The following is a 57,671-nucleotide window of genomic DNA, read 5'->3' as shown; positions in this document are numbered from 1 at the left end:
GTTTTTTTAGAAAAAGCACCAATACAGTTCAAAATAGAGCAATCATACTGGTATGTTCAATAAATATATGTAGAGTGAATGCACCAATTCATCTCGTGCTATATATCCGTAAAATCATCTGCGTAACAAATTGAATGAAAGGTGTATGGAACGATGTGCACCAAACGCACCGTTTTTTTGATTTTGAGCGGAACCTGCCTATATAAACCAATCTTAAATGCACCATTTGTAACACATGAATGGAAAGTTGAGCGGAACCTGTATACTAGATCAACCCATTGGTATATCTAGCTTTCAATCATTTTTGTACAGACATTATTCATAGGAACCCTCCTGTGAAATTGCAATTTGAGCGGAACCTGTCTATCTGATATGCACCACCTTCTTATATAGATGAGCGGAACCTGTGTAGTATTTATCAGAAGAGAAATAACTCAAACCCCTGCCATTACAAGGTTTTCATTGTTTTTCTCTATTCCGTACTTTAATCAAAAATGGAACATTTCGACTCATTTCGGTGCAATACTTGAGCGGAACTTGCATAGAAAAAAAAAAGTGATTTTTTTTTACCCCTTGGGGCTCTAAGCTTCAAGGGGCTTTTTTTTTTGGTGCATTTCCCTTAGAGAGCACCATTTTACAAAATTCGATTTCGCTATACTGATAGGAGCAAAAAGATGTACGACAACTGTGATCATTTCAGCGATTGAATTGGGGTCACGGTCGTAAATTGCCAGCGACATGGATCGTTTTTTGCACCACTAATTAAACTACATAACTTCAAAAGGGAGAAGGTGACATAGATGGGGATAAGGGAAATTGGGAATAAAACAGGCCATGTTGTTTCAATCGTTGAAATCATGCAGTTCATGACACATAACAGTCTTTTTTTATATAAGAAAAAGGGCTCTACGGCCCTCTCTGATAGACTGGCAGCCTATGAGGCAAGGGAAGGTAGTAATCTACACAAGAAGGGCGCTGTCTTTGTCTCTCCATCGAAAGCCGACCTCACAGAAGGAAAAGGCTATGTTGTCACCTCATATGAAACGCTTCAGGAGAAACATCAAAAATTGACTCACTGGACACCCAATACCTATCGCGGTGGTGCATACTATGACTTCAAGAGACGACTGATCAAAGGTCATACCCGTGAAAATCTGAAGCAGATCAATGTCATGGGCTTTGATATCGATACGAAGGAAGTAGATTTGTACGCGCTTTATTTGGGCTGTGAGGAGCTGGGGCTGCCTCGTCCAAACCTATTACTGGAAACACCGAGAGGTTTCCAGGTCTTTTACATTTTAGAAACGCCATTTTATATACATAAAAATCAAGATTACAAGTCTCTGAGAGTTGCAGAACGATTGTCCGACAATATTCGTAAAGCCGTTTCCAAGTATGTACCGGTGGACAAGAACTGTGTGCCTTTCGGCTTTTATCGAATCCCAAGGGAAGATAATGTCCTGGATTTTTTTGACGAGCCAGCAAACACTAGAGAACTTCTTGCCTGGTCCAAGCAATTCGAAGAACAGGAAAAAAGGAGCTTCCTTCGGGTGGTTTACGATAAAAACGATTCAGCATTTGACCAAACATCTTCAGATTGGTATCGTGCACTAATCCTTTCGACAGGCATCCAAAAAGGATATCAAAGCGCCAGCCGTAATAATGCCCTGATGACGCTTGCCCTTGCCAATTATTCGAGTGGCCGCCCTTTGGAAGAAGCCTATGATGAACTGGACCAGTTTAATAGCCAATTGGACCATCCTTTGAAGAAAAGTGAGTTCGAGCGCACGTTGAGGAGCGCATATTCCGGTAAATATAAGGGCGTAAAACGCGCCTATGTAGATGGATTGTTGGAACTATGGACAGACGGTCGCGTTCAATTCCAAGGTAAAGAAGGCTGGTATAAATTCAAAAAACCACGCGAAGAGCGTGTCCGTTCCCATTATGATGAAAGGGAAGAGGACATCCTTGCCTATTTGACGGTTCATACGAGCCCTGTAACGCCGTTTTTAGAGGGGTCTTTACCTATGCTTGCCAAAACCTTCGGGATGGCGGTATCAACGCTAAAAGAAGTTTTGAAGCGCTCCACTAAGGTAATCAAGCATTCAGTCGGTCAGGGGAGGGGCGCATACACCCAATTAGCGAGCCGATCGATGATGTTCAGGAGTTTGTTGCAGAAGCGACAGGAACGGATTAAATATGCGCAATTGACATTTTCTGAGCTATTGCCTAAACCTAATGCATTTCCACAAAGGCTGATTTCCCCTTCCTTACAAACAGAATTCCTTACTTATGAGGTGGATATTCTATATAGTTCAGGGGCTTCTCCTCCTGGGAAAAGACAGCTAAAATTAATAAGCCAGTCTGCCATTACATATCTATAGTATCCTCTTCTTTGGTTATATAAGAATGCATGCTTAATTCGTCTCTTTTACTATTGTCAAACATATGTACGTTTATTAGATTTACAATGAGTTAAAGTTTTTATTAATAATATAGATTCATATACGTACATGGTGGGCTACTGATTGTCTTTATTATTTGCGGTTTAAAATGATGCCAAACCGCATCTTATAAAGGACAATACCTTCAACAGGAATGGACGGCAGTTAGACGTCATGCAATCATCCGAATCAATCGGGCGTCTGTCCGGAACTATTAGAGACCTTGAATATTCCATTCAAATTGGTGTGAAACATTTTGCGGAAGTGATGAAGCAAAATGTTATTAACCTTGCTTTTCAAAGCTACAATTAGAGTGTGGGAGATATTCTAACGAGGTAGCCACTTAAATATGTGGTTGTTAGGGAAGGGTGGATAGGTTACGAATTATGTGAACTATGTTATGCACTATTACAATGGTGGAATTGGCAGAGTGGTTGTCGTGGGAGACGGTTAGCAATTTTTTGATGTAGAAGAAGCACATAACATGATGAAACAATATCTTGTCGATCCTACATATCTGGCTTTGTTTTATTGCGAATGATCGGTGTACATTCGCAGCTTTCCCGGTTGTAGGCTTTGTATATCCACTATTGAGATTTTAACAATTCCTAAAGATTGGGTAAATCTATCAATTTCTTAACTTTAATAGATTATGATGAAAAAAGTTAGTTGAAAAATGGAAAGTGAATCTTCACATTAGGATTATCTCTATTTGCATCAACATTTGTATTTGCAGAAAGGAACAAATATAAAGACAAAAAGCCTTCCTTTGAATTTGGGCTTATTACCGATATCCAATATTGTGATTGTGATGCAGCGGGTGTACGCTATTACCGGAATTCGATAAGCAAACTGCAGGAAGCAACAGATGAACTCAATCAGCATGATCTTAAGTTCACGGTACAAATGGGCGATATGATCGACAGGAATGTGGACAGTTTTAATACCATTCTTCCTTATTTTAACAAAAATGAAGGTCCCAAATATAATGTGCTTGGCAACCATGATTTCGCAGTACCAACAGACCAAGTGGTTGACATTTTAGGCATAAAAATCAATATTATGACTTTTTTGAACAAGGCTGGCGTTTTGTCGTGTTAGACACCAATGACCTGAGCCTGTATGCAAATGAACCGGGTTCTGCGAAATATCAACAAGCCGAAAAGATGTATAATCAACTACATGCGTCCGGAGCGAAAAATGCTCAGACCTGGAATGGCGGAGTAGGCTCCGAACAAATGACATGGCTATATAACGTTCTTAAAAAATCGGCTAAAGAGAATGAAAAAGTTGTGGTGATTGGGCATCATCCGGTATATCCTGCCAACGAGCACATTGCATGGAATGACGCTGAAATCATGCGGGAACTGTAGTCTGCGGGCAATGTAGTGGCTTATTTCAACGGGCATAATCATGCAGGCAATTATGGCGAGAAAAACGGAATCAAATATGTGAATTTCCAAGGAATGCTGGATACATCCGATACCAATGCGTACTCTGTAATCCAAGCTTTCAAGGATCGCTTAGAGATTGATGGTTTTGGCCGGGAGCCGGACCGCACAATCAAGGTGAATAGTATCCATGAACACGATCAAGAGCAACAAAATGAAAATGACGAACATTAATAGATAGCATCGTTTACCAGAATAAAACAACCAAAGGGGCGAGCGGAAATCCGTTTGCCTCTTTGGTTTGTTTGTCCTAACAATTTCAAAGTATTTTATTTTCTAGCACTGTTACGCAGAATGTTGATTTTTTTCTAGTCATTGTAGTGTTTTTCATATATTTTACAAGAGGTTTAATAATGTGGAATATAAGTTTTAATATGTATGTTGATATTAAAACAATATATTTGCTAGAAACAGTTTATTCTTCGAAACTATGATACTGGAATAAAAGAAGAACAGTTTTTATGCCCTAAATTTTAAATGTAATAATAGTTTTTTTAACAAGCTTTACAAACAAAGACCGTCGATTTTTGGTCTCTTTTTTTTGATTACAATCAACAACTAAGTTTAATAGATCTAAAAAGAAAGGCTGGTTATGCAAGATTCCAAAATCTATTACTACCGAAAGGGGGCTGTATTCAGCTATAAGATACCTGATGATTTGGATGAAGATGTTATATCTCAAACAAAATTCATGCAGTTGACTAGAGAACCTTTTACTATATTAATGCATATAAAAAGATAGGGACACTGGCACTTTTTATATCATTGACATCTGTTAAATAATCATTATAGAGGCGTTCGTTTTTTTTAAAAGAGTAGGTTTAAAGTTTGCCTCTAAGGAAAACACTTCAGTGGTATTCTGTTGATTATAGTAACTGCTTTTTGTTTAGCTGTGGTAGTGTTTTCAAAAACGTATAGTCATAATTGTTATTTTATTAATATAGCAGGTTATTAATTAATAACTCTTATCGAGAGGTGGAAAATATGAGGGCTGATGCTGTTTTTGAAGGTGGTGGAGCCAGGGGAATTGCTTTTGTTGGAGCGATTCAAGCTATGGAAGAGGAAAACGTAGAATGGGAAAGACTGGCTGGAACATCTGCGGGAGCTGTAATAGCTGCTCTTTTAGCGAGCGGTTATAAAAGCTATGAAATTAGAGACCGATTAAGTGAAATTGATTTTTCAAAGCTTCGAGGGAAAACGATTTTAAATCGGATACCTATTTTCGGTACCTTTTTAGAGCTTATGGTTCATCTTGGAATTTACAAAAACGATTATTTGGAAACGTGGATGGATTCACTTCTTTCGAAAAAAGGTATTAAGACATTTGCGGATCTTCCAGATGGAAAGTTGAAGATTATTGCTTCTGATGTTTCGAATGGCCAAATGCTAATTTTGCCAGATGATTTAGATCGCTATAGTATGACTCCTGCTGATTTAAAAGTTTCGACAGCCGTTATGATGAGTGCATCCTTGCCATTTTTCTTCCGTCCGGTTATTTGGAGATCAAAAGACCGTAACAAATCCTACATTTTAGATGGTGGCTTACTTAGTAACTTCCCAATATGGATATTTGATACAACAGAGCAACCTCGTTTTCCAACGTTCGGATTCCATTTTGTTAAAGATGAAGTTAACATAGATGCGGTTATACCAACGCCGATCCATCTTTTCAAAAATATATTTAAAACGATGCTTCAAGCCCATGATTTAAGATATATGAACGAAGAAACGATTGAACGCACGATTCAAATTCCAACTGGCCACATCAATGCGACTGATTTTGAACTGAATGAAGATGAAATTGACTTTCTCTATAAATCAGGCTATAACTCTGCAAAAGAATTTTTGGCAAATTGGGATTTTGAACAATATAAGATCAAACGAATAACAAATAGGAAAGAATAGATAGAGAAAAGAAAACGCTATGGCTTAAAAACTGAGCAAGAGTGGTACAAGCTGAGCTGTTACAACGGCTCATTTTTTTATTGTGCCGAGGCAGGTTAGCATTCTTGTAGAGCGATAATTATAGGCTTTGAAAAATATAGAGCCCCCTTCTGCATCGAAAACGTTGTAAATTGGCCAGTATGTTTACATCTCGTTTTTTCATCAGTCCCAACACCTCGAATATAGCATCCACAATCTCAGTATCATCATCACTTTCATATTCTTTGGTGATCTTGTAAAATGAGATCTTTTTCAGTCCAAGTAACCTCAGTTCCCTTCTTTGATATATCTATAGACTCCATAGTCTTTTTGATCATTAAATAAAAACCTGTCATATAAATGACAGGTTAATTCCTAAATTGGAAATATTTTTAGATGTGGCGATTCATTTCCTGAATCGTTCGCCTACCCATGAAACAAATAGCCAAATACAATGCTCGAGTCTTTTTATGAAGGAGTGTAAGATAGACTGGCGCTAAACGAGAGCTGTGTAATATCAGCTGCTGAGGGATCAGTCGATGCAAGCGTCCTTACACGAATACCAATACGATCACCCGCTGCGACTGTTAATGATCCGAGATTTATATTGGTTGCTGTACGGAAAGTACCGGCAGTAATAATATTATTAGGAAATCCAAATCTAAGCGAGCTAGTCAGCGGAGTTGTCACGTAAGGTGAAGAAAGATGATCAATCCCATTATTAGGAACTGAAGGTGCGACGAAAACTGTAAAATCATATTGAAGACCTAGAGTATTTATAGAAACCACTGAAGCAACCAATAAATCTGCGCTTATTTGTAAATTTTGAACGGTTCCCGCAAAGGGAATTGGGAAAGCAAAACCACCTGCTTCTGGTGGCATAGTTGATTGTCCAGAACCGTCAATAACTTCAACCGTGTGATTACCGAAGCCCATTAAAATTGGAGCAGCTGATACTACTGTAGCACCACTGAGGATAATACCCGTTGAAAATGGAATTAATCCTCCAGATCCTCCAGATCCTTGAGGTCCCTGATTGCCTTGAGCACCAGTAGCACCTTGTGGCCCCTGGAATCCTTGAGGTCCCTGATTGCCTTGAGCACCAGTAGCACCTTGTGGCCCCTGGAATCCTTGAGGTCCTTGATTGCCTTGAGCACCAGTAGCACCTTGTGGTCCTTGGAACCCTTGAGCACCAGTAGCACCTTGTGGCCCCTGGAATCCTTGAGGTCCTTGTTCGCCTTGAGCACCAGTAGCACCTTGTGGTCCTTGGAACCCTTGAGGTCCTTGTTCACCTTGAGCACCAGTAGCACCTTGTGGTCCTTGGAATCCTTGTGGTCCTTGGAATCCTTGAGGTCCTTGTTCACCTTGAGCACCAGTAGCACCTTGTGGCCCCTGGAATCCTTGAGGTCCTTGTTCGCCTTGAGCACCAGTAGCACCTTGCGGCCCTTGTTCGCCTTGAGCACCAGTAGCACCTTGTGGCCCCTGGAATCCTTGAGGTCCTTGTTCGCCTTGAGCACCAGTAGCGCCTTGAGGTCCTTGGTCACCTTGAGGTCCTTGAACGCCTTGCGGTCCTTGAACACCTTGTGGTCCTCCAGAGGGTCCTTGAGTTCCTTGAGTCCCTTGAGGTCCTTGAGTTCCTTGAGTCCCTTGAGTCCCTTGAGTCCCTTGAGTTCCTTGGGTTCCTTGAGGTCCTTGGGTTCCTTGGGTTCCTTGGGTTCCTTGGGTTCCTTGGGTTCCTTGAGTTCCTTGAGTTCCTTGAGTTCCTTGGGTTCCTTGGGTTCCTTGAGGCCCTTGAGTTCCTTGAGTTCCTTGAGTTCCTTGGGTTCCTTGAGGCCCTTGAGTTCCTTGAGTTCCTTGAGGTCCTTGAGTTCCTTGAGTTCCTTGAGATCCTTGAGTTCCTTGAGGTCCTTGAGGTCCTTGAGTTCCTTGAGCACCTTGAGATCCTTGAGTCCCTTGAGGTCCTTGATTACCATTAGCAGGTACGTTTACATTCACTTTAACGTTTTGCTCTACCTTTTGTTCTTGTTTAGATGAGCATTTACATTGACTATGTCCGCAATCCTTACATTTTTTATGGTCGCATTTACATTGACTATGTCCGCAATCCTTACATTTTTTATGGTCGCATTTACATTGACTATGTCCGCAATCCTTACATTTTTTATGGTCGCATTTACATTGACTATGTCCGCAATCCTTACATTTTTTATGGTCGCATTTACATTGACTATGTCCGCAATTCTTACATTTTTTATGGCCGCATTTACATTGACTATGTCCACAATCCTTACATTTTTTTTGATCGCATTTGCATTTACTATGTCCACATTTTGAACATTTTTTATCCTTACTCAATTCCTCACCCCCTTTCCATTAATTACATAATATGGAGCTACAATTAAATTTGATTGGATTAGATTGGTTAAGTTGATTAAATTGGACGAATAACTATTATGTAGGTGACTAGCGCCATTGTTCTAGGAAGTCTATGATTATGCTAAAAACTTCCAGAGTCCTTATTTATTCCCGTCCGTCCAGGAAGGGAGAATACCCCATTCCCTCTTCTCAGGCCTATGGGCAGTTAAATAAGGCCGCAGAGTTCACTGGCGTGGAACATGCCGGCAACCATACTTTACGAAAAACGTTTGGCTATTGGTTTTACAAGGCCCACGAAGGATGGGAATGCTGCAACAGATCCTGCAGCATTCCCATTCTTCTGTCACACTTCGTTATATTGGCATTATGGAAATCTATTAATAGATCGATATATCCAACGTTCCAAAATCAGCGATAGTTTATCCCTGGTAAATAAACAGGGCGCAATTATATACATTGTTTAAAAACTACGTTTTGCGAACCAAATGATGTTGGTTGATCTGCTAAAGCAAAGTTGTAATAAAACGGACCAATCCCTCGGCAAATTACACCTTTAGTTTATCCTGGCTAAATCGATAAAAACTGAGGTATGTAGTTAGAAAGAGCATAAGGAAAAACTGCCCCCAACTATGTTGTGGAACTAGGCAAAGCCTAGTGTTTAATGGGTGAATTAAATTCTTATAGTTGCTGACCTGGGGCATCTAATTTTATCAAGTGGGTTTACATAGGGCAGATGTGCAGGGGAAAATAATCTTAAAGTAGAAGAACATCTCTCAAAATAAAAAAGACTTGATTTTCAAGTCTTTTTTATTTTCCCGGATTTTATTTCCTCTAAATTATTTAACACATAAATGGAATGATAGTAACAAACGGTAAACCACCTACTTAAAATATAGAAGGTTTTACTGGGGACCGTCAGCAAAACGCGAATTTACAACGTTAACGGGATCTGGATACAAAAATAGCCGATTTTCACCACGTTAAGGATGTAATCGGCTTTAGAACTATTCTTGATTTAAAGACCGCAATGATTCTAAGTTGGTAACTCCTTTTGGATCGAAGCGATACTCTCCAAGGAAGTTGATATGTTCCCATCCTAATGGAGATATATGCTTTAATAAATCCTCCCGTAACATTCCTTTACTTTGAAGTAATTCGGTAGGTTTGCCTAGATAAATTGTATTCCATACACTAATTGCATTAATCAAGATGTTTAAAGCACTTGATTTGAGAAAACCGATTTCTCCCGTATTGAGAAATTGGTTTTTTATTATTCATAAAAACTGCCTTAAATGCTTAGACTTAGCAAGTGTAAAGCTGCCCAAATAAATGATATGAATAAAATTACTTGACACATTCCTCCTACTTCGTAATACTATATAGTAGTACTAAGTAATGATAAGTAGTTTGTAAGGAGGATATATGAAACATCTAACGGAAATGCTTAAGGGAGTTCTTGAAGGTGTGGTGCTCCAAAAGATTCAAGCAGGAGAAACCCGGAACCTACATGTACAGCTGCTGGATGGGAATGATCCGCGGTGTAATCATTTTGAAAGAAGCATAGGAGGAAGTAAAAGCTCCATAAAGAAAATCGGCTGTATCCAATGGGGATAGCTGGTTTTAAAAATATTTAGAAAATCCAGTGTGACCTACTACGTGTTATGATATACCTGTAGTAGGTCACACTGGATACCGACACCACTGAATAGTGAGGTTGCAAAAATATTTTTAAGAAAAATAGTTGACACCTCCGCTACTCGGTGTTACAGTGTACATGTAATAAGCAATACTGAATAGCATGATTTCCCAAAAGCTATTCAGTAAAAATTTCCCTTAGTACTATGTTATACTGAATATAAGTCAGACAAAATAGAGGAGGCTCTGAACATGGAAAATTTAACTGAAATGCTGAAGGGTTCTCTGGAAGGCTGCGTGCTGGAAATCATCAGCCGCCATGAAACCTATGGCTACGAGATTACCCGACGCCTGAACGAGCTTGGGTTTACTGAAGTCGTGGAAGGGACGGTCTACACCATCCTCGTGCGATTAGAAAAGAAAAAACTGGTAACCATGAAAAAGAAACCGTCAGATATGGGGCCGCCCCGCAAGTTTTACTCACTTAATGAGGCTGGCCGCCAGGAACTTGAATTATTTTGGGGAAAATGGGATTTTCTATCATCAAAAATCAACGTCTTGAAGTCAATCTAGCTTCATAAGATATTCCGTACGATATTTTTGGCGTGTTTTGTTCAGCTTTATAAAAAAGGAGGAAAAATAACATGATGGAAATGTTCAAAAAAATGATTGGTGATAAAAAAGAATACAAGATGATGATGGCACGGGTTGAAGCCCTGCCAGAGGACTACCAGTTTGTATTTAAGAAAATTCAAACCTACATGTGGAATTTCTCAGCGGGCAGCGGGATGGATATGCTGCACATTCAGTATGAATTAATCGAGTTGTTCGAAGCCGGTGCGGCGGAAGGCAGACAAGTGCTGGAAATCACTGGGGACGACGTGGCGTCCTTTGCCGACGAACTAGTGGCAAACGCTAAAACCTATGCCGCCAAGTATCGTGAAGATTTGAATCAGAGTATCATGAAGCGATTGGGAAAAAATAAATTCAATAGATAATACCGACTGAATAGCTGGTTACAAATGTGAATTGCCACCTTCGCTATTCAGTCATATTTTCAACCCGGTAATAAGTTATACAGATTATCAGTCAGACTATATAGAAGAGTATAGGCAATCTAGCTCCGCAAGGCGCTTTTTATAAGGAGGAAAAATAACATGATGGAAATGTTCAAAAAAATGATTGGTGATAAAAAAGAATACAAGATGATGATGGCACGGGTTGAAGCCCTGCCAGAAGACTACCAGTTTGTATTTAAGAAAATTCAAACCTACATGTGGAATTTCTCAGCGGGCAGCGGGATGGATATGCTGCACATTCAGTATGAATTAATCGAGTTATTCGAAGCCGGTGCGGCGGAAGGCAGACAAGTGCTGGAAATCACTGGGGACGACGTGGCGTCCTTTGCCGACGAACTAGTGGCAAACGCTAAAACCTATGTCGCCAAGTATCGTGAAGATTTGAATCAGAGTATCATGAAGCGATTGGGAAAAAATAAATTCAATAGATAATACCGACTGAATAGCTGGTTACAAATGTGAATTGCCACCTTCGCTATTCAGTTATATTTTCAACCCGGTAATAAGTTATACAGATTATCAGTCAGACTATATAGAAGAGTATAGGCAATCTAGCTCCGCAAGGCGCTTTTTATAAGGAGGAAAAAAGTATGAGCAATGCAGCGATTTCTGTAAAAGGGTTAAAAAAATCCTTTAAAGACAATGAAGTCTTAAAGGGGGTGGATTTTGAGGTGCGGCGTGGCGAAATTTTCGCACTGCTGGGCTCAAATGGAGCGGGCAAGACGACGACGGTCAACATCCTCTCGACTCTGATGAAGGCCGATGGCGGCGAAGTAGGTATTTGCGGCTTTGACGTCCAGCGTCAACCGGATCATGTTCGCCAGAGCATCAGCCTGACAGGGCAGTTCGCAGCTTTAGACGGCATGCTCACAGGGCGGGAAAACCTGATGATGATCGCCAAGTTGCGGGGAGTTTCCAATCCCGCTCAAGTCGCCGACAATCTGCTTGCAAGATTCAGCCTGACCGATGCGGCCAACCGCCGGGCGGACAAATATTCCGGCGGGATGAAGCGCCGGCTTGACATCGCCATGAGCCTGATCGGGACGCCAGCAGTCATTTTTCTCGACGAACCGACGACAGGGCTTGACCCCGAAGCACGGATTGAAGTCTGGGATACCGTCAAGGAGCTTGCCGGCGGCGGCACGACCATCTTGCTGACGACCCAGTACCTGGAGGAAGCCGAACAACTGGCGGACCGTATCGCCATCCTGCACGGCGGAAAAATCATCACGACCGGTACCCTTACCGAACTCAAGGAGATGTTCCCGCCAGCGAAAGTGGAGTACATCGAGAAGCAGCCGACATTGGAGGAAATTTTCCTCGCGATCATCGGCAAAAAGGAGGAGATGTAAATGAAAAGCAAAACAGGGGTATTACTAGGGCGTTTAATGCGCAACATCATGCGCAGCCCGGATACGATTATCACGGTGGCGATTACGCCGATTATGATGCTGCTGCTGTTTGTCTACGTATTTGGCGGCGCCATAGAGACAGGCACGGACAACTACGTCAATTATTTATTGCCGGGAATCTTGCTGATGGCTATCGCATCCGGCGTCGCTTACACTTCCGTGCGGCTGTTTACGGATGTAAAGAGCGGGCTGATGGCGCGTTTCATTACCATGCCCATCAAGCGCTCGTCGGTATTGTGGGCTCACGTGTTGACCTCGCTTGTTTCCAATGCGCTTACTGTCGTGGTGGTTATCCTCGTCGCGCTCTTGATGGGCTTCCGTTCCAGCGCTGATATCCTGGATTGGCTCGCGGTAGCTGGGATACTCGGGCTGTTTACGCTGGCGCTGACATGGCTGGCGGTCATTCCCGGATTGACAGCGGGGTCTATGGAAGGGGCGACAGCCTACTCGTACCCGCTGATTTTCCTGCCGTTTATAAGCTCAGCGTTTGTACCAACCGAGTCGATGCCTTCGGTAGTTCGCGCCTTTGCCGAAAATCAACCGGTAACCTCGATAGTGGAATCCATTCGTGCGTTGTTGTCAAATCAGCCAGTGGGTAATGATATATGGATTGCTCTTGCCTGGTGCTTTGGGATTATGATAGTGGCTTATATCTTTGCAATGAGGGCGTATAAAAAGCGGGTATGAAGAATATGACGGAAAATATAAAATTAGCAAATAATTGATATTCTCGGGCTTGATTTAACAGAGTTTGAAAATGGGAAATATGGTTATCACTCTCACATTAGATTTGGACATAAAAAACGAGCTCTTGCACACCAAGGGCTCGTTTGCTTTCTATATTTCGATTATGCAGATTTTTATACAATACTAATAATCAACGTTTCTCATACAGCACATTTGAAAATATTTGCATAAAAAACAGTAGTTTTATACATTTTTAAAATTAGTTTGATTTAAGAAACAAATCTAAGTAATAAAGAAAATAGCATTACAATCGCACAAATACTTACAATAACAAATGAAAATTTAGATTTATTTTTAAAAGCGATATATGTGAATGTAGAAGTGGAAAATAAAAATACTACTTGCATCCAGATAGGCTGTTCAAAAGGACCTATACGCAATAATACAGTTATAGCCAATGCAGAAACAATTAGTATTATAAAAAGTGGAAATATTATCCTTCTCATTTTTATCACCTCCCTATTCTATGCACAAGGTCTTGTTCCATAATACCAGCTTCCAGTCTTGTTAAAAGATTTATTGAATTTCTTTCCAGCTAAAGTGAAATTAATTCTTGGATTTTGATATCTATATTGATACAAATTTTCACAACCAGTAAATTTCTTTGAACCACTTCTATAATTATCCACTTTAAAAGTACCACTCATTAATTTTGAGGAAAAATATGTTCCTAATCCAACAACACTCATCCAATTACCAATTGCACTAGAAAATTCTGTTTTAGCAAATTTAAAATTAGTAAGAGCAGCAGCAGAAATTACACCACTAATTACTGTTACTACAGCACTTAAAGAACTTACATGTTTATTTAAACTAAGAGTTGTAGTAGACATATACTTAGGTGACTTTGCAGCAGCAGCCATTGTAGAAACATTAGATTCTGAATTTACTAATTCCGGATCTATTGATTCGTCAATCTTTAATTCTCCTTTTTCACCAAACATGACTTCTCTTTCTTCTATAGCCTTTTTAACTGTTTTATAAATTATTTCTTCTAATTCACGCTTCGATAAACGGATTTCATCTGGGAAAACGCTAGGCGACTTAATGGAGTTTTCCCCTCTAAACCCATTGATACAACTGCTTTTATTGCATCTACAAAGGATATATTATTAGCAAGTAATTTTTTTAGTTCTCTAAGCGCTTTAAAATCGCGTTCTTGATAAATTCGCTGTTCCTTTTCGTTACGATCAAAAGTATATCCTAGTTTTTCTAACTCAATTGACCACCTTCTTAGTATAGAGGTGGTTATTTCTAATTCTAGAGCAGCATCTTTAGAAAAATAACCAAAGGGTTGGGAATTACCAATGCGTTTTTCACCCCGTTTAGAAGAGGGGTCTATATTGTAAATAAAACCCTTTATAGTGTTTTATTAAAAGTTCAATAGCCTCATCTAACAATTTAGACTTAGCTATTTTTGTATTCTTTGCTAGTTCATCAAATTGTTTAGATAACTCTATATCAATTGCGTTAGAAATAGTTTTTCTATTTTTGAGACCACGTTTTTCCATTCTACAATGCACACCTTTTTCTTTATACATAGCGCTTATTTCAGCGACTTTTGTTCTGATTAAAGGTTCTAATACAATCATGCGTTACTTCGGTGTAGATGTTGGATTAAAAGAAGGATTTGGACAAATGGTAGCTGCATTTGCACTTGGTAAAGCAACGACAGGTAGCTTTAACAAATTAAAAAATATCGGAAATTCTAAAAAAAAAGACAGTCCTAGTCAAGATACGCTTGGTAATAATGAGAATAAAGATAAGTTAGATAATCAAGGAATTAATAAAGGTAAATCCATTCATAACAGTTCTTCAGGAACTAATAGCAACCCAATTAAAAATAGAAATCAATTAAGTAACTTTGGTGGTTCTTTGAAAGAAAAGTTGAGTGAAGGTATGGGCACCAGTATTAACTCTGCTAGTGAATATGTAAATGAACTACTGCTGCTACTTTAGAGCTTCAGGAGTGACTGAGAACGAAGGAAATACACTTCAAGGTGTAAATGCTTTAAATAAGCAGAATAAACCGTTACAGAGCGTTGGTGACCCTTCTAATGGTCTTTCTACTTTGGATAATAGTAGTTCAGAAGAAAATCAGATGAAAAGCGTTGGCCAACAAAATGTTCGCTCAATTAATGGCCAAGAATTACAAGGGAAGAATGTAGCAGTAACGCCAACGAATCAAAGACAAACGATTCAACAAGTTATCGTTAACAGCTTTAATAATCATCCAAATGGTAACAAGAAAAACGAGCAAATCTTAGCAAAAATGAAATTAAAAGAAGCGTTAGATCCTCCTAAAAACTTAGATGCTACAAGTAATGTGCGATTAAATCCTGGGAATAAGTCGATCAATCAAAACAAGTGGGGGAAGCACTAGCGATCATTCAAGACAAGAGAATATTCCATCTGGAAGTAATGCTACTCACTCCTTACAACAAGATGTCTTACAAAATGTTCAACCGAAATCTATGAATAGTCATCCAAATCAAAAAGATGTTGTTCAAAATATTAAGCCCAATAAAGTGAACAATAATCCATTAAAACAAGAAATAGAACAAGATATAAAATCTGCTCCACAGTCTAATCACACAGGTAAACAATCCATTGTTCGAGATGTTCAGTCAGGAAACAGCTAGGTAGTTCCGAATCATCAAACGGTGATTCAGGACATTCAAAAAGGTTCCGAAATGGTTCCGAGTAAACAACGCGTGATTCAAGAAGTAGAGAAGGCAAATGTGGCTACACCGCAATAAATACAACAAAATGTACAGAAAATTCTTACAAACGTAAGACTGCCACATGAAGCGCGTCAGACTGTTCAAAGAGTCATGGATGATGTTCAAAAGCAAAGGGGTAGTGCTCCCGAAACAGTCAAAACAAAGTGATCCAGGAATTAGAAAAGGTTTCTTTCGGAGCAAAAGAGCCTATTAAACAAGTAATTTTACAAGATGTCCAAAAAGCATTTACTGCTACACCGGAACAAGTACAACAAAATATAAAACAAGTAGTAGAAACAACAAATGATGTAAAAACAGCAACTACATTGCAACCGAAATGAGAAGAGAAATCTGGATATTTCGGTACATTATTCGGTGAAAAAGTAAATGAATATGAAAGTAAAAGTACAGAAAGGAAGGATACTAGATTCGATTTTATAAAAAATCTATAAGATCCAAAAGTTGAGTAAAATTGTTGACTATATCTCTAGAGATATTCCTATTTTAGACTATATCTTTAGAGATATTTAACTATATCTCTAGTATATCTACGCTATATCTAGACTATATCTTTCGATTGAAAAGTGACCCTAAAATGATATCACTAAAAAAGTACCTTGAACCCAATAGGCACAGCCTATTTAGCACCTTCCAAAATGGAAGTGATATCGGGTTCCCTTATGCTCTTTCCTAAAAAAGAGGTATTGAAAGAATGAGGTGACCAAGTGAACATCAACTAGCCGATATTCATTAACCATAAACAGAAAATAATTGAAGAATGGAAGGGATATTTAATAAGTGAGTACATTGGAAATTAGTTTTACGCAAACAAATATAGACATCATGGATGATCTAATTAAAAACAAGCGGGCATTAATAATTATGCTGATGCTGTTAGATTTGCAATTTTATCATTAGAGGATGATTCGAATTCTGATAGTAATACAAAAATATAAAAGTAAATAAATGCTCTGTCCAAAAACATAGATATTCTTACTGAAATGGTTGCAGGAGGATTTCATGAAGCAGATGTGAAGGCAATCGGTAGGGCTGAAGACACTTATATTTATGCTGATTCTAAAAAGAATGTAGCAAACAATATACAACGATCTACCACGATTAAATCAAAGAAGGATAATTCCAAAAGTAATTTTTCTCGACTATGAATGGTGGATTTGAGTTAACTAAGAGGGTATCTTCCTTATAAAACCTATATAAAAAATATCCAGCAGCAAACAAAACTGGAATGATCAAAATCGTACATTACAAAGACAAGAATTTTAAAGGGAACACAAAAACGACATATAGTGAATGGTGAAATCATGAAAAAATATTGGGTTTTTAAGATTTTAATAATTGTTTTACTTATGACTGCTTTATCAATTTTTTATCTTAAAGCTTTTTCGAAAACAGGATTCGTATTTTTAGTAGTAGCAGGTATAATCGTAGCTGTTTTAAATTTTCTAAACAACAAAGCGTATAAAAAAGAGGCTGATTTTTGTTTAAATCTCTCGGCTTATTCAGTCAAAGACTATTGGATTTTTCCATAGTCTTTTTTTTGCGGTTAACCGTTTTGTGTTTAGGGGGGGCAGGTAGCTAGTTAACCGTTGATATATTTAACTGCGGGGAAAGCCTTAAGATGGCAAAAAATCTCTGTATGGTGTCTGTCTACGGTACCGGACCGTAGGGAGGATAAGGAGTGGACAGACGCACTCTGCCACCCCCTATGATAGTAGTCTTGCCGTATACCGCTACGTACAGTGCGGTTGTACAGACCCTAGGGTGGGTCATATGAAGGTGCTAGCATTAGGAGGTGTTTGTGGATATGGTGGAATTTTTTCGAATCTGTACGAGGCCTCATAGAGTGCCCTATAGCCATAAAGAAAAGTTTCTGTAGATGGGTTAGACCTCCGCGTCACCACGAATGCATAAGAAAAACAGACATATACCTATGTCTGTTTTTCTTAAAATATATTTAACTCTTTAACACTTTTTTTAACATCTTATCCATGATTCCATCAGACGAATATCCTTGAAGGATTTCTTCAACTTTAGCTGAACCTTACTTATAGGCTATAAGTAAGGTTCACTTAAAGGATATGTTCAAGATGAGTGAAGGGAATTCACACCAGTATGGAGAATATGTGAAATAACAGTCATAACAGTGTGAAGGGAGTGTGAATAATGAAAATAAAAGAGGTATTAGACGAGCTATCCATGAAAGGAAATACAGTAGCCAAGATTGCAAAAAACAAGGCAAAGATTGGAGAGAAAAAATTAAAGGAAGCATTGCATAATACAGGGTATGAGTATCATAACAAAAATCCTAAAGTCTGGTTTTATGCAGGTGAAGGAGAACAACCCCTTTATCAATCAGTGTTTGAGTTTATTAACGTACAGACTAGTTTACCCGTTGTGAAACAGGATTCACCTAGAAAACCACAAGTTAATTCACTCGATGTGAAAAGCGTAAGAAATGAAGGTGAACATAATGTTCACACGGGTTTCACACCAGAAGAAGTAGCAATATTGAGGGACCTGATAAGGATATATGTTCTTGATGAACAGCATAAGGAGAACCAGGGAGATAGAGACGATTTATATCAGAGGGTAATCACTTTAGAAAAAAAGGGTGACAAAGTAAGGAAAACCATAGTCATAAATCGAGAAGTTGGGTCTTTACTAGATAAGTTCGCAGACCAACAGAAGTTTAATAAGAGTGATCTCATAGAGATAGCAATATTGGATTTAATTAAGAAATATCAGTGAAGCATAATAAGAAGCTACAGGAGCCCCTATATAAGAGTATTTTAAATTGAAGGGTTACTATTAGGGGTCAAGGCCCCCCTAACAGTTTTTCATTCCCGTATAAACGAGGACCGCATCTCTTAAGAATTTAGCTGTTCCAGGCTGTTTAGCGTCATAGTATGAAGTGAATCTTTCATCGTCTACATATAACTGAGCAACTCCTGCATGTGCTTCTTTCGTATAGCTATCCCAATAAAAGCTTAACCACTGACGATGTAAATCAGCGCCTTTTTGAGCTAATTCTCCAGCAGGATCACCAGTTTTAAATGCAGCATGAAGTGTTTCAAGCACCTCTGTCTCAAGTTTTGTAACCTTTTCATATTGTTTTTGCGACATACCTTTTACTTTTTGATTAGCCTTGTTAACCGCGTCATTCCCGTATTTCTCACGAGCTTCCTTGCCATACCTCATTTCATTGTCATCAACTAACTTCTGCTTAAACCCATCAAACTTTTCTTTATTAGACATTGTAATTCTCCCTTCTGTTAACGAAATGGTTTTATCAACATTTGAAATCAGTAAATCCAATTGATCTCTTTTTTCAAGAAGCTTCTGGCGATGTTCTCTCAGTGCTTTCTCTCTATCAAAAGAGGGTGCGGTAACTATATCTTTAATGCTTTCTAAGCTCACACCTAGCTCTCGGTAAAAAAGTATCTGTTGTAGCTTATCAACTTCATCTTGACCATATATGCGATATCCTGACGAGTTAATTCTTGCTGGTTTAAGAATCCCAATTTCATCATAATATCTCAAAGTCCGAGTACTAATACCGGCTATCAACCCTAGTTTTTGCACTGTATACTCCATTGTCGTTACCTCCTGACAAAATAACTATAAACCTTTACGTTGCGTCAAGGTCAATAGTTATTTGAAATATTTTTATAGTAGATAAACGGCCTGTAGAACCCCCACAAAGTGCGTATCTGCATCTTTGAGACTCACGATTCTGTCTTTTACCGTGTAATCTATGGTTGGTGCGACTTTGGTTTTAAGATGTTATAGGAAGACGGAAGCTGAATTTATTTATGACTTTTAGTTTACCTCGGAAGGTTAATAATGTGGTTGCCTGAAAAAGTTATTGTCAAAACGTCACTTGATTATGTAAAAGAGCAAGGCTGCAAGGTTGATGATATAGGTGGGTTCTCTATTATCGCAATTAAAACCATTCATAGTTTCTCTTCATTCACAATTCATGGATTAAGCCTGGGTGTTTTTTGATGGTCAATGTTTTCCCATTGCAGAAATTTATTAAATTTTAATAGATGCTAGCCCGTACAATGTCTTACATTTTTGAATTATATATGGGGAGGTTATAAATTTGTAATCTAGCAAGGAAAAAAGGTAAGAAAGAATTATGTATCTTTTTTCATGAAAGGAGAGAATTTGTGGACACGCAATACTTAAATCAATGCATACAAAATATACAAGTTCAAAATGTGGATAATGCAGACGTGGAGGTAGTCAATAACTCGCCATTGGTTATGATTGGTAAAGGACGTCAGGGAGCGGTTTTTCAACTTTCTGACGACATTTGTGTGAAAGTGTTTGGTAATACTGAAGACTGTGAACGAGAATACTATGCTCTTTCCCTTGGGCAACACACAACCCTATTTCCAAAAGTCTATGCGAATGGACCGCTTTATATAGCGATGGAAATCATTAAAGGGGTCGATGTACGTGAATACTTGCAATCGCAGCCCCTAACTATAGAACTTTCCACTAAATTGATTGAGATGCTAATCACGTTTAAAGAAATAGGTTTTGAGCGAATTGACCATCATAAGAGGCAAATTTACCTGCTACATGATGGCAGTCTTAAAGTAATTGATGTTGCCAGGACTGTTTGGCGTGATCGAGTCTATCCCTATCCCCGTAAATTATTAACTTCCCTAGGTGAAGAAAATAAGGAATTGTTTTTATCCCATGTGCAAGAACTAGCCCCCGAGTTGTATGGAGAATGGATGCACTATATCCGAATGGAAGAGATATCCCGTGAAGTGTACCAAGTACTCATGTCAGAACCGAAAAATACCAATGCTGTCAAAACTCTAAATAAAAGGTTGTTGACAACAAAAGATGAGAATAATTATGTTGTTCAACTAGAAGGCTTAGTACACAAAGTATTTAAAGAAGAATGGGTTAAAACGATGCTCGCACGGGGGGTTGATCCAGATACGGTAATGGGAAAAATCGATGAGTATTGGGACTACCATGAACAGGCATGGGAAAGTGTACTTGAAAAGGGAGGGCATAGTGAAAAGGACAAACAAAAAAAAGGGACAAAAAACGAGATAAGTACAAAAAGCAAAAAAACGGAATTGTTAAATAAGTATTGGGACTTTCTTGAAAAGGGAAGACATAGTGAGAAAGATAAAAATCGAGACAAAGACAAAGACAAAGATAAAGACAAACAACAAAACATGACAAAAAACGAGCAAAATCAGACAACAAATAAGGATAAGAACAAAGATAAATCAAACAACAAAAAAGGACAAAAACGAGATAAAACAAAATAGCCTCGTCATAAATAAGCGTGAGAACCCCGATGATGCTTACAATAAATAAAGAAAAGTTCTATTTCTAAAGCTAAGTATTTGAGGCGGAGCCCAAATGTAAACGAGGAGAGACCAATATGAAAGTACTTGTTATCTGGCGTTTGCTCACAGTTGGAGGGGTAAATGCCGGATGGAGAAACCGCGCGATCTATTTTAAAAAATATGGAATTCAGACAGAATTTCTGTACACGACAGATCACGGTGGGCTACACATTATGCAGGATATAGCTCCTGTTTACTTAACCAAAAACGAACAGGAGATTATTAAAATAATTAAGAAAAACGCCTATGACGCAATCATTGTTGTAGACACAGGTGCTGCCTATAAATGGATTCGTAAAGCAAAGTATATGGGCCCCATAATTGTGGAAGCTCGTACACCAGAACTTATGAAGTTAAAACCTCACTTAAAATCCTTTAAAGGAATTGAACCGGTATCCATCGTTGTTCCTTCACAGTATCAAAAACGGTTAGTGTCCATACTGACTGATTTCATCCCCATCAATGTGATTTACAATGGTGTGGATCCTTCTTTTTTCCGCCCTTTATCTACTGAAGAAATTGATTTCGAGAGTACCCCGATACTACCAAAAAACAAAAAGATTATCGGGTGGATTGGCAGGTTGGACAAACGTAAAAACTGGCCAATGTTGCTTGAGGTTGCAAAAAGGATTAAAAGTGAGCGCGATGATATTGAAATTTGGGTTATTGGAGGAGCACAAAGCGTTCAACGTGAAGAATTTGAAGCCAAATGGCAAGAGGAACAGCTCACAGATATCATCAAATGGTTTCCAATCATTCCCTACCAACAAATGCCGCATGTCTATGCGAAAATTCGTCAATCAGGAGGATGCACTCTCGCTACCACAAAATCAGAATCATTTGGCAATACCTTTATAGAATCGATGGCTTGCGGTGTACCTGTTGTTGCTTCAAATATGATGCCAGTCACAGAATTGGTTGTAAAAGCGAAAACTGGACTGCTCTTTCGTGGACAAAATGTCGAAGACGCGGTTAAGCAACTATACGGTATCTTAGATCAACCAGATTCTTCCTATCATGATATGTCGGAAGCAGCCATAGTTCACATTCAAAATAAATTTGCAATTAATGTGGTGGCTGATCAGTATATTCATTTGTTACAAAATATTTGCGATATGGAAAATGGAGCGAATGAGGAGGGGAATGACACATGATAATGCCCACTGTTTATCAAAAGAAACTGGAAGGGAAATCGAACGCACATCTCATTACATTTAGTGATGGAAAAGATTATGTGGTGAAGTATTTTCAACCAGGCTTTGAAAAAACTTTACCAAATGAATGGGTCGCCTACTGTTTAGCCCGTTACCTCGGACTCCCTATTCCATATGCCCGATTGGTGGAAATTCCACAAGAATTTTCTTCCCAAGTTCCGGAACTGGCGCAGATGAGTCATACCAACTTTCAATTTGCCTCATCGTACGTACCCAATTGTATTGATGGTCACCAAGCTTTCCATGTTTCCAATATTAACAACCACCAGTCGCTAGCCAGTATTATTTTATTTGATTACTGGTTGTGTAATGGAGATCGAACCCGTAAAAACATTCTCCTACATGAAGAAAATCTGAATTCCTACCAATTGTGGGCCATTGACCATGCAGAAGTGTTCGGATCTTACAATTGGCTTCTACCTGATTTAGGAAGGCTTCCAGTTGGGATTCTGAAAAGTGCAACTCACCAAATAATGGCACTATTTATCGAAGACGAGAAACAATTTACCGAGCAACTGGAACTAATTCAGACGATGCCTATTCTATTAATCGAAGAAATTGTTGCTCTTATACCTGACGACTGGGGTGTATCAATGGAGGAAAAAAAGGGAATGGTTACTACGCTGCTGAGCCGCCGCAAAAACATTCTTCCAAAGCTCGTGCAGAAATTCATCCTAAATATATATCGACCATTACACCAAGACCGTGGATAATTCCAATGTTTATTGAGTAACAGTCTTTAAATTTGGCACGAAACAAACAAGGGATTGAGCATTATGTACGATTAAATATTTTCTAGGAAGGAATCAAAAGAATTATTTTCGTTATTGAAACCGTTTTATTAGCAAAAAGACTAGCCTTAAGGCTAGTTCTCTTTACTTTGTTCTAAGAAAAGTAGTTTGAAAGGGAATTTTATTCAAAGAAAAAGAAACGCTCTCGATAAGATAAGGATTTGTTTCCTAGTAGAAACAAATAGAAGGTTAGGGGAATTAATATTTAGAGTATTAGAAGATAAAAAGAGACTTAAATTGTAAACTTGCTTTTGTATATAATACATTTAAGTGTTTCGAGTGTGATGTAAAAGAAAAGATGATCAAAACTTTTTTCCTAGTTGATGTATGAGCCCACATAGGGTTCTTATCTATGTTTTGTTTCCCAATCAAAATTAATTTCTTTATCATCCCAAGGAATTCTTTTTTCATCTGGTTGGGAAGCGTTATACGACTTTGTCGTACAATACAGAACAGTTGCTGGCTTTTCGCCAAGCACGCGGTAACCGTGAGCCACACCTTTGGGTATGAGTAAAATACTAGGATTATTTTCGCCCATATAATAAACATTTGTTTCACCCTTGGTAGCAGAGTGTTCTCTCAAGTCATGTAAAACTACTTGAGCATTACCTGATGATATAAACCAAAGGTCATCTTGCTCTTCATGGTAGTGAAATGCTTTGATGACGCCTGGATAAGATGTTGTCCATGAAAGTTGACCAAAATGAGATAAAAGATGGTCATCATCTCTTACCACTTCTGCAAAAAATCCTCTATCATCACAATGCTTAATTAATTTTTTTGATATAACGCCTTCAATGGCCATTTTTTTCATCATCTTCCTTTTTTAAGTATTCATATAATCCTTCTTTCCAATTTCGCAAAAAGATCCCATTGGAATTCAACTTTTTTTGACTTAAAATAGAATACATGGGTCTGGGTGTTTTAAGACCGTATTCTTCCGTAGAAACTGGGATGACCACTGTTTGTGAGTTTAAGAAGGTTACAATTTCGGTTGCAAATTCAAACCAGCTGCAACTTCCAGAGTTTGTGACATGATAAATGCCATGCGGTCTTGTTAGTAGTTTATTAATTGCTATTCCAAGATCTTTAGTGTAAGTAGGACAACCGTATTGGTCATGAACAACACGGATTTCTTGTGAATTACCCGCCAACTTTTTTATGGTATTGACGAAATTTTTCCCCTCATGTCCGTATAACCATGACGATCTAATGATTGTGGTACTATCATTAGCAGTTAGTGCTAATTCTTCGCCTAGTAGTTTGCTTTTTCCATAAATTGTTTGGGGGTCAGGATAATCCTCTTCTATATAAGGTTCAATTTTTTCACCATCAAATACATAGTCAGTACTAATATGAAAAAACTTCACTTTATTTTCCTTTGCTTCACAGGCTAGATAATAAGGTCCAATTCCATTAATTAAATAAGCTTGATCTATATCCGTTTCGCAAAGGTCAACTTGTGTAAAGGCTGCAGTATTAATAAGATAATCCGGCTGGATTTTCTCAATCATTTCTTTTATTTTCGTACGATTAGTAATATCTAATTGTTGTTTAGTATATGGAAATACCACATAACCTTCCTCTTTAAATAACTGAATGAGTTCTTTTCCTAATTGGCCGCCTGCACCTGTAATGACAATCTTCATATGGAAGTACCTTTAAATTTGTTCATGTGCCAACGAACTGTTTTTTCTAACGATTGATCAAAGTAAGAGGTTTGTTTCCAGCTTAACTCGTTTTGTAACTTAGAAGAATCAATGGCATATCTTCGGTCATGACCTTTTCTGTCTTCAACAAATTCAATCAAGTGGTCAGGCTTCCCCATTATTCCTAAAATTTGTTTTACGACATCGATATTTTTCCTTTCATTTCCGCCACCAATATTATAAACTTCACCCCAATTTCCATTTTCAAGAATAAGAGAAATTGCTTTACAATGATCTTCTACAAACAGCCAATCTCTTATCTGTAGACCATCCCCATAAACGGGGATTTTAAGGTTGTGAAGCGCCCTATTTACAATGGTTGGAATGAATTTTTCTATGTTTTGGAAAGGACCGAAATTATTACTGCATCTTGTCGTAATCAAAGGTAATTTAAATGTTTCATAGTATGATCGTACTAATAAATCTGAGCTTGCTTTCGTAGCCGAATAGGGATTGTTAGGTGAAAGAGGGGATTCTTCTGTGAATGGTTGTTGAGTCGAGCTTAAAGTACCATATACTTCGTCTGTTGAAATATGAATCATTTTTTTAGCATTGCCTTTGAGTAATCGTTGTAATAAATGATAAGTACCGACAATATTCGTTTGTATGAACTTATCTGCATTTTTAATACTGTTATCAACATGGGACTCCGCGGCAAAATGAACAATAGCTTCATATTTTTGATCCATCACAGCTTCGATATCTGTCTCATCTACAATGCTTCCTTTAATAAAGCGTAACCTAGAATCAGATGTTAGGGTACGTATTTCTTCAGGATGACTTGCATACGTAAGAGAATCTATAACGGTTATATTGTATAAAGTATTCTTTAGCAAGTAATGAACAAAGTTGAGACCGATGAAACCAGCCCCACCTGTAACTAGAAGATTCATAATTGCCTCCTTTCATTAAATAGCTGTTAATTTTCTATTAATCTTACAAGGTATTTCCCATATTCATTTTTCTCTAATGGTTTAGCTAAGTCCAGAAGTTGTTGTGATGAAATAAATCCTTTTCGAAAGGCTATTTCTTCTATACAAGCAATTTGAACGTTTTGCCGACTTTGAATGGTTTGGATAAATAAAGAAGCGTCAAGTAGTGATTCATGAGTACCGGTATCTAACCAGCTAAATCCTCTACCCAATAACTCAACATTCAACTGGTTTTTCTTGAGGTAACATTCATTCACCGAAGTAATTTCATATTCTCCACGAGAAGATTTCTTAATACTCTTTGCAATATCAATAACGTTATTATCATAAAAATAAAGGCCTGTAATTGCATAATGAGATTTAGGAGTTACAGGTTTTTCTTCCAAAGATATCACTTTCCGATTTTCATCAAATTCTACAACACCAAATCGTTCAGGATCTTTAACATGATAGCCGAATATAGTCGCACCATTATTTCGAGTAACGACTTCTTCTAGTGTTTTAGTGAAATTATGTCCATAAAAAATATTGTCTCCTAATATTAAAGATACAGAGTCCTTTCCTATAAAATCCTCTCCTACAATAAAAGCCTGTGCGATACCATCCGGTTTTTCCTGTGATATATAACTTATTTTGATTCCTAATTGTGATCCATCCCCTAATAAATTTTTAAAACGAGGTGTATCAAGAGGGGTAGAAATGATTAAGATATCTTTAATTCCAGCAAGCATTAGTACGGACAATGGATAATAAATCAAGGGTTTATCATAAACAGGTAATAACTGTTTTGAGACAACTTTCGTTAACGGGTATAATCTAGTGCCATATCCACCAGCTAATATGATTCCTTTCATTATTAAATGCACCTCCTCGAACAGAGATTTAAAAAACAAAATGAATGTAAATATTATCAGTTGCTGAACTTCACTGAAAAATTAATCCTTTTCATCATATGCACCAAGAATGTGATTGGATTCAGTGCAAATGAAGTGCGATTTTTTAAAAATGTATATAGATTTCTTATGAGATCGAGGTTTAATGACATAAAAAGGCTACAAAGCTAAGTTGAAAACGTGCTTTGTAGCCTTTTATTCTTTTCTTTTGGTTTGCTGAGATAAAAGTAAATCGGGTTTCTATTGATAAAATAATCAGTAAGTGTAAGTATCCTTTAACCCTGTCTATTAGAATAATAACAGGCTGATATGTTATCAATTAAATGAGTTTTCATTGTCCATTCCATAAAACTATTTTGAAATTGTCTTGGGCTTAATTTTTTTCACTGGAACCCATTTAGTTTATAACTATATGTTAAGCGTTATTAACCTACATTCTAATCTAAATCTTTTTTTAACTGTGCAGGTACCCCCGCATAAAGGGTTTTCGCAGGAACATCATTCTTTACAAATGCTCCGCCCCCTATAACCGACCAAGCCCCAATATTGATTTTTTCACGTATAGAGGAACCAATGCCAATGTATGCTCCTTCACCAATTGAAACATTACCTCCAATATTAACTCCAGGACCTATCGTGACATAGTCGGAGATGATATTATCATGGCTAATGTTTGAACTCCTATTAATGATAACAAAATTCCCCACCTGAACATTTGTGGTTATAATGGTTCCTTCACAAATAATCGATCCAACTCCAAGTGTGCTCCTCTTTGATATGAAAACAGAAGGGTGCACTATTGTGTCAGCAATCTCAAAACCTGCATTTTTGGTTTTGGTGACAAACCGCTTTTTTAGAGATGGGTCTCCTACACCAGCACAAACAATTTTAACCATGTTCCGAAGAGAATAAATATCATGAAGATCGCCCAATACCGGTACATCATCTATTATTAACCCCTTCATTTCCGATCTTTCATCAAGAAATCCTATAACCTCATAATTTGAATTTTCACACAGATGATTAACCTCACGTGCATGCCCTCCGCATCCCCAGATGACAATTTTCTTCATGGTTCCAATCCTTTGGCAAGTACTTGCGTTATTTGCACAATATCACTTTGTTTCATTTCTTCCCATAGAGGTAAACTCAATATGCGTCCTGAAATATTATTGGAAACAGGCATTAATGTCCGGTTGAATGATGTGAAAAAATTTTGTTGATGACAAGTAGGGGAAAAATAGGTTCGTGCTTCTATTTGATTGTCAGCCAGCAATTTCACATAATCTAGATTACTTTGATTTTTAGGACAGAGAACAGGCATAAATTGATGGGCAATTTCCCCTTCTGTTTTTTGGAGTTGCCACTCATTTTTTAACACAGGGGTTTGTTGGAATTGCTCTAGGTACCATTGATAAATTTGTTGTCTCTGTCGACTTTTTTCAGGAAAGGCATCCAGAGTTGCAAGAGCAATGGCTGCGCTATATTCTGATAGTTTGCTATTAAGACCTTGTGATATAGTTTCCCTATTAGTCGAGAACCCAAAATTTCCTGCTTGGCGAATTTGACTTATTAAGTCTTTGTCAGCGCTATATATTAAGCCGCCTTCACCAATACCAAATGATTTAGTAGCATGAAAGCTGAACACGATAGGGCCGGAGAAATTATTACCAAATGATCCACTACGCCCTGATGTTCCAAAACTAGGGGCAGCATCAAAAACCACCGGTATCCCCGACTCATGGATTTGCTTATAAAAGGATAGGTCTAAGTCTGTTCCAAAGGTTGCGTAGGGAACAACGACCGCCACTTTATCTCCTAATTTTGTTAATGCATCTTTTACAAGTTCCTCATTCATACACCAATCGTCTTTGTTCACATCTACAAAATAAGGTTCTAAACCACACCACATAGCCGCTAAAGGGGTGGCTGAAAAAGTAAAGCTAGGCATTAATGCAAACTGACCTTTAGGCTGTTTACTCTGATTAATAGCTAACATCAGTCCAATAGTAGCATTGTTGACCGTGAGCACCGCTCCGTTTCCTTCATAGTATTCGGTTAGGACTCTTTTTTCAAAAAGAGTATTCAATGGTCCGTAATTGCTGTACCATCTGGATTTTTCAATCTGGGATAAATAATTGGCATATGTGTCTTGTGTCACCAAGTTGGGTCGTAAAAACGGAATTTTAAGGATACTTTTCATCTCCGTTTCAATTAATCTATAAATTTAACTTCTTTCTTACATAATTGCCGCTAATTATTCGATTATCTATCCGAAAATATATTTAAATTCCGAATCAGGGCTGGTTTTTTCTATAAAGTAGGATTGTTGGAAAGACAGAACTGTATAATGTTATGACGCTGATACTGCTGAGCGATTTAATTAGATCTGAGCTTTTTTTTTAAAAACCTCTCTTGAACTCTTGAATTAAAAATTAAGTCTAGTCATTCATGATACGATTTATGATTGATGGAGATTTTTTGCAATTTTAACCACAATAGTTCTTTGGTGTACCTTCCATTAATATTCCTTGTAAATAAATTTTATGGCTATAAATTGGCGATTAATAGGAATCCTATAATTTTCAAATTTCTTTAGTCAAAAATGATGAACAATGACATCCGTTTAGCTATATAAGAGATATCAGCTATAGTGTCAAGTTATGGTAAAAAGCAGGGTGGTTTTAATCGGACTAAAGTACATATACCAAGGCTGAGTTTTCATTATATTTCTGAGGAATTGAAAGATGATTTTTAGCATAAGATTACATTGCGGATTAAGAGAAAATCGGACTAGAAGTAGAAATATGTCAGATAAACATATTTGTTACATTCTCAGTGGAGATAACTTTTAGGTTTATTGAGTAACCCGATAGTTTATAAAAATTTCCGGTCTAAGAATCATTGTAGTTTTATGGCTCATGTAGAGAAAAAGCAAAGTAAAACAAAGATTGCTTTGCAACAAAAAAGGTATTTTGCTATTGGTCTGAAAATGCCAGAATCAAGAAATTCGTGATGATCTGTATCCATTAGAATTTAGGAATAGAAAAAAATGATCATTACTAAACTACCTCAGGAACAGTTATTAAAAATTATACTCTGCATAAATGTGGATAAAAGGTGATAAAGAAAACGTATGTCAAAATGATCGCGCATGAGGAAAGCGACAAGTACTTATCATGCTAGATAATTATAAGACTTAGGTGATTTTCGTTAAAAGCGGGAGAAATAAAGGTTATCGGAAAACCAAAAATGACCGAATAAGGGGGCATTTTTTCTCCCCTTGAAAACATTATATCTAGGAGAGCCAGCATAATACACATATTGCTTTCTTCTGGATAAAAAGGTGGTAATTACGACATGCAAGATGAATTAGCCTCAATCGAAAGAACATTAAAAGAAAGCCTGATTAACGATATACATGATGTGGACTCCTTGTTGCAACTTGGTGAGATATACTATACCAGTGGTCGACAACAGTTATCCAAAATCTGCTTTTCAAAGATTCTTGATATTTCCAATGATATATATGTAAAAGAAAAGTCGAGAACACTGTTATTTAAATCCGAACATGATATTCAAACTAATCAAAACAAGGTTCAACCTGTTCCTGATTTCTTAGATTTACTTATCAAAGAGCTACTCGAGCATTCAATGAATGACTATTACTATAATATCGATATGGAACTTTTTGAGCTTATGGCTGTACCAGTTTCTATTGATCGGATAGTTGTTAACACACAAAACGAGAAAAAGGAAATTCTTAAACACATACAAGGAATTATTGAACTGTTTTACCATCTTGAAGATCAAGCCTCGCGGAATTTGTTGATGAAAGTTTTGGCATTTAGATTACTGGGCAATAAGAAAGTAAAGCTACCTCTAAATACTAATGAATATTGGTCTCAAAGGCAATCCCTTCAAAATCTTATTCACGCGAATGAGACTATTAAGACCAAATATCACGGATGGAACCTTTCCCTTTTTGATTTGAGAACAGTAGGATATGACCTCCAGCTATTCTGCATTTCTATTGGACTGAGCGCTACTTTTATGGATCGGCAATATGAGTACGATAAGATTGCACCTGCAATTAAAGCAAGGAAAGCTGATATTGTTATCGATGCAGGTGGGTGTTTTGGGGACACCGCACTTTACTTCGCTCATGAAGTTGGTGAAAATGGGCATGTTTATACAATAGAATTCATACCAAGTAATTTAGAGATTATGACTAAAAATCTAGGCCTGAATGAAAATCTTAAACAGCGCATTACTATTGTTGAGCGACCGCTTTGGAATGTATCAAATGAAAAACTTTATTACATGGATCAGGGAGCTGCGAGTTCTGTTTCATTCACCAAGACGGACGATTTCAATGAAGAAACATTAACGATTTCTATTGATGATTTGGTCAAAGAAAGAAATATTCCTAAAATTGATTTCATTAAGATGGATATAGAGAGCGCTGAAATGAATGCGCTGAAAGGGGCTACTCAGACTATCCAAACTTTTCGTCCTAAACTTGCCATTGCAATCTATCATCAAGTTAATGATTTTGCCAATGTTGTAAACTTCATTGCAGAATTAGATTTAGAATACAAGTTCTATTTAGGTCACTATACGATATATGCCCAAGAAACGATTCTTTTTGCAGTCCCGGAGTAAGAAATGGAAGGAGTTAAATTGAATTGGATATGAAAAATGGTGCTTTGTCTGACATGACACGTCGCCTTGCGGTAATCGATACCACTTTTCCATGGAAACAAAGTGGTTTTCGCTATTGGGAAAATATTGAAATTTTCAAACAGAGACCGGATACTCTTTTTTTTGCAACGGACTTAAATATGGATGAATTTCCTACACCAGTTTATAAGTTTGAGTTTTTTGAAATAATTGCAAAAAAAGAAGGGATTACTGATATATATTGTGTTTTTTTAAATCTTGTTTTAAGTTTGCAAGGTGCCTGTTATCTCTCTGATGGTACCTATATGCCTGGATCAAATCCAAGATTTAATATAAGTCCATTTATAAAAGAGAATGATATTAACATCCACACAACATTGTATCCTGGTGGTGGCCTGGATCCTTCCACTTCTGATCAATTTCTTCGTATGGCTGACCAAAATTGTAAAACGGTATTTACGAACATTGATGAAGTATTAAATGTTATCCCAACTAGCATTTATTTTCCGGTAGTAATCAATACGGATTTCTACTCTTATGTTCCAAAGTCTAAATCTAAACGAATACAATTAACTTTTTCTGCTCATCGTGCTGAACGTAAAGGTTTTCCATTATTGGCACAAGTATTTAATCAACTTGATGAACATTTTCATCTAAATATTATAGGTGATTGGCAGAATGACCTCCATTTACTAACGAATAAAAATTATACTTTTTTTGGTCTACTAAATCCTGAAAGAATAAAGATTCTTTATGAGCAATCCCATGTATTCATTTACTGTGGTACTCAAGATCAGTTTGCTCTGGATGGGTTTCCAACAACAGCAGCAGTTGATGCGATGGCAACTGGATGTGTTTTAGTTTCCACCAATCCTCGTAATGACCAATTTATACTTGAAAGCGGTGTAGACTATCTTGAGGTGGAAGCAGATTTGAACTCAATAACAGACACTTTGATCTGGATCAAGGAAAACTTCCAGCAAGCTATGGAGATTGGGATAAAAGGTGCAACTAAAATCAAAAATAATTTTGATTCTAAAGTTATTGTGAAATCAAAATTATCGCACATTTTCGGCAACAATCAATAATTAAATAAATTATACAGAATAGGAGCATATAAGTTAGGAGAAACGTTTTCTTGATATAGATGATACTGTCGAAAAATGGGGGTCTAAAGTGGATCATCATCTTGAAAAGAGACTCATATTCAAAACGTTCATCAAATCTACAAATTTTATCTGTAACTTTTCTCTTTACAAGTAAACAAAATCCAACAAGACGTAATACTTTCTTCGATCTCCAACATTGGTTTTCGACTTATTCGAAAGGTATTTCTTTAATGTCGGTATAATCCACATCATTTTGTAGGTGGACAACTCACATAATTACTCACCGGACTAGCCTTCAATTATTTTTTATTCCCTATAGAGCAACGTAGTCATTGATTGTAACCAATTTTATCGTTATTTAAAAATGAAATTTGATCGCCAGTAGCGATATCTAGAACTTGATTACCATTTACCAAAACCTAAATTCTTTTCATTTATTAAACCTCTTGTGTCCCAATTGTTTCAGAACATGAAAAAAAGGGATTTGTTGCAAAATTCAGCTTTAAATCAACAGTTATTCAAGGGAAATATGAATCTGACATTACATTGGAAATGGTATCTGCGCTATAACCAAGTATTCTCATTTTGATAGATAATGGAGGGATTTAGCTTATCAAATGGCTCCAGCATAATTTATAATGGGGACGATATGATGATGGAGTATGACGTCATCTTTTAGCCATCAAATGATAACTGAGAGTCAGATGAAATATAAATAAATGTAAATCAATTTAATAGCTATTGGATGAGATTGTATCACGTTATAGATTCCTAAGAAAACACTATTGATTTTCCCCTTAGAAACAACAAGATAAAAGGCAGCAATGTTCTTCTTCAAGAAAACATTGCGGTCTTTCTATGTTTCTAGGCCTCGTGTCATACTTCACTATCTCTACTGTTCTATTTTAGTAGAAGATCATGTTGTCTTTATTGGCTGGGTAACAAAGGCTGGATAAAGTGTGACTTAGTCTAGTGAATTTTAAGGATATGCTCAGGGATTTTAAAATGGTTCTGTATTTTTAACAATTGGGCGAATTTTATCCAAGCCAATAAACTCCATATTCATAGAATAATGTATGTTTTGTGAAAAGGAGGATACAAAATTGGGTATGGATAAAAGAGATAAAAAATGTAAAGATTGCGGCCATAGCAAATGCAAATGCAATCAAAAAAAATGTAAAGATTGCGGCCATAGCAAATGCAAGTGCGATCATAAAAAATGTAAGGATTGCGGACATAGTAAATGTAAATGTGACAATAATAAATGTTCGGATTGTGGACATAGTCCATGCAAATGCGAATCTAAACAAGAACAAAAGGTAGAGCAAAACGTTAAAGTGAACGTAAACGTACCTTCTCATTGTAATCATGGACCTCGAGGGAATCAAGGACCTCAAGGGAATCAAGGACCTCAAGGTAATCCAGGATCACAAGGAGCTCAAGGCCCACAAGGGTCTACGGGTGCCCGAGGAGCCCAAGGCCCACAAGGGTCTACGGGTACCCAAGGAGCCCAAGGCCCACAAGGGTTTACGGGTGCCCAAGGAGCCCAAGGCCCACAAGGATCTACGGGTACCCAAGGAGCCCAAGGCCCACAAGGATCTACGGGTACCCAAGGAGCCCAAGGTCCACAAGGTACTCAAGGACCTTCTGGAGGACTTCAAGGTACACAAGGTACACAAGGTCCACAAGGTACTCAAGGTACTCAAGGACCTTCTGGAGGGGATCAAGGCCCACAAGGATCTACGGGTGCTCAAGGGGATCAAGGCCCACAAGGATCTTCAGGTGCTCAAGGGGATCAAGGCCCACAAGGATCTACGGGTGCTCAAGGCGATCAAGGCCCACAAGGTGCTACTGGTGCTCAAGGAGACCAAGGCCCACAAGGATCTACGGGTGCTCAAGGAGACCAAGGCCCACAAGGTGCTACGGGTGCTCAAGGAGACCAAGGCCCACAAGGATCTACGGGTGCTCAAGGAGACCAAGGCCCACAAGGATCTACGGGTGTTCAAGGCAATCAAGGCCCACAAGGATCTACGGGTGCTCAAGGCGATCAAGGCCCACAAGGATCTACGGGTGTTCAAGGCAATCAAGGCCCACAAGGATCTACGGGTGCTCAAGGGGACCAAGGCCCACAAGGATCTACGGGTACTCAAGGCGATCAAGGCCCACAAGGATCTACGGGTATTCAAGGCGATCAAGGCCCACAAGGATCTACGGGTGCTCAAGGCGATCAAGGTCCACAAGGATCTACGGGTGCTCAAGGGGACCAAGGCCCACAAGGATCTACGGGCGCTCAAGGGGACCAAGGTCCACAAGGATCTACGGGTGCTCAAGGGGACCAAGGTCCACAAGGATCTACGGGTGCTCAAGGCGATCAAGGCCCACAAGGATCTACGGGTGCTCAAGGAGACCAAGGCCCACAAGGATCTACTGGTGCTCAAGGAGACCAAGGCCCACAAGGATCTACGGGTGCTCAAGGAGACCAAGGCCCACAAGGATCTACTGGTGCTCAAGGAGACCAAGGCCCACAAGGTGCTACGGGTGCTCAAGGAGACCAAGGCCCACAAGGTGCTACTGGTGCTCAAGGAGACCAAGGCCCACAAGGTGCTACGGGTGCTCAAGGAGACCAAGGCCCACAAGGTGCTACGGGTGCTCAAGGAGACCAAGGCCCACAAGGTGCTACGGGTGCTCAAGGAGACCAAGGCCCACAAGGTACTATTGGTGCTCAAGGAGACCAAGGCCCACAAGGTACTATTGGTGCTCAAGGAGACCAAGGCCCACAAGGATCTACTGGTACTCAAGGAGACCAAGGCCCACAAGGAAATACTGGTGCTCAAGGAGACCAAGGCCCACAAGGAAATACTGGTGCTCAAGGAGACCAAGGCCCACAAGGATCTACTGGTGCTCAAGGCGTTCAAGGCCCACAAGGAGCCACTGGTACTCAAGGAGACCAAGGCCCACAAGGTGCTACTGGTGCTCAAGGCGTTCAAGGTCCACAAGGCGCCACTGGTACTCAAGGAGACCAAGGCCCACAAGGTGCTACGGGTGCTCAAGGCGTTCAAGGCCCACAAGGAGCCACTGGTACTCAAGGCGTTCAAGGTCCACAAGGCGCCACTGGTACTCAAGGAGACCAAGGCCCACAAGGTGCTACGGGTGCTCAAGGCGTTCAAGGCCCACAAGGAGCCACTGGTACTCAAGGAGACCAAGGCCCACAAGGTGCTACGGGTGCTCAAGGCGTTCAAGGCCCACAAGGTGCTACGGGTACTCAAGGAGACCAAGGCCCACAAGGTGCTACGGGTGCTCAAGGCGTTCAAGGCCCACAAGGAGCCACTGGTACTCAAGGCGTTCAAGGTCCACAAGGCGCCACTGGGAGTGGTGCAATTATTCCTTTCGCTTCCGGTACCCCAGTAACATTGACTAGTGTTCTAGGTGGATTACTTGATACTGGAGGTCTTATTGGGTTCGGAAGTTCTTTTGAAGGTGTTACTATTGGTGGAGGAACAATTACACTAAGTCCTGGTATTGGGGGCGTGCTTGACTTCGCATTTGTAGCACCTCGTGCCGGAACTGTATCATCAATATCTGCATTCTTTAGTACGACAGTGGCAGTAATTATAGGTACACCAGTTACTATTAGAGCAGAAATATATACGGCACCTGCAGCTAGCAATACTTTTTCTCCATCAGGCGCCTTTGTACTATTAACACCAGCTTTAGGACCTGTAATTTCCATTGGAAATACAGCTAGTGGTACTGCTGCAACTGCACTAGGGGTTACTGCAGGGGAAAAATTATTACTGGTTTTCTCTATAGATACTGCAGTTTCGGTTCTCACTGCGGTTGAAGGTTTTGCAAGCGCGGGTATAACGATTAATTAACATTTTGTTAGTATTTTCTAATTCAAGACATCAGTTGCAGTTTAACAAAAACCGATTAGAAATTGCCCCATAACAATTTATTTGAAAACGGGAAGGATAATAATCTTCCCGTTTTTTTTGTCTATTCAGTTTAAAATTAAGAATTTATCAGTAAGAATCTCCCTCTCCAAAAATCATTAATACAGTTCATCGTATAGTTTGATAAAAAGGGGAATGGGAAGATATTTATGAAAAAATTCTGTTCCAGTTGGTAGTGATGTTGCATGTTCAGTGCAGGTTCCTTTATTTGGTATTGGTGTTACCGGGAACCTTGCTGGTCCTTTATTGTTACCGACAGACCCATCAAGCACAGGTGGGGCACAGGTATTTGTAAACGGAGTGCCTGTGGGTCCAGTCTTTACTTCACTTGCTGGTGCTCCAATAGTTGGTACTGTAACAGCTCTAATACCTTGCTGCAGGTACAGTGGAAATACAGGCTGTAGGCATTGGTACAAGAGCTACTTCCGGTCGCCACATTAGTAGTTGAAACTTTGTTGTAATTTATACCAGAGAACCCTGTAACAAGTTTGGGATTTTCAATGTATATCCAGCTTTTAAACATGAACGAAATCAAAGGCGTAATACTTATATAGTTACGCCTTTGGCATCATTCAATTTCAATACAAGAGAAGACTGCAAAGCATTTCTAATAGGAAGCTTTGTGGTCTTTTCATGTTTCTAAATACTGACATGAAAATCGGTAATAAACTTCTCGACTTAGTAATTGAAGACGAACACAGAAAAAACGGAATATCCAATGAAGGTAAAACCGATACATTATATACTGTACCAAAAGGTGAGAAAGATAGAGATTAAGCAATTTACAGTGATTTACTCCCCTTATGATGAACTGATTAATCCGTAATTAGTGATAGAAACAAGCATTTATTCGCTTTTTTACATATTGTCGAACAAACATCTTTATCTCTGACGATTACCAAACGTTCGATGTCTTGTCCTTTTGTGTATACATAAGATTAACAAATTCTCGAAAGCAGGCTAATTTCTTCTTTATTAGAATTCGTTTTATTTTACGAGATAATTAAAAGGCTCTCTCAAGTTCAGAATCAAGGTAAAGATAACCGGCATCTATTAAAAATGTTATCCATACATTGTTATAATAGGAATAATTTTTAAAAAATACCAAAAGACAATCCAAGGTGAACAATTAAGATTCACTTAATAACTAATATCCTTAATCCCTTTTTTAAAAAGAAATTAAGTCTTTGTAATTTTATGAACAACTGGCGCACATAGCTAGATTTTTAGTCCAAGGTTGTTAATATCATTTCAATCTGCTTGATATCTTCTACAAATTCATGATAATCCTTTACGCGCTCACAATAAGAGTGAAGAGCAGATTTGAATAAATCGTTCGTATCAAGAAATCCATCTTCTCGTGAGGCAACTATAATATCTAACCATTGACTAAATGTTTTTAGACCTAGTATGTTGTTATTTTGATTCGGATGTCTTCGAAAATAACTAAGAGCTTCCGGAATATACACAGCTTTTCCTTTTGATAATAATGACAACCAGGCAGCTAGATCATTGATAAGAGAATACTGTTTCCCTTTGTATACTCCATAAAGTTCGGTAAGATCTTTTTTTCTAAATAACACTGTTGTCGGTTCACCGATGACATTGAGACAACGGGTTAATGCAACGTTCCCCAACATCTTTCCATCTAAAATTCTTGTTTCTTCATATAACCTAGCCGTTGCACCGATAGGAGGGAGAAACTGACCTGATTCATCGATGGTTTGTCGATAAGAGGTAACAAGTGAAATATTTTCGAATTCATTAAAAAAATAGATCATTTTTGCGATTTTTTCTTTTTGAAAAACGTCATCATCCATCAAGTAATTGATATATTCCCCTGATGCTAGATCAAAGCATTTGTGCCAATTTTCAAGAAATAAATTCCGTTCGTTTTTATGATACTTGATCTGAGGAAATGAATGTAAATAAGGAACAAGCATATCTTGTACTCGATCATCTGAACTATCATCACAGATGATGATTTCTATATTCGGGTAGGTTTGTTCTAATACACTATCGATGGCTATTTTTAGAGTATGTGGTCGGTTATACGCAGGTATGACTATACTTACTAATGGAATTACCACGGATACTCCTCCTTCCTAAATAGTAACATTCCCTCCGATATGGACACTGGGGCAACTGTCACAAAATCTACAATTCGATTATCGCGGCTCTCCTAAATGATTTCGTTTAACAATGAACATAGAAGGATGTACTAACTAACGTACCTGCAAATTGAAAACTAAACTTCTTTGTTTTTTCAACTAGACGTTACTTTAGGAATGGATCCTTTGTGCTAGAATATATAATTTTTACCTGTTTTTAGTAGCGAAGAGATATTAGTAAATCACCTAAAATAGGAGCATTATCTACGATTAAGCCCTTTTAATTCAAGTCGTTCATCCAGAAATTCTGTCCCTTGAATTCCGATTTGCTCACAAAGTTAAAGAACTTTACGACCATTACTACCACAACACCAAATCACCAACGTCTTTCTGAAGGAACCATCCTTCAAACGAACATCTTTGTTTGTGATTTATTTCCATATAGATAAACTTAAGATTCGACTGGATATATTCTCCGGAACTAGCCAAGGCGTATAAGGATACCTATAAAAATGGATGCTGATAATAAGGAGGAGAAAAATAAGTCCGTGATTGGATGTTTTAACTCGTAAGCGAATGAATGATGTCATCGTTTTGTGGACCTTCTGGACCAAATAGGCATCCCGTAGATAAGGCAATTTTCCTTTCAGCTTTTTGAACTGTCCAGTCATTACCTAGAAATCTTTTTGATATAATTGTTTGAGGTACCAAGTATAAATTTGAAGTATCCTACAACCACTGGTACACCAGATTCGTGGATCTGTCGATAGAAGTCGAGGGTCATATATGTACCAAAGGTAGCATATGGAATAAACGTGTCCACTTGATCGCCCAGTATTAGCTACTCACTAAAGGCTCTTCTCATCCATACACCAGTTATCCGAACGAGTATCTACAAAAAATGACTCTATTCCACACCATATCGTAGCCAGGAGTAGGGTTGTAAAAAATGTGAAATTCGGCATCGAGACATAGCTATTTCCCCCTTGAACGCTTACTTTGGGAATAACTAATAATAAGCCGGCTCATAGGTTATCCAATACTCGTTGTTCACAGGTTATTGAGGGTGCCGAAAGTACTGTAAATTCGAGATAATTTTATTTCGGACAAATACGTGATCAACGACTCCTTGCTTCATCTAAAATATATTGCTATCGCTTTGGTAATAGACTTCAACTGATGAAAAATTAAATTGATCTTCCCTGAAAATGAATGCTCTCTCTGCCACCGTTTCAAAAATAGCTCATGACCATGCAGTGATTGTGACCATAGACGTCGTTTTTTGCTTGGTGGCTCTAAGATGGAGAGGGGCATATGCATTCTTTTTGAACATCAGCCTCCGTTGATATTGTAATGTTACTGATTCGTTCAAAATGAACGTCTGGGTTTGTCTTTGAGTTGCATGGAGTAATATTTTCTAATATTTCCTATATATATAATCGATGTAAAAAAATTCATATGATGAAGAGAATGAGTAATGGTTATAAAAACTTACTCATGAATCAATACGAATCTATAGTTTGTGTTGGATATTCTGAAAGGGGGATGGATATGTCATCGGATCATACTCCACTATTGACAACTCACCTATTTATTTCAAAGAAAAATTCATGGGATGGATTGGAAGATATGTTAATGAGACTGGCTGAAAGTGGAATCACAGTGAAGTTGTATGGACCTGATGATGCATTATTGGATATAAATCCTAAAAATCCTCGTGTATATGTTTCATTGGGAACGGAGTGGGAAGAATTTAGAACACTGAATGCGTTACCTGTTCACGAGAGAAAACGTTGGTTACATTACAATTCTTCAACAGAAATTCAACCATTCAATTTATTTTTCTGCTGGCTCAAACGGACCGATCCTCTCCCTGAAAATAAAGCGCTACCTTCGACTCGTTTTTCTTCAGATACTCCTTTAGTGTCCGTGTTCACAGCTAGCTACAAGTCCAAAGACAAAATTCAGCGACCTTATCGCTCTCTATTGAATCAGACTTACTCTAATTGGGAATGGGTTATTGTAGACGACTCCGGTGATGAGGATGAGACATACAACCAAGATTTACTGCCTCTAGACGATCCCCGTGTGAGGAGGTATCGCCAAGATTCCCGCAATGGCTACATAGGGGCAATCAAACGGTATGCAGCAGGTCTATGTACAGGGGAAATTTTAGTGGAAGTAGATCATGATGATGACCTAACTCCAAATTGCCTGAAGAAAATCGTCGATGCATTTCAACAACACCCTGAATGTGGCTTTGCTTATGGGGATTGTGCAGAGGTGCACGTAGGGAGCCACCATGCTCATTGGTATGGTTGGGATTGTGGTTTTGGATTTAGTATTCATTATCGAGTCTGGGTACATGAAATGAATCGATGGCAAAATGTGCAAAGACACACTACCATCAATGGGAATACAATCCGCCATTTGGTTGGTTTACCTAATCATCCTCGTGCGTGGGCGAGGGATTTTTACCATCTAATTGGAGGCCACCGCGAAGAACTATTGGTTGCAGACGATTACGATATGCTAGTTCGGACGTTTCTTAGTACGAAGTATGTATCTATTCCCGATTTACTCTATATCCAATATCGAAATGAAAATGGAGATAACTCTACTTTTCAGAGAAATAAGCAGATTCAAATCCTCGTAAAAGAACTAAACAGTTATTATTCCCAGAGAATCTACACAAGATTGGAAGAACTGAATTTACCCGAGAGTGTGCCATATAGTCGTATATGGGAGACAACTACAGATAATCCAGCACGAAAAACTGCTCATATCATTAATGAAGAATTATCTAGAGTTTCCATACTATTTCCTATTCCTCACTCCTGTCTTACAAATGAGCACACCCAATTATTTAAAACTCTTCAAAAGGGCATAGATACCAATTTTAATGAAATCGAGGTTGTTATTGTTGGTCGTATTCCTGCTGGAATCGAAAGCTTTGCGTCAAGGGCGCCCATGGGAGCCATCCGCTGGTGGCCAATGGAGGAGAATGATTCAATAGAAACGTGTATCCAATATGCCAAGTTTTGCTCTTCATGTTCTGAGAAAGTAGTAGTGTTGCCTTAACCTCTGCAAGGATGATAAGAGTTGCTGCTATAGGAGCTAGTTAACAAAAAATGCCCAAACTATGACTATTTCAACTTGAATCTTACTTTTATTATCACGCCTGATGACAAGTAAATTAAAAACGGGGAGGGTTAATAAACCTTCCCGTTTTTTTGTCTTCTCAATTATTAGATTAAGAATTTATCAGTAAAAACCTCCCCTTCAAAACCATAAAACAGTCAATCATATATTTTGATACAAAGGGGAAGGGAAAGGTGTTTATGAAAAAACCCCCTCATTAATTATTCGTCACAATTTTTAATATAATTTTAAAAAATAATCAATTTTTTTCACACTCAAGTTATTCGCTCCGTTTCTCATCTCAATAACATACCCCATAACTGAAGGTGTGGATCACATGTTGAATAAATTTTTTGCCTAGATCCTTGGTTATTTTCTGACTCGTTTACAAGAGCTAGGCGATACCATATATGGGCTAGTTGAATTCTTTGTTTACTTTATATAAAATTCCTAATATTCAAGAAGCATCTTGGGGTGGTACATCATAATTAAATCATCACAAGTGATTCTTGATTCTTTTTCTTTTATTAAATCTCTAGAACACTCCCCTATGTCTTTTCATGCACAAATTTCATCCTCAATCCATCCTTTTTGTAGTTTAGAATTTTCGATTTCCTTAATAATCCCCTTTTCTCGTTGGTTAAAGACGACGGGGGTGTAACCATAGAGGAAAAAAAGATAATCGTTACTACGATATTGAACCGGCATCGCCCAATACACCAAACCTTGGAAACTCCATCTAGCCCCATACTTAATAGTGTAATGGATCTTAATTTGGCACTAACTAACAGGTTGCGAAGCTCGGGATTCTTTCATATATAGCCGACTAAACCATGTTAAATAAAAGTGAGATTAAATGCACTACCTTTTGCATAAAAAAGACTATGGGATGCTAAATTTTACAATCGATAACTTTAAAGGAGAAATATGGCAGCGACATCCAAAAGGCAGTGAAATATCACATAGTGGAACAAACTTATGGGCCTAAGCGAGTTCGTTCAAATTTCCTACATATATATCAGGTGTTCACCACTTCCAAATTTAATTTTATATTCATAGGATACAGTAATGTCTGATAGAAAGGAGGATAAAATTGGGTAAGGATAAAAAAGATAAAAAATGTAAAGATTGCGGACATAGTCAATGTAAATGTGAACATAGTAAATGTTTGGATTGTGGACATAGTCAATGCAAATGCGAATCTAAAAAAGAACAAAAGGTAGAGCAAAACGTTGAAGTGAATGTAAGCGTACCTGCTAATGGTACTCAGGGTACTCAAGGCTCTAAAGGGGCTCAAGGACCTCAGGGATCTCAAGGAGTTCAAGGCCCTCAGGGATCTCAAGGAGTTCAAGGCTCTCAGGGGCCACAAGGTGTTCAAGGGGACCAAGGCCCACAAGGTGCTACTGGTGCTCAAGGAGACCAAGGCCCACAAGGTGCTACTGGTGTTCAAGGGGACCAAGGACCACAGGGCGTTCAAGGCCCGCAAGGTGCTCAAGGCCCACAAGGTGCTCAAGGCCCGCAGGGCGTTCAAGGCCCACAAGGGGATCAAGGCCCGCAAGGTGCTCAAGGGCCACAAGGTGCTCAAGGCCCGCAAGGCGTTCAAGGACCACAAGGTGCTCAAGGCCCGCAAGGTGCTCAAGGACCGCAGGGCGTTCAAGGTCCACAAGGTGCTCAAGGCCCACAAGGCGTTCAAGGCCCACAAGGTGTTCAAGGACCGCAAGGTGTTCAAGGCCCACAAGGTGCTCAAGGACCACAAGGCCCACAAGGCGTTCAAGGCCCTCAAGGTGCTCAAGGACCACAAGGCGTTCAAGGCCCACAAGGCGTTCAAGGCCCTCAAGGTGCTCAAGGACCACAGGGCGTTCAAGGCCCTCAAGGTGCTCAAGGCCCGCAGGGCGTTCAAGGACCACAAGGGGATCAAGGCCCGCAGGGCGTTCAAGGCCCGCAAGGTGCTCAAGGGCCACAAGGTGTTCAAGGCCCGCAGGGCAATCAAGGGCCACAAGGTACTCAAGGCCCACAAGGTGCTCAAGGCCCGCAAGGTGCTCAAGGCCCACAAGGGGATCAAGGTCCGCAAGGCGTTCAAGGCCCACAAGGTGCTCAAGGCCCGCAGGGCGTTCAAGGACCACAAGGGGATCAAGGATCACAAGGGGATCAAGGATCACAAGGGGATCAAGGCCCGCAAGGTGCTCAAGGCCCGCAAGGTGCTCAAGGCCCGCAAGGCGTTCAAGGACCACAAGGTGCTCAAGGACCACAAGGTACTACTGGTGCTCAAGGAGACCAAGGCCCACAAGGTGTTACTGGTGTTCAAGGGGACCAAGGCCCACAAGGTGTTACTGGTGTTCAAGGGGACCAAGGCCCACAAGGTGCTACTGGTGCTCAAGGAGACCAAGGCCCACAAGGTGCTAGTGGTGTTCAAGGGGACCAAGGACCACAAGGTGCTACTGGTGCTCAAGGAGACCAAGGACCACAAGGTGCTAGTGGTGCTCAAGGGGACCAAGGACCACAAGGTGTTCAAGGCCCTCAAGGTGCTCAAGGACCACAAGGCGTTCAAGGCCCTCAAGGTGCTCAAGGACCACAGGGCGTTCAAGGCCCTCAAGGTGCTCAAGGCCCGCAGGGCGTTCAAGGACCACAAGGGGATCAAGGCCCGCAAGGCGTTCAAGGCCCGCAAGGTGCTCAAGGTCCACAAGGTGCTCAAGGCCCTCAAGGCGTTCAAGGATCACAAGGTGCTCAAGGCCCGCAAGGTGCTCAAGGGCCACAAGGTGCTCAAGGCCCACAAGGCCCACAAGGCCCGCAAGGTGCTCAAGGCCCGCAGGGCGTTCAAGGCCCACAAGGGGATCAAGGCCCGCAAGGTGCTCAAGGCCCGCAAGGTGCTCAAGGCCCGCAAGGCGTTCAAGGCCCACAAGGTGCTCAAGGTGCTACTGGTGCTCAAGGAGACCAAGGCCCACAAGGTGTTACTGGTGTTCAAGGAGACCAAGGCCCACAAGGTGTTACTGGTGTTCAAGGAGACCAAGGCCCACAAGGTGTTACTGGTGTTCAAGGGGACCAAGGCCCACAAGGTGCTAGTGGTGTTCAAGGGGACCAAGGACCACAAGGTGCTACTGGTGCTCAAGGAGACCAAGGACCACAAGGTGCTAGTGGTGCTCAAGGGGACCAAGGACCACAAGGTGTTCAAGGCCCTCAAGGTGCTCAAGGACCACAAGGCGTTCAAGGCCCACAAGGCGTTCAAGGCCCTCAAGGTGCTCAAGGACCACAGGGCGTTCAAGGCCCTCAAGGTGCTCAAGGCCCGCAGGGCGTTCAAGGACCACAAGGGGATCAAGGCCCGCAAGGCGTTCAAGGCCCGCAAGGTGCTCAAGGTCCACAAGGTGCTCAAGGCCCTCAAGGCGTTCAAGGATCACAAGGTGCTCAAGGCCCGCAAGGTGCTCAAGGGCCACAAGGTGCTCAAGGCCCACAAGGCCCGCAAGGTGCTCAAGGCCCGCAGGGCGTTCAAGGCCCACAAGGGGATCAAGGATCACAAGGTGCTCAAGGCCCGCAAGGTGCTCAAGGCCCGCAAGGCGTTCAAGGCCCACAAGGTGCTCAAGGTGTTACTGGTGTTCAAGGGGACCAAGGCCCACAAGGTGCTACTGGTGCTCAAGGAGACCAAGGCCCACAAGGTGCTAGTGGTGCTCAAGGGGACCAAGGCCCACAAGGCGTTCAAGGCCCACAAGGCGTTCAAGGCCCACAAGGCGTTCAAGGCCCTCAAGGTGCTCAAGGACCACAGGGCGTTCAAGGCCCACAAGGTGCTCAAGGCCCTCAAGGTGCTCAAGGACCACAGGGCGTTCAAGGCCCACAAGGTGCTCAAGGACCGCAGGGCGTTCAAGGGCCACAAGGTGCTCAAGGCCCACAAGGTGCTCAAGGACCGCAGGGCGTTCAAGGCTCGCAAGGCGTTCAAGGCCCTCAAGGTGCTCAAGGGCCACAAGGTGCTCAAGGCCCGCAAGGCGTTCAAGGCCCGCAAGGTGTTCAAGGCCCGCAGGGCGCTCAAGGGCCACAAGGTGCTCAAGGCCCTCAAGGTGCTCAAGGCCCGCAAGGTGCTCAAGGTCCACAAGGTCCACAAGGTGGAGTATTAGCCTTTGCAGATTTTTTTGCATTGATGCCTCCTGATAATGCAGCAACAGTTGCTGCCGGTACAGACGTAAGTTTTCCGCAAGATGGACCTACTAGTGGTGCTGCTATTTCCCGTACTGGTCCTAGTACATTTAACTTATTAGAAATTGGCTTTTATCAGGTCCTGTTTCAGGTGAGTGTGACCGAAGCGGGCCAACTGATTCTAACTCTCAATGGCGCTGACCTAGCCTATACGGTGGTCGGGCGAGCAACCGGTACTACTCAGATAGTAGGAATGGCTCTTGTGCAAACGACAGTGATCAACTCAATACTCACTGTACGAAATCCTGCTGGCAATACCCCGGCGCTTACCATCACTCCTTTGGCTGGAGGAGCAAGGCCTGTTTCAGCACACCTTGTTATCACGCGACTCGGATAGACGGAAAAATAATTAATATGACATTCTGTATCAAACCTGTTGGCTGGTTTGGTAGTAGCATTTAGCCCAATTAAAAACAAGGTACTCTCAATTTTAAAAATTAAACCTGTGATTAAAATTATAAAAGATATGGATTAGTCTGATTGCTATTTTTAAGAATCCTCAATTTTTTTAATAATGGGTGCTTCGTACTATAAAAAGGTCAAGCAGATATTTAAAATGTACCCTTTGTAAAGGACATTAAAAAAAGGTTAGGCCACATTAAGAAGATGATTTCTGTGTATTCTACAGGGGGCATCTTTTTTTAATTCCATTGGTATCTAAACTAGTTATAATACGTCATATAACTTCTTATTTTCATTTTATGTACATTTATAGTATTACAAGGTTTAATATAGGCTTCATCTTTGAAATGACCAAAAAAGGAATCTATTAGAGGTTATCCAACAGTCCCTCTTTTTTACATTTATTGCATAATTCCTAGTTTTTTTACGTGTTTCTGAAATGTGGGACTAGTATAGTGTACTCCTTGACCAGAGTGCATATAGGTCCCTTCCGCAAACTTTACTCGTTTATTCTTCATTAAATTTACTAATGTATCTGTAGCTAAATCTAATGTCATTCGACTAGACACATTATAGGCAAGTATTTCATTCGTTGAACTATCTTTAATCGTGGATAAATAAATAAGCCTTCTGTCCATTGTCATAATATAAATATGTAATATCAGTAAGTAATACTTTTCCTGGAATTGCTTGTTTAAACTCTCGGTTTAGTAAGGTCGGCAGAACGGTGTGTGTTCTTGAGTGGCTTTCAACGTCTTCTGATTAGGGTTGGTTCTTCTAATTGGACAAACAATCTTGTATTCATTATCAACAACATTCCTGACAGTTGGAGTTTTTCAAAGAAGGAAAAAAGGAAGACCTTACTAGGCTGCTGAACCGCCAAAAAGCTCACACAGAAGTTTATCCAAATACGTATAGACCATTACACTAAATTCATGGATAACTCAATTGCATAAAAAGTGTAATGGATTTTTTAATTTGGCACGTAAGTAACCAACAGATTGCAAGGCTCGGCCACGGCTATTTTGGGATTATTTCATGTATAGCTGGTAGACCCCGTTAAATAAAAATGAGCTTACTAGGGCTAATAACTAGGCCGGAAGTTGTCCTTTTGCATATAAAGGATTAATGAATGACAAAAGGGAGGCAGCTTATGAAAATCCGAAAGGCCATTATTCCGGCCGCAGGCCTCGGGACTCGATTTTTGCCTGCAACAAAAGCCCAGGCTAAGGAAATGCTGCCGATTGTTGATAAACCAACGATTCAATATATTGTAGAAGAAGCAGTAGCTTCGGGTATAGAGGAAATTATTATCATAATCGGTAGAGGAAAAAGATCAATAGAGGATCATTTTGATAAATCCTATGAGTTGGAAGATGCACTTTTAAGAAAAAATCAGCTAGATGTTTTAGAGGAAGTTCAGAAAATATCTAGTTTGGCAAATATCTATTATGTCCGCCAAAAGGAACCGAAGGGGCTAGGACATGCAATTCTCTGCGCGAAAAGCTTCATTGGAAATGAACCTTTTGCTGTTTTATTAGGAGATGACATCGTTATGTCTGAAACACCTTGTCTGAAACAAATCATCAGTGTTTTCGAGTATTGTAACAGCTCCGTCGTAGCTGTTCAGAACGTACCGGAAAAGGATGTCAGTAAATATGGAATTATTAAGCCAAAAGGGACAATGATTGAGCCTAACCTTTTCCATATCGATTCTTTGGTGGAAAAACCCAAAAGGGAAGAGGCTCCTTCCAGATATGCGATTATGGGGCGTTATGTTTTAAGACCTGAGATTTTTGAAACACTAGCAAAGCTTCCAATTGGACATGGTAATGAATTACAGCTAACAGATGCCATAAATGAGCTAAATAAGCAGCAGGCCGTATTAGCATATAACTTTGAGGGAAACCGATATGATATTGGTGATAAAGTTGGATTTATTAAGGCAACAATAGACTTTGCCTTGCAAAGGGATGATATAAGAGATGAGGTACTTTCCTATTTAAGTCATGTAAATAAGAAAGAAAACCTTCAGATTATAAAGAGAGAGCTTGAATAATATGAAAATAGCTGTTTTAGGTACAGGTTATGTCGGGCTGTCCACTGGTGTTTGTTTGTCAGAAATAGGGCATAGTGTCATTTGTATCGATACAGATGAACAGAAAATTAAAAGCCTACGTCAAGGGATTTCTCCAATATATGAACCGGGTCTGGAGACTTTGCTTGTTCAAAATGCTGCAGCGGGTAGACTGCTATTTACAACTTCTCATCGAGAGGCATTAATTGGTGCCGAGATTATTATTATTGCTGTAGGAACACCGCAAAGGGATGACGGGGGAGCAGATTTATCGTATCTTGAGCAAGCGGCGAAGGATATTGCTGCCCACTTAGTACAGAGTGCTGTGGTCGTCTTAAAGAGTACAGTGCCTGTTGGTACGAATGAATTTATTAAAAAAATTATGGAAGATCAATGTAACGAAAGGTTCACCCTTGAAATGGTTTCAAACCCTGAATTCTTAAGACAAGGGTCTGCCATTATGGATACGATGCAACCAGATCGAATCATTATCGGTTTTGAAAATGAAGAGGCGGCAATGAAAGTACAAGAAATGTATCGTCCGTTGAATGCACCATTTGTATTAACAAGTATTAAAAGTGCGGAAATGATTAAGTATGCTTCTAATGCCTTTTTGGCGACTAAGATTAGCTTTATCAATGAGGTTGCCAATTTATGCGGGGTAGTAGGAGCAGATGTTGAAGATGTAGCAAAGGGAATGGGAAAAGATAAAAGGATTGGAGAATCCTTTTTACAACCCGGTATTGGTTATGGAGGATCTTGTTTTCCTAAGGATGTTAAAGCTTTGCTTCATACGGCCAATTTGCATGGAATACAGTTCTCCCTTTTGAAAGAAACAGTAGCGATTAACGATTTCCAGCAAGAACTCCTTGTAACGAAAGCTATAAAACGTTTTGGAGAATTAAAAGGAAAAAAGGTTGCGATGCTTGGTCTTGCTTTCAAGCCTGAGACTGACGATATGAGGGAAGCGCCATCAATCAAAATTGCACGTTCATTAGCCAAACTGGGAGCAGAAGTGGTAGCTTATGATCCCGTTGCAATAGATAATGCCAAGAAAATATTAAGGGATACAATTAGGTATGCAAGCTCAGCCCACGAAGCGGCATTGTATGCGGACGCAGTATTTATTGTCACAGAATGGAATGAGTTTAGACATTTAAATCTTGAGGCATTGATGAATATAATGAAACAACCGATTGTTTTTGATGGAAGAAATTGTTTTGGGGAAGAACGAATCAGAGCTTGTAAGAAAATTGAATATTATCCAATAGGAAGACCATCAATAATAATTGGAATGACTTAAATATGACTTAAATGATCAACATTTTCTAACATCTTCATTAATTCTAAAATGATTTTTTAAAGCCGTAGTATAGACTATTCTATAGGCGGGCAAACCGGCGAAGCAGCACCTTTGATAGTTCTTAGGTGCTTTTTTGTATTCCTTAAAATAGAAGTAATTATCTTTGAAGATATAAAGCGAATTATAATCGCTAAGTGACCGTCATTTCTTTGTGTCGATTTGCTTGGTATTTGAGAAACATAGAGGAATACAATAACTCCAATAAAAAGACCCTCTATTTAGTTTACTCTCATTAGTATTACCTAAACAATGGAAATACATAGAGAATCCACGAGTCTATCATATATTGACTTTTTATTAAATTTTCTTTCTTTTGTCAGTCATACTCGTTTTGTTATGTTTCTGGTCCTGATAGTCTATTAATCATTCTTCTCGGCCATTGAAGCCATAGATTAACATCAACTATTAGCATGTTGAATTATTAGCATCATTTGTCTTTTAATTAACATTATGTCATATCACTTACTTCAATCCTCTTTGTATTATGCTACACATACTCACTGCCATTAGCTTTACCGTATGGTATGAGCGCCAGCTATAGCTAATGAATCTTCAACAACTGCTATCTCACTTTTAAACGATTCCAAGGAAATTCGATTCCATTTAGTCCATGCGTACCTATATAGTCGTACATAATATACTTGAAAAGGACCAGAAAATTTGCTTACTATGCTTGAAAGGAGAACATTTACTTGCAAACAGTTATGCATTTGAATTTAAGAGTTGACCCGACCCAATATATCTCACAGATTCGAGAAGTTCCTGATTATGATTATATTCATATGGTACGACAACCTAAGTATATGATAGACCTTTCCCTTCTGGATGAGAAGGTTCATTACCTCAATGAAATTTTCTCTCCAAAAGAATATGTGGAAAGAAATAATATCTCCCTCTTACATGCTCACCATGGTCAATTAGGGATGTTATTACTTCCTTTTAAAGAGGAAACAAACCTTCCGTTGGTAACAAGTATTCGAGGCAGGGATGCAACCCTGGCTAATCAGCCTATTGGCTATCTTGAGAACATGAAAATGCTTTTTGAGAAAGGTGAGCGTTTTTTCCCAGTTTGTCAATATTTAGCTGATAGATTAATTGCTTGGGGCTGTCCTCCAGAAAAGATCAGAGTGTTATATGGGGGGGTTGATCTAAACCAATACAAGTACCGAACTCCACATAAAGAGGGCTCTCAAAACATTTTATCCATCGGAAGATTAGTGGAAAAAAAAGGGCACCACATCTTAATGCAAGCTTTTCAAAAAATCAGAGGTGAATTTCCAAATGCCACCTTGACGATTATTGGCAGAGGGGAGCTTGAAGAACAGATCAAGTCTTTGGCAGATCAACTTAATTTAGGAGATTCTTTTCGATTATTAAATCATCTCCCTAAAGATCAAGTACGAGAACAAATGACCAATGCAGATATATTTTGCGCTGCTAGCTTAGTGGCTGCCGATGGAGATGTAGAAGGTATACCTAATACATTAAAAGAAGCTATGGCGATTGGGGTACCAGTGATCTCGACCAATCATGCCGGCATCCCTGAATTAATAACAAATAACAAAGAGGGAGTTTTAGTACAAGAAAACAATGTAGATGAACTTGCAGAGGCTCTTGAATTTATGCTAACTAACAGAGAGCTGTGGGAAACATATACAGTAGCGGCTCGTCAAAAAATCGAACAAAACTTTAACCTCGTCCAACAGCTTCAACAACAAGCTGAATTTTATGATGAACTAGTAGCCCCTTATACAAAAGGTGAACAAAATTCAGTAGCACCTCGCAAAAAAGATAAAAAGAATAAAAAAGATAAAAAAACCCTTAAGAATACTGAACAGCCTCAACAGCAAGTTAAGTATGATGGCGAATCAGTAGAGCCTAGTAAAAAAGATAAAAAAGATAAAAAAGATAAAAAAACCCTTAAGAATACTGAACAGCCTCAACAGCAAGTTAAGTATGATGGCGAATCAGTAGAGCCTAGTAAAAAAGATAAAAAAGCCGAAAAAGTCAAAAAAGCCCTTAATTATATTCAGCAGCTTCAACAGCAGACTAAAGATAAAGATAAAGATAAAGATAAAAAAGATAAAAAAGATAAAAAAGATAAAGATGAATTAGTAGTAGCATCTAATAAAAAAGACAAAAAAGATAAAAAAGCCCTAAATAAAATTCAACAGCAGGCTAAAGATGATGATGAAACAATAGCATCTCGTAAAAAAGAAAAAAAGGCTCAAAAAGCTGAAAAAGTCAAAAAAGCCCTTAATTATATTCAACAGCTTCAACAGCAGGCTAAAGATAAGCAGTCAGGAGGATGATCATGGAGGATTTTAAAACTATTACGGTAACCAAAGGTGAAAAATCCTTAGAAATTCACAATCCCACTACCTATCCGCTGATAGGAATGGGTGCTCAAGGTGCAGTATTTAAACTTGCAGAAGATAAATGTGTGAAAATCTATTCAGATCCGGTACAAGCGAGAATGGAGGAAGAAGCCCTTAAAGCAGGACAACATTTACCCTTTATGCCTGTGGTATATGATACAGGTTCAAACTATATAGTCATGGAATATTTTAATGCTCCAACCTTAAAAGAATACCTTAGAAATTGTACCTATATCCCTGATTCTATAGTAAAGAAACTTCTCTATATATTAAAGGAATTAAAACAAGCAAAATTCACCATGATAGATGCACCTTTGCGCCATATTTTTGTCCTTGATAATGAGGAACTTAAGGTAATTGACCATGTAAATTCCTTCAAAAGAATGCACCCTGTACCATTAAAATTATTAAGAGATTTAAAAATAATCCTGTTAAAGGACTCGTTCTTAGCCCAAGTGAAAACGCTTGAACCGGATACCTTCAATGAGTGGGAGAATTATTTCAATCAAAATAGTTTGGACTTTAGAAACATTCCTGTCCTCTCTGGAGGGTCAGGGAGTGGAGTGAAAGTGGATAGCGCTATTACACAAACACTAATTGGAAAAGGACATCAAGGTGCTGTTTATCGAGTGTCTGAAGACCAATGCGTAAAACTTTACGGGAAAACTGAACATGCAAATCAGGAAAAAAAGGTTCTCTTATCAAGTCAAGACTTGCCTTTTATCCCGAAAGTCTTTGAAACAGGACCAAATTATATTTTAATGGAATATCTATTAGGGCCTGATTTAAATACGTTTCTAAAAAAACAATCTGTACTTTCTGAGGATATAACAAGACGATTACTCTATATATTGAAAACAATGGAAACATCAGGTTTCAAACAAATTGATGCCCCACTTAGGCATATTATTATAACCAGAAATGGTTTTAAATTAGTCGATCATGTGTACTCGTTTTCACGTGAACAAAAAAGACCTCTCGAGTTATTTAAAGACCTGCGAGAAAGAAATTTTTTAGATTCTTTTCTAGAACAAGTGCAAGCAATAGATCCTGATACGTATGCTGAATGGACAAAAACACCAATACCATTAGATGAAAATGATAATACGCTTGTATAGTCATATAAAATTATTATGAGATTTAAAAATAATCCTATTAAAGGACTCGTTCTTAGCCCAAGTGAAAAGGCTTGAACCGGACACCTTCAATGAGTGGGAGAATTATTTCAATCAAAATAGTTTGGACTTTAGAATATTACCGTCCTTTCTGGAAGGTCAGGGAGTGGAGTAAAAGTGGATAGCGCTATTACACAAACACTAATTGGAAAAGGGCATCAAGGTGCTGTTTATCGAGTGTCTGAAGACAAATGCGTAAAAATTTACGGGAGAACTGAACATGCAAATCAGGAAAAAAAGGTTCTCTTATCAAGTCAAGACTTGTCTTTTATCCCGAAAGTCTTTGAAACAGGACCAAATTATATTTTAATGGAATATCTAATAGGGCCAGATTTAAATACGTTTCTAAAAAAACAATCTGTACTTTCTGAGGATATAACAAGACGATTACTCTATATATTGAAAACAATGGAAAAATCAGGTTTCAAACGAATTGATGCCCCACTAAGGCATATTATTATAACCACGAATGGTTTTAAATTAGTCGATCATGTGTACTCGTTTTCACGTGAACAAAAAAGACCTCTCGAGTTATTTAAAGACCTGCGAAAAAGAAATTTTTTAGATTCTTTTCTAGAACAAGTGCAAGCAATAGATCCTGATACGCATGCTGAATGGACAAAAACCAATACCATTAGATGAAAATGATAATACGCTTGTATAGTCATAGCTAGGCAAAGCTTAAACTATTTATTATGAGTAAAAAAACCTGGTGAAAAGCAGGGTGACATTTATTCCGCTACGTTCATTATTTTCAATATGGAAAACCTTGTTTTTCATTCCCTCATTCAGTTGGGAAAAGTATATGGTTCTCGTTGTCTCGTTACTGCACCTGTAGTGACAGAGGGCTATTGATTTACTATTTTCTTCCCTAATTTAAAAGAGCATTGCCAAAGCCAGCATTCCCTTTCAAAAGCAAAAAAGACTTAGCACTTGAATTGATTCAGGACTATCCATCTTCAAAAAATGAAATCTTTTTTGTGCTAGTTGATAGCTGATATACGAGTGAAAAAATCATGAGGTTTGAAGCGAAAAAGGATTTCATGTCATTGGTGGATTACGAATGAATTGTAAAGTCAATCCCCCTGAGGGTTGGAATGGAAATTTCTGAGTTTGCCTCGTCTAATATCCAACAAAATGACCTTTGCTCTGTTGCCGTAAAGGATCGAAAGTATCAGTGTATGAATACGAAGGCTTACTCAGTATTCTAGATAATGTCAAAGTCCTATTGTATAGAAAGGATCGGAATAAATACTATGAAAATTTTAGTGACGGGAGCGGCAGGTTTCATTGGTTTCCATCTAACAAAACGTTTGTTAGCTCAAGATATCAATGTTATAGGTGTAGATAATACTAATGATTACTATGATGTTAATTTAAAGAACGATCGTCTCAAGATATTGGAAGAAAACCCTAATTTTGAATTCTATAAAATAGATATATCAAATAAAGAAAAATTAAATCAAATATTTAAAGACAGAACGATTCAGATTGTCATCAACTTAGCAGCTCAAGCTGGAGTACGTTATAGTATAGACAACCCAGATTCTTATGTTAATTCCAACCTAGTTGGGTTTGTTAATATTTTAGAGGCATGTCGACAATTTAATGTAGAACACTTGATTTATGCATCTTCTAGTTCTGTTTATGGAGCTAATACTAACATCCCTTTCTCAACTAAAGACTCAGTGGATCATCCAGTAAGTCTATATGCTGCCACAAAAAAGTCAAATGAATTAATGGCTCATACTTATAGTCATTTATATAATATTCCAACCACAGGACTCCGATTCTTTACGGTGTATGGTCCTTGGGGGAGACCTGATATGGCTTATTATTCTTTTACTCGAAATATTATTGAAGAGAATACAATAAGGGTTTTTAATAATGGAGATATGAGAAGAGATTTTACTTATATTGATGATATTGTTGAGGGAATAATCCGATTACTCGATAATCCACCGATATATAACGAAACATGGGATAGAGCTAATCCTGATCCAAGTTCAAGCTATGCCCCATACAAAATTTATAATATTGGTAACAATAATCCCATAAAATTAATGGATTTTATTAATACATTAGAGAATCTAATTGGCAAAAAGGCAAGAATAGAATTCTTACCAATGCAACCAGGAGATGTTAAGGAGACCTATGCAGATATTTCCGATTTGCATGCTGATGTGGGATTCTATCCTGCAACAACAGTAGAAGAAGGTTTAACACAGTTTGTAAATTGGTACAATAAGTACTATATGAAATAAGAAAAAAGGAAGTAGTGAAGAAGTGAAAAAAATATTGATGGAATCTCTACTTCATTCAGTAAGGATAAAACCGCCCGTATCACTCACCTCAACTTTGTTAATGATAACAAAGTTGAGGTGAGATACTATGGCTTAAGATGTTCTGTGTGAAGTCGATAACTGTACCTATTGGGGTTCTGGAAACAAATGTAATGCTGATGCTATTTATGTAGTAAGTCATAAGGGTAAACAAGCATCTAAACATTTAAACCAGAAATTTAATTTTTTTAAAGGGTAACCAATATTTTGGTTATCCTTTACTATTTTTAGTATTGATAATAACTATCATTTTCATTCGCATTTTTTGAATTACTTTTATTTTTATATCTGGGTTATGCTAAGGTATTCCAAGAAGAGTTATGAATGAAACTGTATCTTTTTTTTGTTTTTAAATAGCAGGAAATGAGCATTTTCCACTTTTTCTTCTATGTAGTCGAGCGAATTATCACCTAATGGATCAGATAAATCGCCAATTGCGAGCTAGGTTATCTATTACTGGTATTAAGGTATCAAACTGTCTTTTCTCTTTCCTTGCATTCATCTCATCCATGATATCATGAGCTAGATGTTGGATTCGACGTAAGCGCATTTCTTTTGTTTGCATGATATACTCATCCCCTCTATATACCACTTTATCATTACCCGCCAGAAGACTCCCTCTTCAAGCGTGTGAAGGGCGAAAGGTAAGGGGGAGATGAATGGCTGTTGGCATAAGCCAAAGTGGACTTTTGGCAAACGTATGTTCCTTAGTTAATAATAACTATAAGGGGGTGAAACCAATGGTCGTAAACAAAGCTTATAAATTTCGAATCTATCCATCTAAAGAACAACTAGTTCTAATCAATAAAACGATCGGCTGCTCCCGTTTTGTCTATAACTTCTTTTTAGGCAAACAAAAGGAGAAAGATGCCTACTTGTATATCTGTGAAGAAATGAAGCAGAACGGCCAATTACCTTCTAATGAATGGAAAGGTTCTATTCTGAATAAATACGCAACAATCAAAGAACTTCCCGCTTTAAAGAAAGAGTATTCTTTCCTGAAAGAAGTAGACAGTATTGCCTTACAGAAATCGGTGGGAAATTTAGCAGATTCCTATAGTCGATATTATAAAAAGCAAAACAAGTCACCACGCTTCAAATCGAAAAAGAATCCTATCCAGTCCTATACGACTAAACATACGAATGGGAATATTGGAATTGTTGGAAACAAAATCAAATTGCCAAAACTCGGTCTAGTTCGTTTTGCTAAAAGCCGCGAAGTCGAAGGGCGAATCATCAATGCCACAATCAGGCGGAACCCTTCGGGTAAATACTTCATTTCCGTTTTAGCCGTAACCAATGTACAAGTACTTCCTAAAACGAATCGTTTGTGCGGTGTAGATGTTGGTTTGAAGAACTTTGCTATTCTTTCAGATGGTACGGTCTATCAAAACCCAAAATTCTTCCGGACGGTCGAAAAGAAATTGGCCAAAGCACAACGGATTCTTTCAAGGCGACAAGAAATAGCCTTGAATCAAAATAAACCATTGGCTGAAGCCAAAAACTATCAAAAACAAAAACGAAAAGTAGCTATCCTACACGAAAAAATTTCAAATGCCCGAATGGATTACTTACATAAAGTTTCTACCGAAATCATCAAAAACCACGATGTTATTGGAATGGAAAACTTTCAAGTGTCGAATATGATGAAAAATCACAAACTAGCTAAAGCTATTAGTGAAGTATCTTGGTATCAATTCAAAAAAATGTTGGAATACAAAGCAAAATGGTATGGTAAACAAATCGTGACCGTATCTAAAACGTTTGCTTCTAGCCAATTGTGTTCTAGCTGCGGTTACCAAAATAAAGACGTTAAACATCTGAATCTTCGTGAATGGGATTGTCCTTTTTGTTCTACTCACCACGATCGAGATATTAACGCAGGACTCAATCTAATGAATGAAGCCATAAGGCTTCTAACCGTAGGAACTACGGGAGTAGCCTAATTAAAAATTGGCCGATAGGCTAATGTTCTTAGGAATCCCCCACTTCAATCAGACAGTAAGGTCGATGAGTGGTGGGTA

55 protein-coding genes and 6 pseudogenes are annotated in these 57,671 nt (G+C 38.8%); 42 read left to right on the top strand and 19 right to left on the bottom strand.

Going from position 1 to position 57,671, the window contains the following annotated elements:
* The first annotated feature begins 800 nt into the window (after positions 1 to 800).
* The 6 genes from JFV29_RS13420 to JFV29_RS13395 all read left to right on the top strand — a co-directional run bounded on the left by JFV29_RS13420 (position 801) and on the right by JFV29_RS13395 (position 5,800).
* Positions 801 to 2,384 (top strand): primase C-terminal domain-containing protein, encoded by a 1,584-nt coding sequence (locus JFV29_RS13420; protein ID WP_201184419.1) that lies wholly within the window; start codon positions 801 to 803, stop codon positions 2,382 to 2,384.
* A gap of 189 nt (positions 2,385 to 2,573) precedes the next feature.
* A complete protein-coding gene (locus JFV29_RS13415) occupies positions 2,574 to 2,756 on the top strand; it encodes a lysozyme family protein (RefSeq protein ID WP_446728250.1) in 183 nt (60 codons plus the stop codon).
* A gap of 375 nt (positions 2,757 to 3,131) precedes the next feature.
* Entirely contained in the window at positions 3,132 to 3,545 is a 414-nt protein-coding gene (locus JFV29_RS13410) for a metallophosphoesterase (protein ID WP_201184553.1), read from the top strand.
* Between the two features lie 65 nt (positions 3,546 to 3,610).
* Positions 3,611 to 3,817, top strand: coding sequence for a hypothetical protein (locus JFV29_RS13405; RefSeq protein WP_201184415.1), 207 nt, complete (start codon positions 3,611 to 3,613; stop codon positions 3,815 to 3,817).
* Positions 3,818 to 3,832: 15 nt separating this feature from the next.
* Positions 3,833 to 4,069 (top strand): hypothetical protein, encoded by a 237-nt coding sequence (locus JFV29_RS13400; protein WP_201184412.1) that lies wholly within the window; start codon positions 3,833 to 3,835, stop codon positions 4,067 to 4,069.
* Between the two features lie 810 nt (positions 4,070 to 4,879).
* On the top strand, positions 4,880 to 5,800 hold the full coding sequence (locus tag JFV29_RS13395) for a patatin-like phospholipase family protein (protein ID WP_201184409.1): 921 nt from the start codon (positions 4,880 to 4,882) through the stop codon (positions 5,798 to 5,800).
* Positions 5,801 to 6,286: 486 nt separating this feature from the next.
* On the opposite strand, the gene JFV29_RS30465 is transcribed toward JFV29_RS13395, so the two are convergent.
* The 3 genes and pseudogenes from JFV29_RS30465 to JFV29_RS30455 all read right to left on the bottom strand — a co-directional run bounded on the left by JFV29_RS30465 (position 6,287) and on the right by JFV29_RS30455 (position 8,145).
* Positions 6,287 to 6,754 (bottom strand): hypothetical protein, encoded by a 468-nt coding sequence (locus tag JFV29_RS30465; protein ID WP_242485529.1) that lies wholly within the window; start codon positions 6,752 to 6,754, stop codon positions 6,287 to 6,289.
* Between the two features lie 66 nt (positions 6,755 to 6,820).
* Positions 6,821 to 7,540: pseudogene (locus JFV29_RS30460) on the bottom strand (Gly-Xaa-Xaa repeat protein); the annotation flags it as partial.
* A 287-nt stretch (positions 7,541 to 7,827) separates the two neighbouring features.
* A complete protein-coding gene (locus JFV29_RS30455; RefSeq protein WP_242486867.1) occupies positions 7,828 to 8,145 on the bottom strand; it encodes a hypothetical protein in 318 nt (105 codons plus the stop codon).
* Between the two features lie 288 nt (positions 8,146 to 8,433).
* Here JFV29_RS30455 and JFV29_RS13385 point away from each other — a divergent pair, with 288 nt between their 5' ends.
* Entirely contained in the window at positions 8,434 to 8,658 is a 225-nt protein-coding gene (locus tag JFV29_RS13385; protein ID WP_201184403.1) for a hypothetical protein, read from the top strand.
* Positions 8,659 to 9,198: 540 nt separating this feature from the next.
* Here JFV29_RS13385 and JFV29_RS13380 read toward each other — a convergent pair.
* Positions 9,199 to 9,423, bottom strand: a pseudogene (locus JFV29_RS13380) (Tn3 family transposase); the annotation flags it as partial.
* A 193-nt stretch (positions 9,424 to 9,616) separates the two neighbouring features.
* Here JFV29_RS13380 and JFV29_RS13375 point away from each other — a divergent pair.
* The 6 genes from JFV29_RS13375 to JFV29_RS13350 all read left to right on the top strand — a co-directional run bounded on the left by JFV29_RS13375 (position 9,617) and on the right by JFV29_RS13350 (position 13,007).
* Positions 9,617 to 9,808, top strand: coding sequence for a hypothetical protein (locus tag JFV29_RS13375; RefSeq protein WP_201184400.1), 192 nt, complete (start codon positions 9,617 to 9,619; stop codon positions 9,806 to 9,808).
* A gap of 273 nt (positions 9,809 to 10,081) precedes the next feature.
* Positions 10,082 to 10,402, top strand: a complete 321-nt coding sequence (locus JFV29_RS13370) for a PadR family transcriptional regulator (protein WP_201184398.1) — start codon at positions 10,082 to 10,084, stop codon at positions 10,400 to 10,402.
* A gap of 71 nt (positions 10,403 to 10,473) precedes the next feature.
* Entirely contained in the window at positions 10,474 to 10,827 is a 354-nt protein-coding gene (locus JFV29_RS13365) for a DUF1048 domain-containing protein (RefSeq protein WP_201184397.1), read from the top strand.
* 159 nt (positions 10,828 to 10,986) lie between these two features.
* Positions 10,987 to 11,340 (top strand): DUF1048 domain-containing protein, encoded by a 354-nt coding sequence (locus tag JFV29_RS13360; RefSeq protein ID WP_201184395.1) that lies wholly within the window; start codon positions 10,987 to 10,989, stop codon positions 11,338 to 11,340.
* Between the two features lie 158 nt (positions 11,341 to 11,498).
* Positions 11,499 to 12,260 (top strand): ABC transporter ATP-binding protein, encoded by a 762-nt coding sequence (locus JFV29_RS13355; protein WP_057219648.1) that lies wholly within the window; start codon positions 11,499 to 11,501, stop codon positions 12,258 to 12,260.
* Entirely contained in the window at positions 12,261 to 13,007 is a 747-nt protein-coding gene (locus JFV29_RS13350; RefSeq protein WP_201184393.1) for an ABC transporter permease, read from the top strand. It begins immediately after the preceding gene.
* Positions 13,008 to 13,276: 269 nt separating this feature from the next.
* Here JFV29_RS13350 and JFV29_RS13345 read toward each other — a convergent pair whose 3' ends face one another.
* From JFV29_RS13345 to JFV29_RS13330, 4 genes are all read right to left on the bottom strand, one after another.
* Positions 13,277 to 13,513 carry a hypothetical protein gene (locus tag JFV29_RS13345; RefSeq protein ID WP_201184391.1) on the bottom strand — a complete coding sequence of 79 codons (237 nt, stop codon included), beginning with the start codon at positions 13,511 to 13,513 and terminating at the stop codon, positions 13,277 to 13,279.
* An 18-nt stretch (positions 13,514 to 13,531) separates the two neighbouring features.
* Positions 13,532 to 14,011: a hypothetical protein gene (locus JFV29_RS13340; protein WP_201184389.1), complete on the bottom strand. Its 480-nt coding sequence runs from the start codon at positions 14,009 to 14,011 to the stop codon at positions 13,532 to 13,534.
* Positions 14,012 to 14,061: 50 nt separating this feature from the next.
* Complete coding sequence (locus JFV29_RS31695) at positions 14,062 to 14,289, bottom strand: hypothetical protein (protein WP_446728249.1); 228 nt, start codon at positions 14,287 to 14,289, stop codon at positions 14,062 to 14,064.
* Positions 14,290 to 14,392: 103 nt separating this feature from the next.
* Complete coding sequence (locus tag JFV29_RS13330; protein ID WP_446728247.1) at positions 14,393 to 14,659, bottom strand: ribbon-helix-helix domain-containing protein; 267 nt, start codon at positions 14,657 to 14,659, stop codon at positions 14,393 to 14,395.
* Here JFV29_RS13330 and JFV29_RS13325 point away from each other — a divergent pair.
* From JFV29_RS13325 to JFV29_RS13300, 6 genes are all read left to right on the top strand, one after another.
* A complete protein-coding gene (locus JFV29_RS13325) occupies positions 14,658 to 15,026 on the top strand; it encodes a hypothetical protein (RefSeq protein ID WP_201184557.1) in 369 nt (122 codons plus the stop codon). The two genes, JFV29_RS13330 and JFV29_RS13325, sit on opposite strands and share 2 nt — an antisense overlap.
* Before the next feature lie 10 nt (positions 15,027 to 15,036).
* Entirely contained in the window at positions 15,037 to 15,450 is a 414-nt protein-coding gene (locus JFV29_RS13320) for a hypothetical protein (RefSeq protein ID WP_201184384.1), read from the top strand.
* A gap of 91 nt (positions 15,451 to 15,541) precedes the next feature.
* On the top strand, positions 15,542 to 15,709 hold the full coding sequence (locus JFV29_RS13315; RefSeq protein ID WP_201184381.1) for a hypothetical protein: 168 nt from the start codon (positions 15,542 to 15,544) through the stop codon (positions 15,707 to 15,709).
* A 245-nt stretch (positions 15,710 to 15,954) separates the two neighbouring features.
* Entirely contained in the window at positions 15,955 to 16,131 is a 177-nt protein-coding gene (locus JFV29_RS13310; protein WP_201184378.1) for a hypothetical protein, read from the top strand.
* 981 nt (positions 16,132 to 17,112) lie between these two features.
* Positions 17,113 to 17,340 (top strand): hypothetical protein, encoded by a 228-nt coding sequence (locus JFV29_RS13305; RefSeq protein WP_201251013.1) that lies wholly within the window; start codon positions 17,113 to 17,115, stop codon positions 17,338 to 17,340.
* Positions 17,341 to 17,974: 634 nt separating this feature from the next.
* On the top strand, positions 17,975 to 18,559 hold the full coding sequence (locus tag JFV29_RS13300; protein ID WP_201184373.1) for a hypothetical protein: 585 nt from the start codon (positions 17,975 to 17,977) through the stop codon (positions 18,557 to 18,559).
* Between the two features lie 78 nt (positions 18,560 to 18,637).
* Here JFV29_RS13300 and JFV29_RS13295 read toward each other — a convergent pair whose 3' ends face one another.
* Positions 18,638 to 19,405 carry a MerR family transcriptional regulator gene (locus JFV29_RS13295; protein WP_201184370.1) on the bottom strand — a complete coding sequence of 256 codons (768 nt, stop codon included), beginning with the start codon at positions 19,403 to 19,405 and terminating at the stop codon, positions 18,638 to 18,640.
* A 249-nt stretch (positions 19,406 to 19,654) separates the two neighbouring features.
* Here JFV29_RS13295 and JFV29_RS13290 point away from each other — a divergent pair, with 249 nt between their 5' ends.
* From JFV29_RS13290 to JFV29_RS13275, 4 genes are all read left to right on the top strand, one after another.
* Positions 19,655 to 19,816: a hypothetical protein gene (locus JFV29_RS13290; protein ID WP_201184367.1), complete on the top strand. Its 162-nt coding sequence runs from the start codon at positions 19,655 to 19,657 to the stop codon at positions 19,814 to 19,816.
* Between the two features lie 167 nt (positions 19,817 to 19,983).
* Positions 19,984 to 21,114 (top strand): hypothetical protein, encoded by a 1,131-nt coding sequence (locus JFV29_RS13285; RefSeq protein WP_242486866.1) that lies wholly within the window; start codon positions 19,984 to 19,986, stop codon positions 21,112 to 21,114.
* A 116-nt stretch (positions 21,115 to 21,230) separates the two neighbouring features.
* Positions 21,231 to 22,349, top strand: a complete 1,119-nt coding sequence (locus JFV29_RS13280) for a glycosyltransferase family 4 protein (protein ID WP_201184364.1) — start codon at positions 21,231 to 21,233, stop codon at positions 22,347 to 22,349.
* Complete coding sequence (locus JFV29_RS13275) at positions 22,346 to 23,122, top strand: HipA family kinase (protein WP_201184361.1); 777 nt, start codon at positions 22,346 to 22,348, stop codon at positions 23,120 to 23,122. The genes JFV29_RS13280 and JFV29_RS13275 overlap by 4 nt, the downstream gene beginning before the upstream one ends.
* Before the next feature lie 424 nt (positions 23,123 to 23,546).
* Here JFV29_RS13275 and JFV29_RS13270 read toward each other — a convergent pair whose 3' ends face one another.
* The 6 genes from JFV29_RS13270 to JFV29_RS13245 form a co-directional block, all read right to left on the bottom strand.
* Positions 23,547 to 24,005, bottom strand: a complete 459-nt coding sequence (locus tag JFV29_RS13270) for a dTDP-4-dehydrorhamnose 3,5-epimerase family protein (RefSeq protein WP_201184549.1) — start codon at positions 24,003 to 24,005, stop codon at positions 23,547 to 23,549.
* Positions 23,995 to 24,849 (bottom strand): dTDP-4-dehydrorhamnose reductase, encoded by an 855-nt coding sequence (rfbD, locus tag JFV29_RS13265; RefSeq protein ID WP_201184358.1) that lies wholly within the window; start codon positions 24,847 to 24,849, stop codon positions 23,995 to 23,997. The genes JFV29_RS13270 and rfbD overlap by 11 nt, the downstream gene beginning before the upstream one ends.
* The gene (gene rfbB, locus JFV29_RS13260) at positions 24,846 to 25,802 is read right to left on the bottom strand and encodes a dTDP-glucose 4,6-dehydratase (RefSeq protein ID WP_201184355.1); all 957 of its coding nucleotides are present in this window, start codon (positions 25,800 to 25,802) and stop codon (positions 24,846 to 24,848) included. The genes rfbD and rfbB overlap by 4 nt, the downstream gene beginning before the upstream one ends.
* Positions 25,803 to 25,828: 26 nt before the next feature.
* The gene (gene rfbA, locus JFV29_RS13255) at positions 25,829 to 26,695 is read right to left on the bottom strand and encodes a glucose-1-phosphate thymidylyltransferase RfbA (protein WP_201184353.1); all 867 of its coding nucleotides are present in this window, start codon (positions 26,693 to 26,695) and stop codon (positions 25,829 to 25,831) included.
* 476 nt (positions 26,696 to 27,171) lie between these two features.
* On the bottom strand, positions 27,172 to 27,807 hold the full coding sequence (locus tag JFV29_RS13250; RefSeq protein WP_201184350.1) for an acetyltransferase: 636 nt from the start codon (positions 27,805 to 27,807) through the stop codon (positions 27,172 to 27,174).
* Positions 27,804 to 28,928, bottom strand: coding sequence for an aminotransferase class I/II-fold pyridoxal phosphate-dependent enzyme (locus JFV29_RS13245; protein ID WP_201184547.1), 1,125 nt, complete (start codon positions 28,926 to 28,928; stop codon positions 27,804 to 27,806). The genes JFV29_RS13250 and JFV29_RS13245 overlap by 4 nt, the downstream gene beginning before the upstream one ends.
* A 1,166-nt stretch (positions 28,929 to 30,094) precedes the next feature.
* Between JFV29_RS13245 and JFV29_RS13240 the strand changes: the two genes are divergently transcribed.
* The 8 genes and pseudogenes from JFV29_RS13240 (at position 30,095) to JFV29_RS13215 (ending at position 37,256) form a co-directional block, all read left to right on the top strand.
* Positions 30,095 to 31,399, top strand: a complete 1,305-nt coding sequence (locus JFV29_RS13240; protein ID WP_201184347.1) for an FkbM family methyltransferase — start codon at positions 30,095 to 30,097, stop codon at positions 31,397 to 31,399.
* 29 nt (positions 31,400 to 31,428) lie between these two features.
* Complete coding sequence (locus JFV29_RS13230; RefSeq protein WP_242486870.1) at positions 31,429 to 32,505, top strand: glycosyltransferase; 1,077 nt, start codon at positions 31,429 to 31,431, stop codon at positions 32,503 to 32,505.
* Positions 32,506 to 33,268: 763 nt separating this feature from the next.
* Positions 33,269 to 33,407: pseudogene (locus JFV29_RS31690) on the top strand (IS6 family transposase); the annotation flags it as partial.
* 202 nt (positions 33,408 to 33,609) lie between these two features.
* Positions 33,610 to 33,849 carry a hypothetical protein gene (locus JFV29_RS30450; protein WP_242486865.1) on the top strand — a complete coding sequence of 80 codons (240 nt, stop codon included), beginning with the start codon at positions 33,610 to 33,612 and terminating at the stop codon, positions 33,847 to 33,849.
* 45 nt (positions 33,850 to 33,894) lie between these two features.
* On the top strand, positions 33,895 to 35,934 hold the full coding sequence (locus tag JFV29_RS13225) for a magnesium transporter MgtE N-terminal domain-containing protein (protein WP_342366558.1): 2,040 nt from the start codon (positions 33,895 to 33,897) through the stop codon (positions 35,932 to 35,934).
* Positions 35,935 to 35,936: 2 nt separating this feature from the next.
* Positions 35,937 to 36,401, top strand: coding sequence for an exosporium glycoprotein BclB-related protein (locus JFV29_RS31380; protein ID WP_342366557.1), 465 nt, complete (start codon positions 35,937 to 35,939; stop codon positions 36,399 to 36,401).
* A 270-nt stretch (positions 36,402 to 36,671) separates the two neighbouring features.
* The gene (locus JFV29_RS13220; RefSeq protein WP_201184341.1) at positions 36,672 to 36,920 is read left to right on the top strand and encodes a hypothetical protein; all 249 of its coding nucleotides are present in this window, start codon (positions 36,672 to 36,674) and stop codon (positions 36,918 to 36,920) included.
* 192 nt (positions 36,921 to 37,112) lie between these two features.
* The gene (locus JFV29_RS13215; protein WP_201184338.1) at positions 37,113 to 37,256 is read left to right on the top strand and encodes a hypothetical protein; all 144 of its coding nucleotides are present in this window, start codon (positions 37,113 to 37,115) and stop codon (positions 37,254 to 37,256) included.
* Between the two features lie 449 nt (positions 37,257 to 37,705).
* On the opposite strand, the gene JFV29_RS13210 is transcribed toward JFV29_RS13215, so the two are convergent.
* Complete coding sequence (locus JFV29_RS13210) at positions 37,706 to 38,569, bottom strand: glycosyltransferase (RefSeq protein WP_201184335.1); 864 nt, start codon at positions 38,567 to 38,569, stop codon at positions 37,706 to 37,708.
* Between the two features lie 869 nt (positions 38,570 to 39,438).
* The gene (locus JFV29_RS31685; RefSeq protein ID WP_446728248.1) at positions 39,439 to 39,597 is read right to left on the bottom strand and encodes a DegT/DnrJ/EryC1/StrS family aminotransferase; all 159 of its coding nucleotides are present in this window, start codon (positions 39,595 to 39,597) and stop codon (positions 39,439 to 39,441) included.
* A gap of 544 nt (positions 39,598 to 40,141) precedes the next feature.
* Between JFV29_RS31685 and JFV29_RS13205 the strand changes: the two genes are divergently transcribed.
* From JFV29_RS13205 to JFV29_RS31375, 3 genes and pseudogenes are all read left to right on the top strand, one after another.
* On the top strand, positions 40,142 to 41,671 hold the full coding sequence (locus JFV29_RS13205) for a glycosyltransferase (protein ID WP_201184332.1): 1,530 nt from the start codon (positions 40,142 to 40,144) through the stop codon (positions 41,669 to 41,671).
* Between the two features lie 1,321 nt (positions 41,672 to 42,992).
* Positions 42,993 to 45,812: pseudogene (locus JFV29_RS13200) on the top strand (collagen-like protein); the annotation flags it as partial.
* Between the two features lie 252 nt (positions 45,813 to 46,064).
* Positions 46,065 to 46,247: a hypothetical protein gene (locus tag JFV29_RS31375; RefSeq protein ID WP_342366555.1), complete on the top strand. Its 183-nt coding sequence runs from the start codon at positions 46,065 to 46,067 to the stop codon at positions 46,245 to 46,247.
* Between the two features lie 304 nt (positions 46,248 to 46,551).
* On the opposite strand, the pseudogene JFV29_RS30445 reads toward JFV29_RS31375, so the two are convergent.
* Positions 46,552 to 47,115: pseudogene (locus JFV29_RS30445) on the bottom strand (DDE-type integrase/transposase/recombinase); the annotation flags it as partial.
* Between the two features lie 350 nt (positions 47,116 to 47,465).
* Here JFV29_RS30445 and galU point away from each other — a divergent pair.
* The 7 genes from galU to JFV29_RS13160 all read left to right on the top strand — a co-directional run bounded on the left by galU (position 47,466) and on the right by JFV29_RS13160 (position 55,846).
* The gene (gene galU / locus JFV29_RS13190) at positions 47,466 to 48,371 is read left to right on the top strand and encodes a UTP--glucose-1-phosphate uridylyltransferase GalU (RefSeq protein ID WP_056521356.1); all 906 of its coding nucleotides are present in this window, start codon (positions 47,466 to 47,468) and stop codon (positions 48,369 to 48,371) included.
* A gap of 1 nt (position 48,372) precedes the next feature.
* The gene (locus JFV29_RS13185; protein ID WP_201184330.1) at positions 48,373 to 49,692 is read left to right on the top strand and encodes a UDP-glucose dehydrogenase family protein; all 1,320 of its coding nucleotides are present in this window, start codon (positions 48,373 to 48,375) and stop codon (positions 49,690 to 49,692) included.
* Positions 49,693 to 50,444: 752 nt separating this feature from the next.
* Positions 50,445 to 52,064: a glycosyltransferase gene (locus JFV29_RS13180; protein ID WP_201184327.1), complete on the top strand. Its 1,620-nt coding sequence runs from the start codon at positions 50,445 to 50,447 to the stop codon at positions 52,062 to 52,064.
* Between the two features lie 2 nt (positions 52,065 to 52,066).
* Positions 52,067 to 53,248 carry a hypothetical protein gene (locus JFV29_RS13175; protein ID WP_201184321.1) on the top strand — a complete coding sequence of 394 codons (1,182 nt, stop codon included), beginning with the start codon at positions 52,067 to 52,069 and terminating at the stop codon, positions 53,246 to 53,248.
* A 174-nt stretch (positions 53,249 to 53,422) separates the two neighbouring features.
* Positions 53,423 to 53,947 carry a serine/threonine protein kinase gene (locus JFV29_RS13170; RefSeq protein WP_242486864.1) on the top strand — a complete coding sequence of 175 codons (525 nt, stop codon included), beginning with the start codon at positions 53,423 to 53,425 and terminating at the stop codon, positions 53,945 to 53,947.
* A 614-nt stretch (positions 53,948 to 54,561) separates the two neighbouring features.
* Positions 54,562 to 55,569, top strand: a complete 1,008-nt coding sequence (locus JFV29_RS13165; RefSeq protein WP_201184318.1) for an NAD-dependent epimerase — start codon at positions 54,562 to 54,564, stop codon at positions 55,567 to 55,569.
* A 142-nt stretch (positions 55,570 to 55,711) separates the two neighbouring features.
* Positions 55,712 to 55,846: a DUF1540 domain-containing protein gene (locus tag JFV29_RS13160; RefSeq protein ID WP_242486869.1), complete on the top strand. Its 135-nt coding sequence runs from the start codon at positions 55,712 to 55,714 to the stop codon at positions 55,844 to 55,846.
* 119 nt (positions 55,847 to 55,965) lie between these two features.
* Here JFV29_RS13160 and JFV29_RS13155 read toward each other — a convergent pair.
* Positions 55,966 to 56,212, bottom strand: a pseudogene (locus JFV29_RS13155) (hypothetical protein).
* A 175-nt stretch (positions 56,213 to 56,387) separates the two neighbouring features.
* On the opposite strand from JFV29_RS13155, the gene tnpB reads away from it, so the two are divergent.
* Entirely contained in the window at positions 56,388 to 57,593 is a 1,206-nt protein-coding gene (tnpB, locus tag JFV29_RS13150; RefSeq protein WP_201184316.1) for an IS200/IS605 family element RNA-guided endonuclease TnpB, read from the top strand.
* Positions 57,594 to 57,671 lie beyond the last annotated feature (78 nt).

Origin of the sequence: Peribacillus sp. TH16 (assembly GCF_016651095.1) — a bacterium.
In the GTDB taxonomy this organism is placed as follows: Bacteria; Bacillota; Bacilli; order Bacillales; family DSM-1321; genus Peribacillus; species Peribacillus butanolivorans.
Note: the sequence above shows the minus strand (reverse complement) of the source record. Positions and strands in the feature narration are given on the sequence as shown.

Coding starts and splice junctions, on each gene's coding strand:
- JFV29_RS13360 (WP_201184395.1), top strand. CDS start 10,987: ATGATGGAAATGTTCAAAAAAATGATTGGTGATAAAAAAGAATACAAG.
- JFV29_RS13350 (WP_201184393.1), top strand. CDS start 12,261: ATGAAAAGCAAAACAGGGGTATTACTAGGGCGTTTAATGCGCAACATC.
- JFV29_RS13280 (WP_201184364.1), top strand. CDS start 21,231: ATGAAAGTACTTGTTATCTGGCGTTTGCTCACAGTTGGAGGGGTAAAT.
- JFV29_RS13330 (WP_446728247.1), bottom strand. CDS start 14,659: ATGATTGTATTAGAACCTTTAATCAGAACAAAAGTCGCTGAAATAAGC.
- JFV29_RS13275 (WP_201184361.1), top strand. CDS start 22,346: ATGATAATGCCCACTGTTTATCAAAAGAAACTGGAAGGGAAATCGAAC.
- JFV29_RS13315 (WP_201184381.1), top strand. CDS start 15,542: ATGAATAGTCATCCAAATCAAAAAGATGTTGTTCAAAATATTAAGCCC.
- JFV29_RS13205 (WP_201184332.1), top strand. CDS start 40,142: ATGTCATCGGATCATACTCCACTATTGACAACTCACCTATTTATTTCA.
- JFV29_RS13340 (WP_201184389.1), bottom strand. CDS start 14,011: ATGTTTGGTGAAAAAGGAGAATTAAAGATTGACGAATCAATAGATCCG.
- JFV29_RS13290 (WP_201184367.1), top strand. CDS start 19,655: ATGTGGTTGCCTGAAAAAGTTATTGTCAAAACGTCACTTGATTATGTA.
- JFV29_RS13270 (WP_201184549.1), bottom strand. CDS start 24,005: ATGGCCATTGAAGGCGTTATATCAAAAAAATTAATTAAGCATTGTGAT.
- JFV29_RS13250 (WP_201184350.1), bottom strand. CDS start 27,807: ATGAAGAAAATTGTCATCTGGGGATGCGGAGGGCATGCACGTGAGGTT.
- JFV29_RS13165 (WP_201184318.1), top strand. CDS start 54,562: ATGAAAATTTTAGTGACGGGAGCGGCAGGTTTCATTGGTTTCCATCTA.
- tnpB (WP_201184316.1), top strand. CDS start 56,388: ATGGTCGTAAACAAAGCTTATAAATTTCGAATCTATCCATCTAAAGAA.
- JFV29_RS13420 (WP_201184419.1), top strand. CDS start 801: ATGGGGATAAGGGAAATTGGGAATAAAACAGGCCATGTTGTTTCAATC.
- JFV29_RS13175 (WP_201184321.1), top strand. CDS start 52,067: ATGGAGGATTTTAAAACTATTACGGTAACCAAAGGTGAAAAATCCTTA.
- JFV29_RS13395 (WP_201184409.1), top strand. CDS start 4,880: ATGAGGGCTGATGCTGTTTTTGAAGGTGGTGGAGCCAGGGGAATTGCT.
- JFV29_RS13355 (WP_057219648.1), top strand. CDS start 11,499: ATGAGCAATGCAGCGATTTCTGTAAAAGGGTTAAAAAAATCCTTTAAA.
- rfbA (WP_201184353.1), bottom strand. CDS start 26,695: ATGAAAGGAATCATATTAGCTGGTGGATATGGCACTAGATTATACCCG.
- JFV29_RS13225 (WP_342366558.1), top strand. CDS start 33,895: ATGGACCTCGAGGGAATCAAGGACCTCAAGGGAATCAAGGACCTCAAG.
- JFV29_RS30465 (WP_242485529.1), bottom strand. CDS start 6,754: ATGGGCTTCGGTAATCACACGGTTGAAGTTATTGACGGTTCTGGACAA.
- JFV29_RS13240 (WP_201184347.1), top strand. CDS start 30,095: ATGCAAGATGAATTAGCCTCAATCGAAAGAACATTAAAAGAAAGCCTG.
- JFV29_RS13230 (WP_242486870.1), top strand. CDS start 31,429: ATGAAAAATGGTGCTTTGTCTGACATGACACGTCGCCTTGCGGTAATC.
- JFV29_RS13370 (WP_201184398.1), top strand. CDS start 10,082: ATGGAAAATTTAACTGAAATGCTGAAGGGTTCTCTGGAAGGCTGCGTG.
- JFV29_RS13215 (WP_201184338.1), top strand. CDS start 37,113: ATGTTTCTAAATACTGACATGAAAATCGGTAATAAACTTCTCGACTTA.
- JFV29_RS13325 (WP_201184557.1), top strand. CDS start 14,658: ATGCGTTACTTCGGTGTAGATGTTGGATTAAAAGAAGGATTTGGACAA.
- JFV29_RS13385 (WP_201184403.1), top strand. CDS start 8,434: ATGCCGGCAACCATACTTTACGAAAAACGTTTGGCTATTGGTTTTACA.
- JFV29_RS13375 (WP_201184400.1), top strand. CDS start 9,617: ATGAAACATCTAACGGAAATGCTTAAGGGAGTTCTTGAAGGTGTGGTG.
- galU (WP_056521356.1), top strand. CDS start 47,466: ATGAAAATCCGAAAGGCCATTATTCCGGCCGCAGGCCTCGGGACTCGA.
- JFV29_RS13300 (WP_201184373.1), top strand. CDS start 17,975: ATGAAAATAAAAGAGGTATTAGACGAGCTATCCATGAAAGGAAATACA.
- JFV29_RS13365 (WP_201184397.1), top strand. CDS start 10,474: ATGATGGAAATGTTCAAAAAAATGATTGGTGATAAAAAAGAATACAAG.
- JFV29_RS13305 (WP_201251013.1), top strand. CDS start 17,113: ATGAAAAAATATTGGGTTTTTAAGATTTTAATAATTGTTTTACTTATG.
- rfbD (WP_201184358.1), bottom strand. CDS start 24,849: ATGAAGATTGTCATTACAGGTGCAGGCGGCCAATTAGGAAAAGAACTC.
- JFV29_RS13185 (WP_201184330.1), top strand. CDS start 48,373: ATGAAAATAGCTGTTTTAGGTACAGGTTATGTCGGGCTGTCCACTGGT.
- JFV29_RS13295 (WP_201184370.1), bottom strand. CDS start 19,405: ATGGAGTATACAGTGCAAAAACTAGGGTTGATAGCCGGTATTAGTACT.
- rfbB (WP_201184355.1), bottom strand. CDS start 25,802: ATGAATCTTCTAGTTACAGGTGGGGCTGGTTTCATCGGTCTCAACTTT.
- JFV29_RS13405 (WP_201184415.1), top strand. CDS start 3,611: ATGTATAATCAACTACATGCGTCCGGAGCGAAAAATGCTCAGACCTGG.
- JFV29_RS13345 (WP_201184391.1), bottom strand. CDS start 13,513: ATGAGAAGGATAATATTTCCACTTTTTATAATACTAATTGTTTCTGCA.